This is a genomic window from Xanthomarina sp. F2636L (genome assembly GCF_026410195.1).
Taxonomy (GTDB): domain Bacteria; phylum Bacteroidota; class Bacteroidia; order Flavobacteriales; family Flavobacteriaceae; genus Xanthomarina.
Genome location: NZ_JAPMLM010000057.1, coordinates 1 through 57,671 on the forward strand (window position 1 = coordinate 1; position 57,671 = coordinate 57,671).

Below are 57,671 nucleotides of genomic sequence, written 5' to 3' on the forward strand. Positions count from 1 at the left end.
ACCTTGATCATTGAGCAAACAGCAGCAACACCAGAATTTACGGTGACAGCAGCAGGAGATTACACGATTCATACTTTGGTAGCTGAAGTGACAGATAACACCGACCCTAACTATTTAGACTTAAGTGTTATTGTACCAGGAACCACTACAGGAGGCGATGTTTTAAATATCGTAACAAGCAATGGTTTATGTGCAGCTTTAGATGTAGCAGGCGCACCAATCATGGTTGTAGAGAATTTAAGTATTGATGATAATGAATTGATTGATAGTTTAAAACTGTATCCAAATCCTGTGATAGATAATGTAACTTTAAGCAATTCTAAAAGTATAAATATCCAATCAATTAAATTGTTTGATATATCAGGAAGAGTTGTAAAGAGCATTAATGTTAATAGTAATTCTTCACGTATAAATATTGATATTTCGGAACTTGCTAGTGGCTCATACTTTATGATACTTGATTTGGACATTACTCAATTTAAAAAGCAGTTAATTAAAAGATAGATAGAGTAATTAATTGTTAAAACTAAGAGAAGCATCAACTTTATAGTTGGTGCTTTTTTTTTAATGTATTAAGATTTCTTTTATATTAAAAACCCTTAGGGACTAATGGGGGTATTTACTAATATAATTACAAATATTCTTACACTTACCATCCTATTCTTTAAATAACTTTCTCTAAAAATCGCCCATATTTGGTTGCTTTTCCATAACCATCAACAAACACATCCTTTTCAAAAATGGTCTTTCCAGCAACCATAACTCGTGAAACTACGCCGTCATTTCTATTTACTAATCTTTCATGATTTCCAAATTCTTGAATCGTGCCCAGTTGGATCTCTTCGGTAACAGTGTGAAAGTTTTTTGGGTTTATTAGCACTAAATCGGCTACTTTCCCTTTGGCTAAATGTCCACAATCTAATCCAAACCAATCTGCTTGTTCTTTTGTAAGTCGCCAAACACATTTTTCCATGGACATGATGGGTTGGCCTTTATCGATAGACTCTTGAACGTTTTTTATCATTTTTAAAGGAAAATTATAAAAAGCCATATTGTTGAGGTGCGCTCCAGCATCCGAAAAACTAATCAGATTATATGGAAAGTTATAAAGTCTCTTGTATTTTTCTTTTCTATCATTAGCAATGGTCGTGGTCCATCTCATTTGTTTGTCGTATTGAATAATGGTATCTAAAAATAAATCGACTGGATGTTGGTTTTTCTCTTCGGCTAATTCATAGAAATTTTTCCCTATCATACTTGCATCTGGGCAAGCTATAATAGTAGATTTACTTAAATCTTTATGCCACACTTTTGGAGCAAATTTGTTCTTGATTTCTTTTTTAAAATTTGCTCTAAACTGTTCATCGTTTATAAGTTCATTTCTTGTATCTATTTCTTTAGCTAAGTGTCTTAGTGCTTCACCACTAGGGAATTCTTCGAACATAACAGAGTCTACGCCATCATAATATACCGTAAAAGGACAAGGTGGAGATTGCATTCTAAAATTGGCTTTTCCTAATACATTAATGGCTCTGCTGGCAAAAGCTAAGATGGGGTAAATATATCTATCTCCAATTAAATCCATCATGGCAATCATTGTGGTCTTTAGAGGTTTTCTAAAGAGCCCTGAACTAGCCAACATGTAGTTTAAAGCATTGAAACGCGTCACTAAATTTGGAGCACCTTGTAAAATAGCATCCCTTTTTCTTAAGATTTCGATAAGACTTTTTCGTTCTTTCCAAGAAGAGTAGAAGGACGGGGTTTTATGCGACCAATACCTGTCGCCATCCATTTTATCCCACGGATTATCCATTGTCGACAAGCCTAAAAACCCTTCATCTAATGCTTCGTTAAGCATCAGATTCATAGATTGTTTTTCTTGTTTGGTAGCTTTTTCGGAATGAGAAAGTGAGCGATCAATCCCCATTACTTTCATACGCATATCTGAATGCCCTACAAACGAAGCCACATTGATACCCAGGGGTAATTGGTTGATGTAATTTTTCCACTCCTTAGGCGAATTCCAGGTTTTTACTTTTTGAAGTAAAGGTAGCATCACTTCTCTTGGTATAGCTTCGACTCTTGTAAAAGAGTCTGAAGTGTCTTCCGGTGTGTTGTAAATAGCCGATACAGAACAACTGCCTAGTATAATAGAAGTAACTCCATGCCTAGCAGACTCTTTAAGGCCTGGCGATGCCAAAATTTCAGCATCATAATGTGTGTGTGAATCAATAAAACCTGGCAAAATCCATTTGCCTTTTGCGTCAATAATTTGGGTGGTAGCATTTTGTGTTAAATCTATTGACCCAATTTCTATGATTTCACCATTTTCATTTATTAATAGATCTTGTTGACTTGCTTTTTCATTTCTATTTCCAGAATAAAAGAGGCCGTTTTTTATGAGTGTGTTCATTTTTTTTCATTGATTATAACGACTTGATATGTAATCGTTGCAATGTTTTATATCTGATGATAAGCGAAGTTAGCATTTTTCAATCATAAAAACTAAACGTATAGATAAGTATGTTTAAGGAGTATAATTACAAAAACCCTTGTGTTTATTTGATGATGTATGCTACAAAGAAAATTGTTGTATTCTAGTCTGTTTTAGGTGTTATTCCGAATTCCTTTGGGAGCTCTCCCAAAAAGTCCCATATATAAAAATTGCAATAAAGGCGTTCTCGAATAGTCCCTGAATAAACCCCAGGTAAAACTACTTATAATAAGGTGTTTATCACAAAATGCGCTAAAAGTTGTAACAGGATGTTTTGATAAAATAATAGTTTATATTTTCTATAGTTATTACCCCTTAATCTATATAATATACTTTAATTGAATATAAAAATTAACTAATAAAATTCCAGATATTCTTATACTTTCCAAGCTGTTGATAGGTGTATAAGATGGTCTTATTCTCTGGGGAAACTAACCTGGGGTCATTCTGAAGTACTTTTTTAGCGTAAAATCTCGCCGACTGTAAGATGTCTTTGTCTTTTAATAAATCGGCAATTTTAAGGTTTAAAACACCACTTTGTTGAGTTCCCATAATGTCTCCTGGACCACGAAGGTTTAAATCTACTTCGGCAATTTCAAAACCATCGTTGGTTCTGCACATGGTTTCAATGCGTTTCTTGCTGTCGTTGCTTAGTTTGTGGCTGGTCATTAAAATGCAATAGCTTTGTTCGGCACCACGTCCTACACGACCACGTAATTGGTGCAATTGTGATAATCCAAAGCGTTCGGCACTTTCAATAATCATCACGGATGCATTTGGAACATTTACCCCAACCTCAATAACCGTTGTGGCAACCATGATGTTTGTTTCTCCTTTAATAAAACGCTGCATTTCAAATTCTTTGTCTGCTGGTTTCATTTGTCCGTGAACAATTGAAATTTGATACTTAGGATGAGGGAAGTCTCTAACCACACTTTCATAACCATCCATTAAATCTTTATAATCCATTTTCTCACTTTCTTGAATTAAGGGATAAACAATATAAATTTGTCGGCCCTTTTCAATTTCATCTCTTATAAATCTGAAAACTTTCAGTCGGTTTTTATCATATCGATGAACCGTTTTTATGGCTTGTCTTCCAGGTGGTAATTCGTCGATGACTGAGATGTCCAAATCTCCATAAACAGACATGGCTAAGGTACGTGGAATTGGAGTTGCAGTCATTACTAAAATATGTGGTGGAGTAGCTGAAGTTTTAGGTTCATTCTGGTCAGATTGAGAAGGGCCTTTATGCCACAATTTACTTCTTTGTTCGACACCAAAACGGTGTTGCTCATCTATTATTGCGAGTCCTAAATTCTTGAATTTAACCTTATCTTCAAGCAAAGCATGTGTGCCAATTAAGATGTCTAATTCGCCGTTTTCAAGAGATTTGTGAATTTCTTTTCTTTCTGAAGTATTACTTGAACCTGTAAGAAGTTTTATACTGATATTTAATTTGTTAGCTAGTTCTTGTAATCCATTATAGTGTTGGACTGACAAAATTTCAGTCGGAGCCATCAAGCAAGCTTGAAAACCGTTATCAAGTGCCATGAGCATTGACATGAAGGCTACTATGGTTTTTCCGGAACCCACATCTCCTTGTAGAAGACGATTCATTTGTGCATTACTGCCTAAATCTTGCCTAATTTCTTTTAAAACACGTTTTTGTGCATGGGTTAGTTCGAAGGGTAAATGGTCTTTATAGAACGTGTTGAAATATGTTCCAACTTGTGTAAAAGGCAAGCCTTTAATTTTCGATTTATGGATTAAATTTTTCAGAATTAATTGCAGTTGAATGTAGAATAATTCTTCAAATTTTAATCGGAATTGCGCTCGTGATAATTGCTCTTGATTTTTCGGAAAATGGATGTTAAAAACAGCTTCAGATTTAGATATTAATTTGAGTTCTACAAGTATATTTTCGGAAAGGGATTCTACAAATCGTCCCTTGGTTTCTAGAAACAATTGTTGCATGATTTTATTAATTACCCGATTGGTAATTCCCATGTTCGACAACTTCTCGGTAGATGGATAAATGGGTTGCATGGCAGAGCGTAAATTCTTTTCATGTTCTTCCATAAGCTCCATATCTGGATGTGGCATACTAAAAACACCATTAAACCAGTTGACTTTGCCAAAAATAACGTAAGGTTTTTTAAGCTTTAGGCTTTCTCTAATCCATTTTTGCCCTCGAAACCAAACCAATTCCATGATTCCAGTGTCATCTTTGAAGGTTGCAACCAAACGTTTTCCACGTTTTTGAGTCACTTCTTTTATACTAATAATTTCGCCAATCACCTGCACTTCAGCATTGTTGCGTTGTAGTTGGTTGATTTTATAATATTGGGTTCTGTCTAAGTATCTGTTTGGGAATAAATTAATTAAATCTTGATAGGTGTGAATGCCCAATTCCTTCCTGAGTAAATCAGCTCGATTAGGGCCGACACCTTTTAAATAATCTATGGGAGTTTGTAAATTAATAGACATAACACGAATATAAACCTTAATCTCGAAACTATAAACTTCAAAATTTATGTATTTTAGTCAAGCAGTTGAAACCGTAAATCTATGAAATATCTTCTTGTATCCATTTTTTTGTTTTTTGTGGCAACTTCTTATTCACAACAACTTGAAAATGTTGATTTTACTCATGCTGATGTTCGTTTGAGCTTTGATTTGGATTCGTTTAAAGTCCATGGCCTGATAAATTATCAATTTAAAATATTGAAAGATGTAGATTCTGTTTATCTGGATGCAATAGCCATGAATTTTGATGATGTATTGTTAAATGGTAAAAAAGTAACTTTTAGAAATGATGGTAAAAACCTTATTATTTATTCTCAATTTAACGCAATCCAAAACTATCTGTTAAGTTTTAAATATGAAGCAGAACCTAAAAAGGCGCTTTACTTTGTTGGGTGGGAGAATGAAGCCCCAAACCAAATTTGGACTCAAGGTCAGGGAAAATACACGAGTAATTGGTTGCCTAGTTTAGATGATACCAATGATAAAATTGAGTTCGATTTATCTATTAATTTTAATAGTGATTATGAAGTTGTTGCAAATGGAGTCCTTGTAGATAAAGAGGTTAATGCTGAAAACACGATCTGGAAATTCGATATGAAAGAACCTATGTCTAGTTACTTACTCGCTTTAGTTGTTGGAAAATATAATGTTCACAAGGAAACCTCAAAAAGTGGCATTCCTTTAGAAATGTATTATTATCCTGAAGATTCTTTGAAGATGGAACCAACCTATCGTTACAGCAAACAGATGTTCGATTTTCTGGAAGATGAGATTGGTATGTTATATCCATGGCAAAATTACAAGCAGATTCCAGTTCATGATTTTCTATATGCAGGAATGGAAAATACGAGTGCAACTATTTTTTCTGATGGGTTTGTAGTTGATTCCATTGGGTTTGTAGATAAAAATTACGTGAATGTGAATGCACACGAACTAGCCCATCAATGGTTTGGAGATTATGTTACTGCAAAAAGTAGCGAACACCATTGGTTGCAGGAAGGTTTTGCTACTTATTATGCACTTTTAGCAGAAAAAGATGTTTTTGGAAAAAACTATTATTACTGGAGGTTGTATGAATATGCTCAGGAATTGATGGATCAAAATAGGTCTGGAACAAGCACCTCTTTACTAAATCCAAAATCTAGCAGTACCACTTTCTATAAACGAGGCGCTTGGGCGTTGCATGCTTTAAGAGAGGAAGTAGGAGATGAAGCCTTTACGCACGCTGTTAAAAACTATTTGAAAGCTCATCCATTTGCAATTGTAGAAACAACAGATTTTATTTCTGAAGTAGAAAAAACTAGTGGAAAAGATTTAACGCAATTTGTTGACATATGGTTAGTGCAAATAGGGTTTCCGTTTGAAAAAGCAACTGAAATTTTGATGCAATCGGCTTTTATTCAAGAGTATGACATGGTAGACTGTGAATTAATGACTTCTAAATGCGATTATTATTTAACCGCTCCAATTTCAGATCAAGCTAAGCAAAAGGTTATTTCTCAGATGCCTAATAAAATTACCTCAAAAGTGTTTGAGGGTTCTTTAAAAACAAGGCAAGCCATTGCTCAGCATGTCGATAAAATTCCTTTAAACCTCAAAAAAGATTATGAATCCTTGTTAAAAGATCAGTCTTATTTGACTATTGAGTCAGCCTTATTTCATTTATGGATAAACTTTCCTGAAGATAGAGAGGTTTATTTAAATGAAACTAAAGATATCATTGGGCTAAGTGATAAAAATGTGAGACAACTTTGGTTGGCTCTTGCTATATCTACACCTTCGTATCAACCAGAAGTTAAAATGGATTTTTTAAATGAATTAGTCGGTTATTCCAATCCAAAATATGGTTTTGAGGTTAGGTTGATGGCGTTTAATTATTTGAGCTCTTTAAGTATCTTTAATGATAGTGTGTTATCTAACCTTGTAGAGGCATCAAATCATTACAACTGGCGTTTTAAAAAATATGCCAAAAACATGTTGGAGGTCTTATCTGATAATCCGGACTATCAAGAAGTTATTTTAAAATTGCAAAATTCTAATTAAATGAGAGCATTAGTAATTTCTGGAGGAGGAAGCAAGGGGGCATTTGCAGGAGGTGTGGCGCAATATCTTATTGAAAATAAGAAACTTCATTACGATTTGTTTTTAGGAACTTCAACAGGAAGTTTGTTAGTATCTCATTTGGCTTTAAATCAAGTAGATAAAATAAAAGAGATTTATACCAATGTTAATCAGCAAGCTATCTTTAGTGTTTGTCCCTTTATGATTAAGAGAAAAAAGGGAATGGAGACTATTAAAATCAATCATTTCAATGTTTTAAGAAACTTGTTGAGAGGAAGTAAAACTTTTGGAGAAAGTTATAATCTGAGAAAATTGATTAAAAAAACCATAAGTCAGGAAGAGTTTACAGAGTTAAAAGTGTCTCAAAAGGACATTGTGATAACAGTCTCAAACTTATCACTCAATCAAGTAGAGTATAAATCCATAAAAGACTTTGATTACGATGAGTTTTGCGAATGGATTTGGATTTCATGTAATTACACGCCATTCATGTCACTAGTTCAAAAAAATGGTTGCGAATATGCCGATGGAGGTCTGGGGTCCATGGTTCCAATAGAGGAAGCTATTAAACGCGGGGCGACACATGTGGATGCGATTATTTTACAAACCGAAATCACACAACTTAATAGAATGCCTTCTTTAAACGCCTTTTCTTTATTGACAAATATGTTCGCCTTTATGTTGGATAGAATTGAGAGTCAGAATATTAGAATTGGAAAATTTGTGGCAACAAATCAAGATGCAATTATCAATTTTTATTATACACCAACCGTGCTTACTACCAATTCGTTAGTGTTTAATAAAGAAAAAATGAATTTATGGTGGCAAAGTGGCTTTAATTTTGCTAAATTCAAAAACCAATCTATTAGTCCATTAGAATCCGAGAAATAGTTGTAATGTACTGTAGAATTATTCCTTTTAAAGAAAATTAAGACAACATTTTTAGGTTTTACCACATATCGCTTACCTCTTGTTTAATAAAAGATAGTGCAGCATCGCTAGGGGCTCTTTTTTCCATCATTTCAGTTAAAATAACTTCTCTGAGTTTGTTGGAAGTATCTGTTTTTTCTAATAGGCTCGCTTTTCTTATAAGTTGAATTGTAGCGTTTTTTGCAGCTGTTATAATGTTCCAGCAATCATCGCTTAAATAAATTTGTTGCGATAGATTATGATCAAATTCTTGTTCAATTGCCGCTATAATTAAAGCCTCATAATCTTCTTTATTCGAAGAGTTTGGACTTATTCTTATAAGTAATTTAGAAGGCGTAATTCGTTCTAAAAATAAGGCCATACGCTCGTAAGCTTGTAAACGTAATGGCATGGTATTTACTTGCATGTCTTTATGTAGTAAAAAGCGTCTTCTGCCATCTTCATTCTTAGTGTGTTCTTTAAAAAAATAATAAGCTATTAAACCAGTAATTAAAGTGGGAATAGCAAACATGAATAAGTCAATAATTCTATCAGAGTCCATAAGTAGTTTGAATTATTTAGAGTTGTGTTTTTATTAGTACAAACATAAGTTTTTTTTATAATAGGACAAATTATCAGGTCATAGAATGAAAGTATGTTTTCGTTAGACCAAAACTCCTATTCCTTATATGTAAACATGTAGTCAAAATATTACGTACTATTTTGCATACGCTATTAGTCAGAAAACTTAAAATCGTCAGTAGGGAGGGACTTATTAATTTGCTGGCGATTTTTTTAACCTACTTATTATGAAAATAAAATTACTTTTTCTTGCATTAATTTGCAATCTATGTCTTGTTAAGGCTCAAAATATTAATATTCCTAATTTTGATTTTGCAACCAATTTAAATGGATGGACGTTAACTGGGAATAACGTGAGTATGTCTAATTCCAATGGAAATTTTCCAATGTGGTTTATATTTTTACAAGTAGAAACTACACAAGGTATTTCAACCAAAAAAATAGTTAAACAATAGGTTTTATGTTTCCAGAACTTTTCAGCTTTTCACTACCCGAATTTCTATCACGTACTCTTGGAATACAGGAAATAACCATTTATTCTTATGCGGCCTTAATTGCTTTAGGGACATTGGTAGCAGCAATTTATACAAAAAGGCGAGCAAAAAATGAGTTGGGAATTAGCAATTTATCAAACACATTTTTCTATTGCATATTTATTGCTGGTTTTGTGGGTGGAAAACTATTTTATTACCTACAAGACCCATTACTATATCTTCAAAATCCAAACTTAATGTCTGATAACTTTTCGGGAGGTTTTGTGTTTTATGGTTCATTTGTAGCCATCATCCCTTATATCATCTGGTATTTAAAAAGGCATCAAATACCTGTTTTACCCATGCTAGATATTTTTGCAATAACAACAACTATTGTACACGCTATTGGACGAGTAGGCTGTTTTGCGGCAGGATGTTGTTATGGTTCTCCAACAGAAAGTGGATTCGGATTGGTTTTTCCAACAACACAAAACATAGCAGTTCACCCAACGCAATTATATGAGAGCAGTATGATATTTGCCATTATGTTAATACTGTTGGTAGTTAAAAAATATCAGCAATTTAAAGGACAGGTATTTCTAATCTATTTAATGCTATATGCTTTTGGAAGAGGGATTTTAGAACTTTTTCGTGGAGATGAACGCGGTTTTATTATAAATGATATTTTATCACATTCTCAATTTATAGCAGTTTGCCTTATATCTGCATCCGCTTATTTTTATTATAAATTCTATAAACAAATTAATATAAACACAATTAATACTTAAAATTATGAAAACAAGATTTTTAAAAACAATTTTACCAGTACTGCTGTTAGTAACAGCAGTATTTATTATAGGTTCTGGTTGTTATGGAGAACCAGATGATTACTCCTATAATTTTTGGCCTGATCTAGATCAAGATGGTTTTGGTGATGCTAATGTAAACGGAACTATGTATACAAATGCTGATGCACCAGCAAATTATGTAAGAGATAATTCTGATTGCGACGATGCAAATGCAGCTGTTAATCCTGATGCAGTAGAAGTTCCCGATAACGAAATCGATGAAAACTGTAATGGACTTTTTGGATTGACTTTTTATAAAGATGATGATGAAGATGGTTTTGGAGACCCAAATAATAGCGGTGTTTTCGAAGTGAATTTTGGAGATCCTGCTCCAGGTGGTACGTCTTATAACAATGCAGATTGTGATGATACAGACCCTATGATAAACCCTAAAGCAGATGAAATTGTAGGTAATGATAAAGACGACAATTGTGATGGTAATTTAGATTTCTTTGAAATTTATGCAGATAATGATGGCGATGGTTATGGAGCGGGTAGCCCATTAGCACCACCAGCAAATGGTGTTCATAATAATTTAGACTGTGATGATGCTAATCCAGAAGTTCATCCGTATGCTATGGAGAGAGATAATGGTATTGATGATGATTGCGATGGTTATGTAGATGAATTAATTTAATATTATTAATTTATTAAATCCATTACATTTGTAATTCACTTAAAGAAATTCTATTGGAACAAAAAAAATACCATATCACAATTTTACCCTTGTGGATATGGTATTCTTTTTTTTATAATGAACGTAAAAATTTGAATAGAATAGCAAAAACCAATTATCTTCTGTATGCTTTTCTTTTCTTAAGTGCCTTTTTATATGGACAGCAATTTACCAATTACACCACAGAGGACGGCTTACCAAGTAACCATATCTACAAAATAACGCAAGACGAAAAAGGCTTTTTATGGATTGCTACAGACAAAGGTTTGGTTAAATATAATGGTAATTCCATGAAAATATTTACCACCAAAGATGGTTTGGCAACTAACGATGTATGGGAAGTCTTTCCAACTCCAGATGGAAAGCTATGGTACCTCTCCAAATCATCTAAATTAGGATATATTGAAAACGATCGTGTCTACGCTTTTGAAAGCGAGCAAAAAGGCGAAATTTTTAATCCTATTTTTTCAAGTCAAGTTGGTAATACAATCTTTTTAACAAGTTCTAATACATTTCATATTTTAAAAGATGAAAAATGGAAGCTTTTAATGACATATCGTTTAGGAAGTTCTATTGCGACTAATAGTTATATAGAGCATCCAATTGTTTCTAGTTTTAAAACGACAGAATTTCTGGACTCTGTTTTTGTTCAAGATAAAAACAATAAAACTATTAAAAGCTATGACTTTAAAAATGTTTTAAACAGGATTCATAAAAGAGGTCAAATTACAGATAGCTTATTTTATTGGGTAAATGATAAACAATACTCCATTCTTAATTTGAATACGTTAAAACTATATAAACGAAATTTTAAGGATGAATTAAAATTTGAGCAATCGAAACACGTAAGAATAAATGTAGTAAATAACGAAATACAAATATCCGGTAATGGATTTGTAGGTGTTTTAGATGCTGATTTTCACATTAAAAATACGTACTATATACCTGAACATTTAAAAGCACACTTTGGGCTTATAGATAAAACAGGATCTATTTGGATAAGTACTTTTACAGATGGTATTTATTATCTACCTATAGAAAAGCAAAATATAAAATATTGTTTAACAGGTGATAAAGTAAATAATATCAAGAAGGTAAATGATAAAATTATTGCTAATGTTTTTAATAAGGGCTTTTATAAATATGAACCATTTATAAGTGACTTCTCACCATTTATAGAAGAAGGCGAATATTTATTTAATGCGACTTTTATAGATGAGTTGGATACCGAGTTTTACATGTCTAGTCGTCATGTTAAAACGGTGAAAAAAAATATAGTTAAAGATGTTCATGTGCAGGACATGGTTTATCTTATGAACGATAAGGCTCGTCAACTTGTTTTTTATAACGATTATTTGTTTGGACAATTCTCTTTAGGAATCAATAAAATTAATCCAAATAAATTTAGTGTTGAGGTAGAATATCTCCAAAGTGGGATTAATGAATTGTTAATATTCAACGATAAATTTTTAGTAGCTACATCCAGCGGATTAAAGGAATTTAAAAACAATGTATTTTCCTCTATTTTATTTAATAATCAGGAGTTTAATCAATCCATATTAAGTATCAATAAAATTTCAAAAACAAAGATTTTGTTAAATACAGATGGATTTGGTTCTTATATTACAGATTTAAAAACTATTAAGCAACTCCCAAGTTCAGAGTTTCTTATTGTAAATAACGCTTATATTGAAAACAATACTATTTGGTTAGCTACCGAGTCTGGTGTTTTAAAGTATACAAAAATAAATGATGAATTTGTTTTTCAAATGCTCATAGATAAAGTGAGTGGGCTACCATCTAATAGTGTAAACAATGTTATTGTTAATCAAGAGAACCTTATGGTAGCTACTAATAACGGAATTGCTATTTTGCCAATAAACGTAAAACAGAGAACCCAGTTATTAGATGTTTATATTGAGAATGCTTTGTTTAATAGTCAGCCTATTACAGACAGTAATTCTGTATTTAAATATGAAGACAATAGTAACCTAAACTTTAAAATTTCTAATATTAATTTTGCAGAAACACAGAAGAATTTATCCTATAACTACAAATTAGAACCCATTTATAAGGATTGGACTCAAACCACAGTCAGTAATCTAAATTTTACTAATCTTCAACCAGATAGCTACACGCTTTTTATAGAAGCTCAAGGTTTTTCTAATAAAGTAAGCTTTACTATTCAACCTTTGTGGTGGCAGAAGTTTTGGTTTAAAGCCTTTATGGTATTACTGGCTATTATAATCATTGTATTTATATCTAGACATTTTGTAAGACGTTCCCAATTTAAAAAGAATCAGAAAATATTTGAGGATAAACGCTTATCGGAACTTCAGCTAAAAGCATTACGCTCGCAAATGAATCCACATTTTGTGTTTAATTCCTTATCGGCAATTCAATATTATATTGGAGAGAATGACTTTGAAAAATCAGAATTATATTTGGTGAAATTTTCAAAACTAATCAGACAATTCTTTGAGCTTTCTAAAGAAAACGAAATCTCGTTAGCAATAGAATTGAGTTTGCTTAAAAACTATCTAGAAATTGAAAAATTGCGATTTAAAGAAAAATTAGATTTCACCATCCATGTAGACCCTAACTTAGATACAAAAAACACGAAAATCCCAACCATGTTATTACAGCCAATTGTTGAAAACGCAGTAAATCATGGAATTTTTAATAAGTTAGAAAATGGTTTAGTTATCTTGAATTTTATATACATAGAGCAACGCACCTTTAAAGTAGAAATTATAGATGATGGTGTAGGTTTTGCAAATACCAATAACAGACAAAGTGATGATGTAAAATCGTCTAATGTGCTGCATGATAGATTGCATTTTTTAAATTATTCTGAAAAATGGGAAATAGACTATAAAGCTGAAGAATTAAGCCCAAATAAAGCAGATAGAGGTAATAAATCTGTGTTTATAATTACTAAAAAACAAAAATGAAAAACATAACAGCCATATTAGTCGATGATGAAATTTCAAACCTTAAAGGGTTACAGAAAAAGGTTGAAAATTTGTTTCCTGAAATTCAAATTCTAGGCGCTTATCAAAAACCTGAAGATGCTATTGTTGTATTAGAAGAACAAGAGGTTAGTATTCTGTTTTTAGATATTCAAATGCCAAGAATAAATGGCTTTGAATTACTTTCAAAACTTACAGATGTTAACTTTCAAGTCATTTTTGTTACAGCATACAGCGAATATGCGCTAGAAGCTTTTAAAAAATCTGCTATAGATTATGTGTTAAAACCTATAGATAATAATGATTTGGTTACGGCAATTAATAAAGCTTTAGAAGTTATTAAATTAAAAAATGAAAGTGAAAATAATTTAAAACTGGTTAATCTTTTAGAAGAGAATATTTCTAACAACAACAAACTTATCATTCCAACACAAAAAGGGATTTCGTTTATTCCTCAGGAGGAAGTGCTTCATTTAGAAGGGTACGAAGGATATACTAAAATCCATATTACTAATAAAGTCACTATTATAAGTTCATATAATTTAGGAAAGTTTGAAAAACTATTAAGTTCTAAATTTTTTAAATGCCATAAGTCACATATTATTAACGTAGAAAAAGTGCGTCATTTCGAAAACGAAGGTTATGTTGTTTTAGATAATGCGTATCGGGTACCCATTTCTAAAACAAACAAAAAAGCATTCCTTGGTTTATTTAAATAGCTTTCTTAACACCACCTAAATAGATGCAATCTTTCAATTCTTGCATTCCATTAAAAGGAACAACCACTTTATGATACATGTAAGTGCTATCTAATTCTTTAGACAAGCTTTGATCGTCCACATTTACACTTATGTCGCTCATTTTGTATTGACAAGGATGTTCATATCCCGAAGCATGTGTAATTTCAATAAACTCTTTTCTAAAGGTTTTAAAATACTGAGCTAGTCTTACCGATTTCAAGGTTGGATCTATTCCACTTTGTAGCCATTTATTTTGTGTTGCAACGCCACTTGGACAGCGATTGGTATGGCAAATTTGCGCTTGGATACAGCCAATACTCATCATGGCCTCTCTAGCTACATTGATGCAATCTACTCCCATAGCGAAAGCCATAGCAGCTTTGGCAGGAAAGCCTAATTTTCCACTTCCTATAAATACAATACGCTCACACAGATCTTTATCTTTAAAAATTTTATACAAATCGCTAAACCCAAAAACCCATGGAAGAGATACATGGTCTGCAAAACTTGGAGGCGCTGCACCAGTACCACCTTCACCACCATCTACGGTAATAAAATCTGGACCTTTTCCAGTTTTAACCATGATATTTGCTAATTCTTTCCATTGATCTAGTTTTCCAATGGCAGCTTTTATTCCTACAGGAAGTCCGGTTGCTTCAGCAATTTGTTCAATAAACAACATTAATTCAGGAACGTTTGAAAAGGCTGAATGATTAGGAGGAGAGAGCACATCTTGTCCTAGTGGTACATGGCGAATATCAGAAATTTCTTGTGTTATTTTCGCAGCTGGAAGAACACCACCTTTTCCTGGTTTGGCACCTTGAGAAAGTTTAATCTCTATAGCCTTCACAAATGGATTTTTATTAACTAACTCTACTAATTTTTCTAATGAAAAAGTTCCGTCATCGTTTCGAACTCCAAAGTATCCCGTACCAAAATGAAAAATAACATCGCCACCATGTGAATGGTAGGGAGATAAGCCACCTTCTCCAGTATTGTGGTAAGCATCAGCCATTTTAATGCCTTTGTTTAAGGATTCTACAGCTCTAGCAGATAAAGAACCAAAACTCATAGCCGATACATTAATTACAGACCCAGGTCTATATGGTTTTGTACGTTTGTTATAAAGTCCCATCACTTTAGCACAAGGCAAAAAGCAATGGTCTGTATTGTTAGGGTGATCGAGACCTGTTTTATAAGGCATCATGGCGTTATTTATAAAAATATGTTGATGCGCATATATATCTCTATCGGTTCCAAAACCTTCATAATTGTTTTCTTTTTTAGCCGAAGCATAAATCCAACCTCTCTCTATTCTATTAAAAGGAAGCTCTTCTCTATTGTTTGCAACTAGATATTGCCTTAGTTCAGGGCCTATTTTTTCAAGCATATACCTAAAATGCCCAATAATAGGAAAGTTATGACTTATGGTATGTCGTTTTTGAACAAATACATCGCGAATAGCAATTAAAATAAGTATAATAAGAATCCATTGCCACCAACTGATGCTGCCTAAAAAGTTTAAAACTGAATTCATAATAATGAAGATTTGAAGTAAATATATTTAAAATATATATGAAAAATTGGATATCTTTATGAAATGAGCAAACAAAAAATGAAATGGCTGAAAATTCTTGGAGTTCTAATTTTAATTCTGGTTTTGGGATTTTTTATAGCACAATATATCATAAAGTCTAAAGTTGAAAATGCATTAGCCACCAAATTACCTGAAACGTTAAAGATTACTTACACAGACTTAGACTTAAGTTTATGGAAAGGGCAAATAATATTAGATAATATAAAACTTACCAACTTTGGGAAAACCATTCAAGAACCCAATGCCGAAGTTCAATTAAAACAATTTGCTGTTAGTGGTTTTAGTTTTTGGAATTTTCTAATAAACAATGTTGTTCAGATAGATGATGTTTTCTTTAAAAACCCAAATATTACCTATTATCATAATGCAATAATTCCTAAAGAAGAATATCAGGTGTCTCAAGAAAAATCATTCGATAAAGAAGTTGAGATTAAAGAAATTCGTATTGACAAAGGGTATATTAAAGTGCTGGATACCGAAACAGACTCCTTGAAGCTTGAAATGCAACAGGTCAATTTTAAGCTAAATGAAATTGTTTATAACAAGAAAACCAAAAACCAAAAAATCCCCTTTAATTATGGTAGCTATCAAATTCTTTTTGATTCGTTTTTCGGACAAATGAGCGACTATGAAAATGTCACTATAGAGCATGCTAAATTAACAAATGAAGCAGCTGGATTTGAAGGTTTAAAGTTATATACAAAATATTCAAAGGAAACTCTGTCAACCATCATTCCTTTCGAGCGTGATCACTATAATTTGCATTTAGACTCTTTAATAGTTGAAAAACCAAATTTTGGGGTTGTTAGAGATACAACCTGGCAGTTTGCTAGTGAAAAAATAGCAATATATCAACCCGATTTTAAGGTGTATCGAGATAAGTTAGTGGCTGATGATGAGCGCATCAAGCCATTATACAGTAAAATGCTACGCGATTTAAAATTCAATTTAAACATAGAAAACGTTTTAATCCATGATGCTAAGATTTCTTATTCAGAAAAAGTAAAACTAGATAAAACAGCTGGTACTATATTATTTACAGATTTTCAGGCAGATATAAAGCATGTGAGTAATACGTATCAAGCTCCAACCAAAACAGTTTTAACTATTGATTCAAATTTTATGGAACATGCGCCTTTACATGTGGTTTGGTCTTTTGATGTAAACAATCAAACAGATTTATTCGAACTACAGGCGGATATTGGAATACTTAAGGCAGAATATTTAAATAAATTTACAAAACCGAACCTAAATGTCAAACTTGAAGGCGAGTTAGATAAAACATATTTTACTATTTCTGGGACAGATGAAAAATCTATGATAGATTTTAAAATGAAGTATAAAGATTTTAATGTAGTGATATTAAAAAGTAATGGAGATGAAAAAAACCAATTTCTCTCAGATGTCGTAAATATCTTTGTATCTAAAAACAGCGAAACTAAAACGCATATTTTTAAAGAAGCTACCAAAGACCATATTGAACGGAGTAAAACACAATCGGTTTTCAATTTTATTTGGATTAGTACTAGAGCTGGTTTATTAAAAACAATGACCATAGATTAACTCTTGTTTAAATTGTTTATAATTATTCATAAATCTATCCTTATTAAAGGCTGACAATGGTTATTTTTAACCCTTAAAATGAAAGAGATTTGGAGACCTATTTAAGTCAGTTAAACGAGGCACAATTAGCGCCAACCATCCAAAAAGATGGTCCTATGATAGTTATTGCAGGAGCAGGTTCTGGGAAAACCAGAGTGCTTACCTACAGAATTGCTTATTTAATGAGTCAAGGTGTGGATTCGTTTAATATTCTTGCCTTAACATTCACAAATAAAGCTGCACGTGAAATGAAAGAGCGTATAGCTACCATTGTAGGTACTAGCGAAGCTAAAAACTTATGGATGGGAACCTTTCACTCGGTTTTTGCTAAAATTTTACGTTTTGAAGCAGATAGGTTGGGATATCCAAGCAATTTTACCATTTACGATACCCAAGATTCAGATAGATTAATAGCTTCTATAATTAAAGAAATGAATCTGGATAAAGATCTTTATAAGTACAAACAGATTCGTTCTAGAATTTCTTCATATAAAAACAGCTTAATAACTGTAAAAGCATATCATCAAAACCCAGAATTAATTGAAGCAGATGTAATGGCCAGACGCCCAAAAATGGGAGAGATTTATAAAAATTATGTCGATAGATGCTTTAAAGCTGGAGCTATGGATTTCGACGATTTATTATTAAAAACCAACGAACTCTTAACGCGCTTTCCTGAAGTATTAGCTAAGTATCAAGATAAGTTTCGTTATATTTTGGTAGATGAGTATCAAGATACAAACCACAGTCAGTATTTAATTGTTCGCGCACTTTCAGATAGATTTCAAAATATATGTGTGGTAGGAGATGATGCTCAAAGTATTTATGCCTTCCGTGGTGCCAATATCAATAATATTTTAAACTTCCAGAAAGATTACGAAGATGTAAAACTTTTTAGATTGGAACAAAACTATCGTTCCACTAAAAACATAGTAAATGCAGCTAACTCCATCATAGATAAAAACCAGACAAAGCTTGATAAAGTCGTCTGGACTTCCAATGAAGATGGAGGTAAAGTGAAAGTGAACCGTTCTTTAACAGATGGAGATGAAGGTCGTTTTGTGGCTAGTTCTATTTTTGAGAATAAAATGGAAAATCAATTGCCAAATAGCGATTTTGCCGTTTTATACAGAACCAATGCTCAATCTCGTGCCATTGAAGATGCTTTGCGTAAACGCGATATTCCTTATAGAATTTATGGAGGCTTGTCGTTTTATCAAAGAAAAGAGATTAAGGATGTTTTATCATATTTACGATTAATTATTAACCCAGCAGATGAAGAAGCCTTAAAACGTGTGATTAATTATCCTGCTAGAGGAATTGGACAAACTACATTAGATAGACTGATTGTTGCTGCTAATGGTTTTAACCGATCCATTTTTGAAGTGCTTCAGAATATTGATAAAATAGATATTAATATTAATTCTGGTACAAAGAATAAACTGAAAGATTTTGTTACTTTAATTGAAAGTTTTCAGGTGTTAAACCAAACAGCTAATGCCTTCGAATTAGCGGAGCACGTTACAAAAGCAAGTGGTTTAATTAGAGAGTTAAATAAAGATGGTACTCCAGAAGGAGTTGCCAAAATGGAAAATATTGAAGAGCTCTTAAATGGGATGAAAGATTTTGTTGAAGGACAAAAAGAACTAGCAGATGCTACAGCTTCCTTGGCAGAATTTCTAGAAGATGTGGCTCTTGCAACCGATTTAGATGCCAACAAAGGCGATGCAGACCATGTGGCATTAATGACCATCCACTTGGCAAAAGGATTGGAGTTTCCTTATGTATATATTGTTGGTTTGGAAGAAGATTTATTTCCAAGCGCCATGAGTATGAATACCAGAAGCGAATTGGAGGAGGAACGACGTTTATTTTATGTAGCTTTAACTAGAGCTGAAAAACAAGCTTATTTAACCTATGCATTATCTCGTTATCGATGGGGAAAATTGATAGATTCTGAACCGAGTAGGTTTATTGAAGAAATAGATGAAGAGTATTTAGATATTATTACACCTATTGAGGAGCGACGTTTTAATCCCATGCTAGATGCCGATATTTTTGGAGATGATATTCCAGAAACAAAAAGAAGGGCTAATGCGAATCAAATCCGATTTAAAAAACCTGTTCAACCAACGTTTAAGAAAAAACAATCAAGCCCTAAAAAAGCCTCAGAAAAAATAACCATTAGCACACCAAAAAACTTAAAACCAGTAAGTAAAACAAGTGGAGGTGCTAATTTGTTTGATGGCAAACTAACTGTTGGAAATATGGTAGAACATATGCGTTTTGGAAAAGGAGAGGTGGTAAAAATTGAAGGCGCAGGTGGAGACACCAAAGCCGAAATAAAATTTGATAAAGGAGGAATTAAAAAACTCCTGTTGCGTTTTGCTAAGCTTGAAATAATTGGCTAATACTTAATCGAAATGCGTTTCAATAAATGCTTTTAGTTTAATACTTGTATCTAATAAATCTAGTCCTACCCAACCATGTCCGGCATTTGGGTATAAGGTAAATTGATGTGTAACTCCTAAAGTTTCCAACTTATCTCTCATGTCTGTTCCTTGCGTTGTTGGAACCAACGGATCTAACCCACCATAAAACAAAATGGTTGGGGGCGCAGTTGCAGTTACTCTATGAAACGGACTTACTTCCTCTAAATAAGCTGTAGTGGCATCCACTCCATATAAATTTAATAAGACTTGTAAATCGGGATTTGTATTATTTAAATAAGCTGGATCTGTGAAATTGGTTGGACCAACAATGCTGCAAACCATATCAATATTATTGTCTGTATCAAAAGCATAACTCCATAATAAAGATAGGTGAGCTCCAGCACTAACGCCTATAAACGCAAAATCGTCATCAATAACATAATAATCCTGTTTAGATTTTAAAAGATTAATTACTGAAGTAATATCGTTAAGTTGCATAGGGTAAGGTTGGTTGTTTTCGTCTGCAAGCCTATAATTAATGTTTACGATGCCCATGTCTGGAAATTCACTTCGAATATAATTTCTTAGTTCATTCATGTCGTTTTTATCACCAGCAGACCAACCTCCACCATGAACCAAAATCATCACTTCGGTTTCTAAATTTCTATTAGCTGGTAAATAGATGTCGAATTTTTGATCATTATCAGGACCATAAGACACGTTGAGTTCTTGGTAATATTCTGAAGAATTTAAGCCAGTATCAAGATTATTGTTATCGTCTGTAGAGCAAGAAACAAAAGAAAATGCAAGGAAAAGTATAAATAAGTAGTGTGTAATGACCTTCATAAAAGATTTAATTAATTACTTTGTATAAGATAACGAATATTTAAGACATATAGTATGGCTGATTTTATTAAAATTTACGAAGAGAATCCAAACCCAAAAGAGATAGCTAAGGTAGTAAAGGTTTTAAGGGCAGGAGGATTAATAATTTATCCAACAGATACCGTTTATGGTTTGGGATGCGATATTAATAATGTAAAAGCATTAGAACGCGTTGCAAGAATTAAAAATGTGAAATTGGAAAAATCTAATTTCTCTTTTATATGTGAAGATTTAAGTAATCTAAGCGATTATGTAAAACAAATTGACACCTCAGTTTTTAAAATCTTAAAAAGAGCTCTTCCGGGACCATATACGTTTATTCTTCCTGGAGCTAAGTCATTACCACATCCTTTTAAAAAGAAAAAAACAGTTGGTATTCGTGTGCCAGATAATAAAATTGCTATTGAAATTGTCAAGCATCTAGGAAATCCAATTATTTCAACATCTATTCATGATGAAGATGAGGTTTTGGAGTATACAACAGATCCCGAACTTATATACGAAAAATGGAAAGACAAAGTAGAATTAGTAATTGATGCCGGATATGGAGACAACCATGCGTCAACAGTTGTCGATTTATCTGAAAATGAGCCTATTATAGTTAGAGAAGGAAAAGGGAGTTTGGAGATTTTTTAAATCTTCATTGTCATATTATTACCTTCTAAAAAGTGCTAAGCAGATTTTAAATTTTCATTAAATTGATTAATCTGTCTATTAGTAATAATTATAGAATCTGCTTGAAAATATTTTTCAGACTTTATAATATTTGCCATCCAATCTAAATGGTTTTTAGAACGTCTTTCAAACTGATAATGTAAAGCTTGTCTCATAATAAATTAGTTTTTAAGCAGGCTCTTAAAACATATATTACAATACGTGATGGTGAGTTTGGGTGGTTATATACGTTGCATTAAATATTGCAATTAATAGGTTAATAGCTTAACACTAATAATATAAATTGTTAACCCATTTAATAAAATAAAAAAGATTAGTTATTTAAAAGCATAAAAAAAGCTCAATCATTCGATTGAGCTTTTTTAATAAATGACTTTTAAAACTGATTAGTTTCCACCAGCTTCAAGATTCTTCATTTCTTTTTCGATCATATCGTAGAATTCATCAATTTTAGGTAAAATAACAATTCTAGTACGTCTGTTAGCTGCTCTTCCTTCAGCAGTTTCATTTGTGTCAAGTGGTACATATTGAGAGCGACCGGCAGCAATTAACTTGCTTGAATCAACTCCTAAGTCAACCAATACACGAACTACAGATGTAGCGCGTTTTACACTTAAATCCCAGTTATCTACTAATGGTGGTTTGTTATAAGGAACAGGATCTGTATGTGCTTCAACCATGCATTCAAAAGTAGGTTTACTCTTTACAACTTTAGCTACTTTACCAAGAACCTCTTTAGCACGATCATTTACGTCATAGCTACCACTTTTAAATAATAATTTATCAGCAATAGAGATGAACACAACTCCCTTTTCAACATTAATTTCAATATCTGGATCGTTAATACCTACTTCACGTTTTAAGCTTGTAACTAAAGCAAGTGTTACACTGTCTTTTTGAGTTAAAGCATCCTGTAAACGATTAATTTTTAATTCTTTTTCTCTAATACTTTCTAGAGTTTTTTCAACATTACTTGCACCTTTTGAAGACAAGATGGTTAAGTTGTCGTTACTTTTACGTAAATCTGCTACCTGTTCTTCTAAAACTTTTGCTCTAGCTGTTGCAGATGCTCTTTCTTCTAAACAAGAATTAAGTTTTACAGTGGCAGTGTTTAATAAGTCTTGAGTTTCTTTTTGTTTTGCTTCTAAGGACGTATAATCTTTTTTAGAGACACAAGATCCCAAAAGAAATAAAGAAAACACACCCAATATCAATGTTCTTTTCATAATAAATTTAGTTTTTAGATGTTATTAATTAACAAGCCAAAATTAACAAAAGAAAGCGAGTTTAAATATGAATTAACAGAAATTTTAACAGTTTTATAAACAATTGAAAGTCTTACAGTTATTTATATAATAAGACCAAACTATAGAAGTTTTTTGGAAATATTTTTTACGTTGCTTCAAAGCTTTTCTTTGCTTTAAAAGTTTTGGTAAATATGTATAAAAGTGAAAATGTGCCTTTAAAATGGCTAAGAAATGAGATGGTTTAAATTCGAAAAGAAATTTTATTCCAGCCAGGCCATCCAAAACAAGTCTTGTTAAGACTAAAATAAACAGATTTCCATGAGCATTTTTAACCAGGGTGAATAAACTGTTCCTAAAGTTTAAATAGGTTTTCTTCGGATTGGTGTTTTTTAAGGTGGCTCCACCAACATGATAGACCGTAGATGTGCCTACGTAAGTTGTTTTAAAGCCTTGATTAAAAGCTCTCCAGCACAAATCTATTTCTTCCATATGTGCAAAAAAGGACTCGTCAAAACCATCTAATTTATTAAAAGTCTCTTTTCTAATAAAAAAACAAGCTCCAGATGCCCAAAATATATTGGTTATGTCATTGTATTGTTCTAAATCTTCTTCAATGGTATTAAAAATACGACCTCTATTATACGGATATCCATATTTGTCTATAAAACCTCCAGCAGCTCCAGCATATTCAAAATAAGATTTGTTTTTGTAATCAAGTATTTTAGGCTGAATAATGGTGATTTCAGGTTGGGTTCTAAAGACTTCAAGTATTGGATTTAGCCAGTTTTTGGTAACTTCCACATCGCTATTTAATAAACAATAAATATCTTCATCTACATGTTTTAAAGCATCGTTATAACCTTTGGCATAACCACCATTGTCTATATTCTGAATAATTCTAATACTTGGAAAATTTTGTTTTACAAATAAAACAGACTCGTCTGTTGACGCATTGTCTGCTACATAGATAGTAGCTTCAGAAGAATTTGCAATAACTGATGGTAAGAATTGCTCTAATAATGCTTTTCCGTTCCAGTTTAATATAACAATAGCTGTTTTCAAAAGATTAGATTTGTTTTTTAATATAAAAGGCAAAGGTAATTATCCAGATTAATATAGAACCTTCTATAATTCTTTGGAATAAACCAATATAATGTCCTGTTGGATTGCTAGAAATGAATAAACTAAACATAAAAGTTATTATTCCACAAAAAAAGGAAAATAACATGATGTTTTTTCCTTGCTTCCAACTTCTGGCTGCAAAACCAATTAAGATTAGAGATAACGGAACAAATGTATAGGTTAAAGCTCCAGAAAATGTATGGATGAGTTGCGAAAAACTTGGGTCTATTAATTCTTTATTACAGCCTACATCACAAGGAAAAACACTGACAAGAATATTACCAAAGCCATAAAGAAAGGCAAAGCCTATAAGGCCTAAATTTAATAGGTTGCTTTTGGGAAGGACTTTTAATGCTGAAAGAGAAAAAAGGATGATAAAAATACCGCTAGGTATAAATCCGAAAATTCTTAAATAAATTCCATAAGGTGCATTGATAGCATAAGATTCACTAATGTATTGCTGAATATGACTGTAGTTTTCAAACTGAAACCCTCCTAAAACACTTGGAATAACAAAAAACAAAACGCCTAATATTCCTAGCCAAAAAGTGATTGTCTTATTCATTTGTAATATAATCTGGAATAGTTTCTAGAAACTGATAACATTCTTTTTTAAAATCCATCTGACAATAATAATGATTTAATCCATTAGTAACCATTAAAAACGTGGCATTTAACGCTAAATTATAACGCGAAATCTGGTCGAAAGTATCTTGACTTATCTTTATTTTTGGCGCTTTACATTCCACAATAAGATGAATGGAGCCATCTGGATTAAATACAACAATATCATAACGTTTTTTTAAATCGTTTACTTTTAGCTCTTTTTCAACATTGATTAAAGATTGAGGATATTTTTTTACTTGAATTAAATATTGTACGCAATGTTGCCTAACCCATTCTTCAGGTTGTAAAATCACAAACTTTTTACGAATACAATCGAAAATAGAAATTTTATTTTTGCTATTTTTGAAACGAAACGAAAATTTTGGAAATTGGAGCTCTTGCATGAAGGCAAATAGATTTTTTTCAAAGTTAAGGTACATTCATCAAAAACCAAATATCCATAGCTTATTTTGGAATTTGAATTTTTTAATATGCTTGCCTGATGCTTAGGCAAGGAATTTTTAGCAATTTGGACGAAGTCAAACAAATAGTAGCAGATATAAAAAACAAGAAATTCCGACCTATTTATTTTTTAATGGGTGAGGAGCCTTATTATATAGATAATATTTCGAAGTATATTGAGAATAATGTCCTTTCTGAAGAAGAGAAAGGCTTTAATCAAATGATATTGTATGGTCGCGATGTAAGTATTGAAGATATTGTTGGACATGCTAAACGCTATCCAATGATGTCAGAATATCAGGTGGTTATTGTAAAAGAAGCACAAGATTTATCTCGAAATATAGAAAAACTTGTTAGTTATGCCGAACAACCACAGCCTACAACCATTCTGGTTTTTAATTATAAATATAAAACAATTGATAAGCGTAAAAAGCTATACAAAACACTTAAAAAATCTGGTGTTATTTTTGAAAGTAAGAAGTTGTACGACAATCAAGTTAGCGATTGGATAAGACGTGTTCTTTCTGGACAGAATTATACTATTTCTCCAAAAGCAGCACAAATGCTTGCCGAATTTTTAGGAACCAATTTAAGTAAAATTTCAAACGAATTAGATAAACTTAAGATTATTCTTCCTGAGGGCACGCAGATTACTCCAGAACTTATTGAACAAAACATTGGTATTAGTAAAGATTATAATAATTTTGAGTTGCAAAATGCCGTGGGCTCTAGAAATGTCTTAAAAGCAAATCAGATAATTAAATATTTTGGCGAAAATCCTAAAGACAATCCCATGGTAGTAACTGTGGCTTTACTGTATAATTTCTTCTCTAAATTACTGTATCTACATGGTTTAACAGATAAGTCGCCTAGAAGTGTAGCTTCAGCCCTAAAAATTAACCCTTATTTTGTTAACGATTATATTACGGCTTCAAAAAATTATCCAATGAAAAAAGTTAGTGGTGTAATTGCTATTTTAAGAGAGTTTGATGTAAAGGGAAAAGGCGTAGGATCGAACGCTGTTAAGCAAGGAGATTTGCTTAAAGAGATGGTAGTAAGAATTATGAATTAATTTGTAAAATCAATTTCCATATAGGTGGAATATAAGAATGAAAAAATTACTTTATTTAGTTGTCTCCGTGTTATTTTTATCCTGTAATGAAGAATCCAAACTACCAGACCCCTTAGAAGCTGGTTGGAAAGGTGAAAGCGTTTGCGAGGTTCTTCATGAAGATCCTAAAATACGTGTTTTAAAATGTACTTTTCCTCCAGGAGTAGGACATGAGAAACACGAACATCAACCACATTTTGGTTATACCCTAGAAGGTGGTACTTTTCAAATTACAGATGCCGATGGTACCGAAACCAAAGAAGTTAAAGCAGGTGTATCTTGGAGTAAAGACCAGGTAAGTACGCATGAAGTGGTTAATGTGGGAAATACCACATCTGTATACCTGATTGTAGAGTACAAATAATTAAAGTCTCCAGGACACCACATATACTGAAGATTAAGATTAATTATCAATACATACTTTAGAATTAAGTAACTCGCAAAATCTTTTCCATTTTACGTCCTTTCGCTAATTCGTCCACCAACTTATCTAAATATCTAACTTGTCGTGTCAAGGGAGTTTCGATTTCTTCAATTCGGTAACCACAAATTACTCCTTTAATAAGAGTCGCATTTGGATGTAAATTTGCTTTTTGAAAGAATGTTTCAAATGTCACTTTATCTATTATAAATTCTTGTAGTTTGTTTTCATTAAAACCAGTAAGCCATTCAATTACCTGATGTAGTTCGTCTTTTGTTCGGCCTTTCTTTTCTACTTTGCTGATATAGTGTGGGTAAACCGAAGCAAATGTCATTTTTGCGATACGTTCATTGTGCTCGGGAGTTGTTTTCATAAGGTGTATTTTTTTAGCTTTTTATACAGAGATAAAACCATCAATTCTATCTTTACTTTATTAAATTGATGGCGTTATCGCTTGTAACTAATTAGATTTATTTCAAATATAAATCGAAATAATCTGTTACTTTTTGCATTAAATGCACTCTATCTTTTCCTCGAACATTATGCTCATAACCTGGGTAAACAAAGTAATCTACCTGCACACCATTGCTTACTGCATTTCTTAAAAAATCGATGGAATGTTGCCAAACCACTATATTATCATCAGTTCCATGAATTAACAATAATTTTCCTTTTAGATTTTGAGTTTTATCTAATAAGCTGGTTTTAGCATAACCTTCTGGATTGGTTTGTGGGGTGTCCATATAGCGTTCACAATACATAATTTCATACATACTCCAATCCATAACCGGGCCACCAGCAACACCTGCTTTAAAAACATCTGGCTGTAATAGCATGAACGACGTGGTCATAAAACCACCATAACTCCAACCGTGCATTCCCATTTTGTCTCCATCTACAAATGGAAGTGATTTTAAATAATCTACACCAACCATTTGGTCTTCCATTTCCACTTTTCCTAATTGTCTAAAAGTTACTTGTTCAAATTCCAATCCGCGATTGCTGCTTCCACGTCCGTCCATAACCCAAACTACATAACCATTTTGAGCCATATAATCGTACCATAGATTTCCACTGGCAGGGAAACGATTTATATTCATCTGTGCATGTGGACCGTTGTATAAATACACGATAACCGGATATTTTTTGTTGGCATCAAAATTTGTTGGATAAATCATCCTTCCATATAAATCTGTCCCATCATCTGCCTTTAAAGTTACATTTTCAACTTTAGGCATATCATACTCTGCTAATGGGTTTTTTGCCGTCAATAAGTTTTTCTTGAATTTTTTATCCGTAGAATATACATCAATTTTTCTAGGGGTTGTGCTGTTCATCCAAGTATCCAGAACATAGGTTCCATTTGAATTTACCGAAGGGAAATGGTACCCGGCATCGCTATCTAAACGTTCCATATTACCGTTTTTCCAATTTACAGCATACAGATGTTTTTCCATAGCACCGTCTTTTGTAGCTGTAATTAATAATTGATTTGATGTTTCATTTTTACCTGAAATATCATTAACCAACCATTGACCACTAGTAATTTGGTTTAGTAATTTTCCATTCAAATTATAACGATATAAATGCATAAATCCATCACGTTGACTCCACCAAACAAATTCTTTTCCATTAGGTAAAAAGTACAAATCATGTTGTGGTTCTACGTATTTTTCACTTTTTTCTTCAAATAAGGTTTTTATAAATTTTCCTGTTTGAGCATTGTATTGATTTAATTTCATGTGATTTTGATCCCGATTTAAAACAGCAATATAAATGGATTTTTCATCTGGGGCCCAAGTTACACAGGTTAAGAACTGCTCTTTAGGTTCTCCGGTTTCAAGAAAAATAGTTTTTTTAGTCTTCGGATTATAAACTCCTAAGGTTACATGATGAGAATCGCGTCCGGCAAATGGATATTTAATGTTTTTATTGACAGCTGGAGTTTTTGACCAATCGATAATTGGGTAATCGTTTACCATGGTTTCGTCCATTCTGTAAAAAGCGAGTAAATTTCCTTTAGGTGAAAAGAACATCCCTTTACTGATTCCAAATTCAAATTGATGAACAGCTTTCCCGTTTGTAATACCGTATTTTCCGTCTTCGGTTATTTGATGGGTTTGTTTATTCCCATCCAATAAATACAAATTGTTATCTACTACATAAGCAAACGAACTGGTTGCAGATTCAAATTCTTGAACTTCTGTATTTTCTGGAATAGTTAATAGTTTTTCGGATGACTTCGTTTCTCGATTCCAAATCATAAAATCTTGAGCATTTCTATAAGACGCTGTGTTTTTATCGATCCAGCTAAAGGAAGGAACAGATTTCATATCTGTAAACTCATTAGAGCGCGCCAGAGTATCTGTTTTTAAAGATGGAAGTGTTCTTTGCACCAAAGCATTTCCATAGGAAGTTTTAACGGCTTCGGTGAAACTATTTTCATCTGGAATCCATTTTAATTGCGATAAACTTTCTACTCTTAGATTGGTTCCTAAGCCTATTACGGCATCTTCCATAGTTAATTGTTTGTCTTGAGCTAGAACTGAAAGACTGGCGAAAAGGGCTATTGCTAAACTATAATTTTTCATATACTTATTTTGAATGGCTAAATTTAAGGAAAACTCAGGAGATAAATGGCTTCGTGCTGCTTAGTTTTAAAGGATTTGTTTCTAGTATTTATAAGGAACACTAATTAAACAAATCTTTTTGTTTTTTTAACTTGGGTATAGACGAACGGGTTCTTGGAAGTTGTCTGGTACTAATTAGTTTAATTCTTCTTTATTGTACTTAATCTTTTTGTGCATTAATATTTTAATTAGATATATTATTGGCAATGCAATAAATAATATTGGCAAAAAAGGATACAAATATTTGTTATAATCAGTGTCGTTGCCAAGACCATTCAATATTGAGGCTATAGTTATTAGTAAACACATTATACTGATAAAAAGTCCTAATATCCGTAACATTTGAGTTGACATTTTATAGTTGTATTCAATATTTTTGTTACTAATTTCAGAAGGGTAGTTAAAAAGCCAAGGATATTGATTCAATTTATAAAGTACTATACCGATAATTCCAAAAACTATTGGACTTATCCATAAAAGGTCTTTTGTTCCCAATCCGTCATTGTCTTTTGAAGGCCAATTAAAGTAAATAGGAAGTTTTTCAGGCAGTTGGTTGTAATAAACTCCAATCAATATAGCAGAAATCAAAATCAGAGCAAAAGTCAGAGCTTCAATTCCTTTATCAATGTTATTTTTCCTAATTTTAATTTTTGGACGACTCATTTCTCATATTATACTCTACGTGATTGTGTATGCTTTTGTTGCGTGTATTAAGCAACTAATTTAGCAAATACAACCCGAATAGAAAATCCGTGAAGATTTTCGTAAGTAGGCTTGAACTATCCAACAAGTATTTTATAATTCATATTTCCATTTTTGAGTTTCATTGTCAAATGCAATACTAAAACCTCTCATATTAGTCACAGGTATATTTGTTTCTTTGTGCCTTTTTATTTCCCATTTCGAAATTTTACTAACCAATTCTATAGCATCTTTTTGAAATTCGGTTAGAGGTTTACTAATTGACACTTCAAAATTGGTTGGAAGGTTGAAATTAGAATCAATTTCGGTTTTATATCCTCTTTAAGTTGTCACATAAATTAAGTTACCATTTTTATCAATAAGTAGTCTTAAGAATGAATGAGGCTTTTCATAGTTCTTTATTTTTCCAAGTTTTAAAATCGAGTCTGTATTTGTAATTGGTTGAGGATAATTAAAGTCTTTTTCTACAAAGTATATATATTTTTCAAGTTTAAAAGAATCTCCATTGTCTAATACTCTTTGTTCTTTTTCTGAAATTGTTCTTTTGTCAATTGATCTTGAATTTGTACAGTGAAATCCAAAAGTTAATTTATCATTACGAAAGTGTGCATAAATAAGCCAATTCTCGTTTTTTTTTACATTCCAATCACATGATGTAAAGACTCCAGTATATTTTCCTTCCGATTTTAAGGTGAATTCCAATGTTTTCAGATTGTCACCATTTTTGTAATGTTTTGAGATGTCAAATGTAATTGTATAAGTGAGGGAATCAGAAGCGTATATTTTAGAAACAGCTTTTCCCTCAAAAACATATTCAGCTGTATAGAATTCCATTATAGGTTTCGGCACGTCACAACTAGAAGCAAATGTTTTTGTGAAAATCAGAGTCAATATTAATGTCGCTATGATTTTTTTCATATTTGTGCCAACGTCTCTGTATATGGCTCGTAGCGTGCAAATTAGAAAATTATTTTCGGATTGAGCACAAGCCAGATTTTTAAATTTTACTTATTATCTTTTTTTTATCAATAAGCCAAATTTAAAAATTTGGCGACTTTCCAAATATACCTTAACTTTGTTTGAGCAACTAACTAGTTATGAGCTGCATACATTGTTGTGCGTGGGCCTTCCCGTTACAGGTTACCGTACATTAATTTTTAATTACAATTTTTCCACAGTTGATTTCATAGTTATTAAGTTTATAAATAAGTTCATCTTTCTGTAATTCAAATCCTGCTCTTATTGTTCCGTTTACACCTTCGTCAGAGATTACAACCGAATAGAAAAGATAAGAGCTATTTGGTTCAATTACTGTTTTCAATTTAGATGGCTTATTTATGTTTTCGTCAAGGAAACTTATTATATCCAATCCGTAATTCGGTAATTTTTCTTTCTCAAGAGTCATTTCGTTATTTGGTATAAACAAATTGAAGTTTATTTTAGGCTCTGAAGGTATTACAAACGAATTAGCTGAAAAATCTACTTCTAATTCCAAATTAGAAGATGCTTTGTTTGTAATACAAGTCCAAAATGTTACGTAAACAAATTCTTTTCCGTTGCTCGTTGTAAATCTTTGTCCGCCTTTTGGATAACTATTCTGAATTGTAATGCCTTTATTAACTCCATTATCATATTCAAATTCGGTATGGAAATTTTGTCCAATTAAAGTATTAGAGAGCAGAAAAAGAGTGAAAATGATGTGAAATTTCATTGGGCTATATGTTTTTTTTAGCTTACGCAAAACGGTCTCAGCTATGAGTAGTTGCGTGGGTTAGCACTTAACTTTATAAGTATATACCAAACTAAAAATCAACGAGTCCCGATAACTATCGGGATTCGTAATTAGGCTTGCACTAGCAATTAATTTTATACGGTGCTGGCACTTGTTTTTAATTTATTTTTAACAATTAATGTTCCTGTAAATATTAGCATGCCAATACTAGACAATAAATGTACTTTTTTGAAATCCATATTCAATTCAGGGAAAAAAAGCAAAGCTATTCCTGCATTAACCGATAAGTGAAATAAGAGCGCAACTAAAACACTGCCTTTTGAATTAATTACTAACCAAGTGATTATTATTGACAAACAGATTAGCATTAGAAAATAAGCTAATACAGGTAAAAAAGAAATTGATTCTCCGCTAACTAAAGTGCCAAATGGTGCCCACCAAAGTGGGATATGCCAAATGAACCATATAACACCAATTATGATTGCACTTTTTAAGTTTGTATATTCTTTTTGTAATTCGGGTAATAAAAAACCTCTCCAACCAAGTTCCTCTCCCAAAGGCCCAGCATAAAATCCAGCCCACAATATAGACGGAATCGAAAGAAAAGCCATTAGGTCAAAACTACCAATATCTCCAATGAATATGTTATAAAGTCCAATTCCAAAAATGACAAAAGTTATCGGTAAAATAATAATGTATAAATAATTTTTAAAGGGAACGTTCCAAATAAATAATTTCTTTAGTAAATTCAATACACCTTTAATTCCGTCAAAGATAAAAGTTGTTAAAATAGCACTAATTGTCGGTCCATAAAGACCAGTAAAAAAGAATATTAAAAATTTTCCAATCGATTCTTGATTAATTCCATCTGTAAGAATGTTTAAGCCAATAAACCAAAAAGTCCAAGACCAAATGATGGTCATTAATAAAAAAATATAAGTTTTTTTGTTATTCATATTTCAGGACGGGTCAAATTAAGTGCCAACGGATTTGTGTATGAAAAGTGTGTGTTTGTGTCAGCGGATTTTCGGAACGAAAATCAGATGAAAGCAAGTACGCACTTTTCTTTTATTTAGCATTAAACTACGCATTTTTATATAAGGTGTTGGCAAACGTTATTTTATTCTTTCAATATCGTTTAATTGCCAGCTTTTGTCGAAAAACTCTTTTTTGGGAGCATAAAGTCTAAAATATGGAAACCAACCTTCGTCTATATTTGTCTGCATCCAATTGTTGTGAAATTCACTTGGCACTTTACTGTCGTCTGGACCAAAGTAAAGGTCTACAGAACCATCATCATTAAATACCAAACGTTCATCTCTAGAGTCTCTGTTAGCATCAATAAACTCTGTTATTTCAGAGCGTATTAATCCACGCGTGTGTTCACTATAAGGTGTAAGAGACCAAAACTGCTCGAAAGGTGCATTAGCAGGAATAGTCAACTTATAAGTTTCTCCACCTTTCAAGAAGTCACCATCGCTATCACGCTTTGTACTTAAATATACTTGTCCTTGACCTGGCGTTTCTGTTTTCATACCCTTAGTGGTGGTTACAGCCTCATAAAACCAAGCTGCTCTTTCGTCTGTATAGTAACGCACACTATCTTCTTGTTCAATAGGGAAGTCAATTAAACGGTACCAGTTGGTGCCTTCATAGTAAGGCTTAGCAAAATAAGGCTCCATAGCATTGGCACGTGCGGTAAGTTCTCCAAGTCTTCCACCTTCTTCTAGAATGTTTTTGATCTTTTCTGATGGCTCAAAAGGTTCGCCATCCATTATGCCGAAGTAATGAAGCCATTCCATATACGCTTTGTCACGGTCTCTAACGGGTTCATTTTGTATTGCTCGGTGTAGCATTTCAAAATATTTTAATCCAATAGGAGCTTGTCCGTACCAATCTTTATCGGCTTTAAAAACAAACTTAGTATCGTGGTTGTCATTCTTCAGAGGATATACTTTAACCATATCTGTAAACTCTTTTATAGCCTCATCTCCTGGTTCTAATACCCTGAATCCAACACTTAATTTATTGGTTCGTGATTGAAAAATAAAGTCTCCTTTATCTTTAAAGTCTTCAGGGTTATCATTAGGACCTACAATAACATATTTTCCTCCGTTTCCTTTATCTGGCCCAGTAAGCCCCATATCGCATACCGGATATTCCCACCAGTCCATAATTGCGGAAGCATAATTTCCTGCCGGCATTTCAATAACTATTGGGCCAGTTTTTACTAAATCGGGCCATCCAAAAATGTAGGGTGTGGTTGCATTTGAAGTTACAATTCCTGTATTTTCTTTTAGTGTGGTATAAACAACAAATTCGGGACCGTTGGTGCCAAAGGCGTTTTCTTGTCCTTCTTTCCAAGCTTGGAACTGAATAGTAGGCAAACTCCAAAGTACTAATTCCGACGCCCGCTGAATATCGCGGACTTCATAAATTCGCTTCATCGATTCATCCGTTGGGTAGGTGTTGTCTAATTCAATTGTTCCTATGGAAGAATTCAATTTTTGACTGCCTATTAAATCAGAATCGATAATTGAATCGGTCTCAACCGATTCTGTCTTTGTTTCTTTTTGATTGCAACTAGTTATAAAAAAAAGACTTAGTGCAATGATTGACAGTTTACTAATAGTGCTCATTATTGATATCTTTTAGATTGATTGTTAGTTTAAATTATATTACTCGTTGAATGTTTCATTAATGTATGCCAACGGTTTTCTTTACTTTATCACTGTTATTAAAGTAGTGATTATATTTACTAAGAAACAAGAGGAGAACAAAAACGTTTTTATTTACTTTTTGTATAATCACATTCATCTTCGATTACTACTTTTTTGTCAATTCTTGTAAAGTTTATTAATTTTTCTTTTGAATCTAAATTTCCATAAAAGTCAATTAAATATCTTTCCTTAAAAATTCCATTTGGAACGTTTTTTTTGCTTTTCCATTCCTCATAAGCAGTTGGAAAATAAAAAACAGGTAAGTGAAATTCAGTTTTCTCTTCAATAATATAGAATTCTGTTGCAAGTTTTTTTCTTTTTTTCTTTCTAGGTTTTATAGAGGTCAATTTATATTTATTGTATTCATTTCCGTTAATTATTGTATCATTCAGATTCAGAAAATCATATTCTTTAATTCGAAACTTAAATGGATTATGATAATTTCTGACATAGTCACAACCTATATTAATAAATTCAGCTTTATTTAAATCAGATTTTAAGAAATTGACATTAAATGATAGTCCATTTTCATCTTTAAAGTCCATTGTGTAATTCAAACTATCCAACTCTGTAACAACTGCTAAATAATTATTTCTTCTTGAATTTGTCAGGTAGAATCTTTTTATGGTTTTTTCAACAGAATCATTATATGTTGTAAATTCATACTCGATTAAATAGTCAAAGACATATTGTTTTTGTGAAAAACAATATGTCGATATAAGTAAAAATGTTATTATTAAGAATGGTTTCATCAAATGTTTTGTAACGTGTTTGTGTATGATTTCGTTGCGTGTTTAAGCACTAAAGTTAGCAAATAAATCACAGATAGAAAGTCCGCAAGGACTTTCGTAAGTAGGCGAGAACTAGCAATGAATTATACACGTCTTAAGTTTGATTTTATTTTTCAAAATTTTTTATCAAATGATTTTCCGTTAAACTTATAAACTCCTCTATCTGCCATTCCAAAAAGTAAAATTTTGTTTTTATCCAAGTATATATCCCAAATCATTTGGGATTTTAGTTTTTCATCAATTGTAAAGTTTGTCAAAGATTCACCATTATATTTCCAAACTCCTGAATCTCTATCTGCAAACCAAATATTCCCTTCATTATCTTCCTCAATTGCAAAAACGGATTGAAGTCCTGTATTTTTGGTGGTTTGACCGTTTTGGGTGTTAGATTTAAACTCTTTCATTGGAATTAATTTTCCTTGTTCCTTCGAAAAGTGTATTGTCGAATCTCCACTTTTTAGGATTACACCAATTCCATTATTTCCTATCCAAATTCGACCTTTTGAATCTACTAATACACTTCTTATGTGTAAAACTTCATTGTCTTTAAGTTTTAGGCTTTTATGGTCATAAATATTTGTCGTTTTGCCATCGTAATTGAATAATGCTGAATAGGTTGCTATCCAAACTTTACCGTCTTTATCTTTTGAGATACCTGTAACACCATAAGATTTATTCGGATTATCATTTTTAGGTTTTGGGAAAATTAGATAGTTCATATTAATTCCATCAAAACGGTTTATTCCATCTTCTTCTCCTGCATAAAACCATAAATTTCCATCTGTAGCATTCCAATCTAATTTCGGGGAATAAGATTCACTTAAATAATTCGTGAAGTTTTCTCTATTGTAACTACACACACCTTTGTCAGTTCCAATCCAAATTATTCCGTTTTTATCTTCTTGAATTGAACGAATTTGATTGCTTGCTAAACCGTCGTTTGTTGTGAAGTATTCAAAAGTTTTTCCATTATAATGGCTAATACCTTCGTTATGACTTCCAAACCAATAATTACCTTTACTGTCTTGAAAAATAGCACGTATACCAGAAGCAAATTTCAAGGTGTCGGTTTTTGAAGTGTTTAATAATTCAGTTTTATTTACTTCTTTTTCGATTGATTTCTTTTCAAGGCAGGATAAATTCAGAGTTAATATAAGTATTAGATAAATCAATTCTATTTTTATGTTCATTTCGGTTTTTTCTTATATGACGCTATAAAAACTAATATAGTCGTTTATCATTTATACTTCGAGGATATTGGATGTTTTGTTAGCCTCTAATCATCTAGTCATCTAATCCTCTAATCCTTTAACTCTTCCAATTGCAAATTATAATCGTATTGCAAATCTTCGTGAAGGTTAGTGACTATTTTTTTAATTCTTAAAATCTGTCTGTCATATATATTGGTCAAAGTGACATTACGTTTTATAGAAGGTGAAAAATCTTTTAGTTTATTGCAAAAGTAGAGGAGGAGTTCAACTTCAGTTTCTTTCTTTAAAGAATATCTGCTAAACTTTTTTATAAGCCTTAAAATCTTCCGAACGCTTTTTTTAATATAGAAATAACTGTCTGTATTTATGCTTTCGAATTGTAAATCTAATTCCTGTTTTACAGTTTCTATATAACCTGTTTCGTCATGTGATTCAAATAATAAATAGGTAAGAAGCTCTTTGTTTTCCTTTTTGAATTTAGACAAACGCAAACAGAGCTCCATAAGTTCTTCTTTAGAACGATGCTGTAATTCTTTCTTGATGGTGACTACGGAGACTGCTTTCATACTAATTCCCAGAAAATCGAGGTTCTTTTAATTAAACATAGAAATTTTTAGTTATTCTTATCAATGGCATATTTTCCAGGACCAGTTAGAAAGATAACTAGAAAGCCAACTAAATACAATAGCGCTTTTTCCTTTGTACCAAAATCGTCTGGGGCATGAACTATAAATGCAGCAACAAACATGGTTATAGCAGCAGGAATAGCCGCTAACTTGGTTTTTAAACCAATAATTATTAAAATTGGAGCAATTACTTCTCCAATTAAAGCAAGGATTAAGGATAGTGTTGGCCCTACACCAATGGGATCTCCAAATTCTATGGGACTTGAAAAAAGGCGTTCAATTTTTGGAATGCCATGTGTTAGCATAAAGCCGCCAAAACCGAGTCTGGCAATTAATAAGGCTAAGTCGTAGTAGTTTTTTTTCATTTTTAGTTTTTTTAGTTGTGATAAATATATAAAAAAAAGACCTCATAAGGTTTTAAACTCATGAGGTCTTTTATGATACTTTTAATCCTTAATTATCTCAATTTTGGAAAATTAGAAGGATTCGCTTCATGCATCACCTTATACACAGCTTCAAACACATCTTCTACAGAAGGCTTAGAGAAATAATCTCCATCTGTTCCATAAGCTGGTCTATGTTGTTGTCCTGTTAAGGTTTCTGGTTTGCTGTCTAAATGTTTATAGGCGTTTTGTGTGTTTAAAACTTCATTTAAAATAAAAGCAGAAGCACCTCCTGGAACATCTTCGTCAATAACCATCAAACGATTGGTTTTTGCCACACTCTTAACAATATCCTGATTTAAATCGAAAGGTAATAAGGACTGAATATCTATAATTTCAGCATCAATCCCAACTTCCTGGAGTTCTTTTGCAGCCTGCTCAATAATTCTTAAAGTAGAACCATAAGACACTAAAGTAATATCTTTTCCTTCACGAATGGTTTCAACCACACCAAGAGGCGTTTTAAACTCTCCAATATTACTAGGCATTTTTTCTTTTAATCTATACCCATTTAAACATTCTACAATTAACGCAGGTTCGTCGCTTTCTAAAAGCGTGTTATAAAAACCAGCAGCTTTGGTCATGTTTCTTGGAACTAGAACATGGATGCCACGAACTAAATTAATTACACCTCCCATTTGAGAGCCAGAATGCCAGATACCTTCTAGTCTGTGACCACGAGTTCTGATAATTAATGGTGCTTTTTGACGTCCGTTTGTTCTGTATTGCAGCGTTGCTAAATCGTCGCTCATAATTTGAAGCGCGTATAGAATATAATCTAAATATTGAATTTCAGCAATAGGACGCAAACCTCTTAAAGCCATTCCAATACCTTGTCCAAGAATGGTTGCTTCACGAATACCAACGTCCGATACGCGAAGTTCGCCATACTTTTCTTGCATACCTTCAAGTCCTTGATTAACGTCTCCAATATGTCCGGCGTCTTCTCCAAATACTAAGGTTTCAGGATATTTTCCAAAAATAGCATCGAAGTTATCTCTAATCACTAATCTGGCATCGACCTCTTCGCTATTATCATCATAAGTTGGTTTTACTTCTTTGATATTTAAAACCGATTTTGGCGATTCGCTATATAAATAAGAGCTGTATTTAGGTTGGATCTCTTCAAAATAAGAATTAATCCAATTGACTAATTGTGTTTTTTCTGCTGAAGTTTCGCTTACCACATAACGCAAAACTTTTCTGGCCGTAGAAAGAATATCTTTTCTAATAGGTTCTTTAATTTCGGCTAAATCGTTTTTAAGTTTTGTGATAAAAACATTGTTTGTACTAGAACTGGCAACGGTTTCTATAAGCGATAATAGTTCCTGTTGCTCTTGTTTTAAAGGTTGTACGAAAGCTGTCCATGCTGCTTTTTTACCTTCACGAACTTCCTTTTTTATACTGCTTTCAATGTCTTTTAACTCATCATCCGTAGCAATGCCATTTGCAATCATCCATTCACGGAGCTTCACATTACAATCGTATGCTGCTTCCCATGCTAAACGGTCTTCATTTTTATAACGTTCGTGAGAACCAGAGGTTGAATGACCTTGTGGTTGGGTTAATTCATTCACATGAATTAAAACAGGCACATGTTCTTCTCTGGCAATTTTTGAAGCTTTTTGGTAGGTTTCCACTAAAGCTGGATAATCCCAGCCGTTTACACGTAAAATTTCGAAACCTTTATTGTCTTCATCTCTTTGAAATCCTTTTAAGATTTCAGAAATATTTTCTTTTGTTGTTTGATGTCTAGCGTGCACCGAAATTCCGTATTCATCATCCCAAACACTCATAACCATAGGTACTTGTAAAACCCCTGCAGCGTTGATGGTTTCAAAAAATAAGCCTTCGCTGGTACTGGCATTTCCTATAGTTCCCCAAGCGACTTCATTTCCATTTTCAGAGAAGTTAGTGGTATCAATTCCATTTACTTGTCTGTATATTTTAGATGCTTGAGCCAAACCTAATAAACGGGGCATTTGCCCAGCAGTAGGAGAGATGTCGGCACTAGAATTTTTCTGTTTAGTTAAATCTTTCCAGTCACCGTTTTCGTCCAAACTATGTGTTGCAAAATGCCCGCCCATTTGTCTTCCAGCAGACATAGGATCGTGTGCAATATCTGGATGACCGTATAAACCAGCAAAAAACTGTTGGATATTTAGTTCTCCAATAGCCATCATAAAGGTTTGGTCTCTGTAGTATCCTGAACGGAAATCACCATTTTTAAAGGCTTTAGCTAAAGCTAATTGCGGTACTTCTTTTCCATCGCCAAAAATTCCAAACTTTGCTTTTCCAGTAAGTACTTCACGACGTCCTAATAAGCTACACTCGCGAGAGGTGACAGCTAATTTATAGTCGTTTAAAACTTCAGTTTTAAAGTCTTCGAAAGACAGGTCTTTTTGTACGTCTGGATTTGTCTGCATGGTTCTTATTTTAAAGACACAAATTTAGGCAATATTTGTGTGTTTTGCAATTTGGAAAACCGTTAAAGATTTATCAAATTATCAGTGATTAGAGTAAAATATAACAAAAAACTGAAAGATTGTTAGTTATTTTCGAAATGGTTAAAAATATGTTATTGGAAATACACGTTTAGAAATTGGACGATTTTAAATTTTCCTTACTTATAGATTATTACCTATTTAATTGTTTTATAAAATATGAAGGATAAATGCCTTTTTCTTTAAAAAAAGATTTAGAAAAAGACTCGGCTGTATTAAAGCCAACCTCTTCAGCAATAGCTTTAATAGTGTAATTTCTGAAACTCTTATCCCTTATTAATTTGTCTATGGAATAAGCAATTCTTAAATTATTTAAATAATTTGAAAATGATTCTTCTTTATAATAATTAACAATTTTTGATAAATAAGTAGAGTTTGTATTTAGCTTTTTGGAAATACTATTTAGTGTAATACCATTCTTTAAAAAGTCTTTGTTTTTTTCAAAAGAATCTAATTTTGCTAATAAGCCATCAATAACATCTTGTGGTATGTTCAGTTCATTATCTATTTTTAAATTATCATTGACTTTGACCGCTTTTTTTAATTCTATTTTATTAGATATAATATCCATATATCGTTTCTTATAAATCTTTTGTTTTATATAAAACAATATGATGATACAAATAGCAATAAAAATGATAACACCTAAAACGGTATATGTAATGGTCCTTTTTGTAATGTTTTCATTAAGAGTTTTTTGTAGTTTTTCCCTTTCTCTTTTTAGTTTTGGAATTTCATGTTTTTTAACAATTTCGGTTTCAGAGTATTTATAGTTTAAATCTAAAATACTATCTACTGTGATTAGTTTTTTTACACTTTCTAACTGTTCTTTCTCGGTTTCGTTTTCTGAATAGTAATTAAATAATGTTTTATAAACATCTCTTAATTCTATAAACGGGTTATTGGTAATTTGGTATAATGAATCCACTTGATTATATGTTATAATAGCTTTTTTATTATCACTTTCTTGATAAATTTTAGCGATATAATATAAACACATAGCAAGTCTATCATTATCCTCTATTTTTGGTTGTAGCTTTATAAGACTATCTAAAGCTTGGTTATATTTTTTCTGAAAATATAAGGCACTACCACTTGTTAGCAGAAATCGCTGATACATCACTTTTTTGTCATATTTGCGACTTAAATCAATTCCTGCTTTAGTATAGATAAGTGCGGAATCAGTTTCTTTATCTCTCAAGTAGGTTTTAGACAAATCATCCAAAGCAATTAAATAGTCATTCTTATAATTGTTTAAATAATTGGGTTGTTTTTGAATATACTGTAATTGTTCTTTAAATATATTTAGTGCTTCTTTATAATCACCAAAATTGTATTTTATCCCACCAATAAACTGCTTAATTTCAATTTGTTGTTTTAGATTGTTATTCTTTACGGCATAGGTTTCTGCTTCTAAATATTCATTTATAGCCTTTTTATCTTCTCCATGATTATAATGGAAATAGCCTTTTATCATAAAACCTAAGGCAGGATAATAAATATGGTTTAAATGACTTGTTAGATTAATAATACTATCTGAATATTTTACAGCATCTTCATAATTACTAATATTAGACAGGTAGAAATAGCTATCTGCAATTTTTATGGTATCCTTTTCTTTTTTTGCTTTTTTAAGATGTGTTTCAGCATATATGATGGCTAAAGAATCTATATCAATATTGTCATAAAACCCTTTTTTAAGTTCACTATAAGATAAAAATTCAAGTGATTCCTTTTGTGAGTTTTGACCAAAGACACCTATATCTAGATATAATGTAATAAATAAAAAAATAAGAAATTTAAATTTCATTAGTTTGGATTAAATGGGATGCGAAATTTACAAATTAAGACTCGGTTTTTATAAAAGACGACATACTTAGTTTGTTAACACTTATAAATAGGAATATATTTATCAAAGAAATTAAAATAATACCTTTTATGAAAACAACTATTACAATTGCTCTATTATTTATTTCTATAACTTCTTTTGCTCAGCAAAACGATAATATTTGGAAAAGTGAAATTAATTTTGATATCGGAATTACACTTTCAACACTTTTAAAAATTGAGAAAAAGAATAATCATTTCACAATTACTTCACCAAAAAATGCTGATATAAGAATGTTTGGCGGCTATAAAGCAAGATTAGGAAGATTGTTTGGAAAAAGTCCAATAAAAGGAATTATTGTAACAATTAAGGGGAAACAAAAAGGTGACAGTTTATATGGAGACACAAAAATCCCAGTTATTGGCAAACTACAATTTAAAGGAATCAACACAGATAAAGTATTAAATGGTCAACTTATACAAAATGAAATTATTATAGGCTCATTAAAAGGAGTTAATTCATCAGAAAATCATAACAATTATTCTCATCTTTTACCTAAAATTTTAGAAATTACACAAAATAATATTTATTCTAAAAAAAACCTACAAACTAAAGAATGGAAAAAACATCAAAAAAAACTTAAAAACCTTTTCAAGAAGGCACAAGATGATATTGAATTATTTTTAGGTTTCAATATGTTAAGTTCTAGGCTTTCTTTTAGTCACTATAACTTATATGTTGGAAGTTTGGATGAAGGAAATGAAACTAATAACACAGAAGAAATAGAAGAAACTGGTTCAACCATAGTTTTTGAAGAAAAAAATAATAATACTGCATATTTAAAAATTAAAAACTTCAGTTCTTCTCAAAAAGACTTATCAGAAATTTTACCAAAAATTGTTAATAGAAATTATCAAAATTTAATTATTGATATAAGAGACAATGGTGGAGGTGGAATTGAAGCTGCATTTGAATTTGCCAAATATATAGTTAAAGAAGATATTGATGTTGGTTATTTCGTTACTAATAAATTAGATTATTCAGGGTTTATGCCAGATTTATTCAAAACATTACCCGAACTACAACCAATTTCAACCAACGAATTTGGGAAGTATTTGAAATCGGAGAAAGGTGCAAAACTTATTTTTGAAAAGCCAAACAATAACACTTTTTCAGGGAAGTTATATGTTTTAACAAATAAAAATACAGGTAGTACTTGCGAACCCATAGCCTATGTTTTAAAGAAAAAGAAATTAGCAACTATTATCGGTGAAAATACAGCTGGTGCTATGCTCGCTGCTAGTCCTTTTAAGGTTTCTGATAAGTATATACTATCTTTACCTATTGCTGATTTTTATACTTACGATGGAATTCGTCTCGAAGGAATTGGAGTTAAACCTAATATTGAGACCGAATCAGAAGATGCACTAAAAAAAGCAATGGAAATAATTAGCAAATAACTACAGAGAGCACTATATATAATCTATGGTATGGTGCGAGCCTGCTTGCTTAAAATCTCGCGGATTTTCTATTGGGTTTGTATTTGCTAAACCAAGAACAAATCAAATACAAACTGTTCAAAGTAACATAGAAGACTGCAACCTTGGTTTTTAAAAAGGAACTTATGAAATTGTAGTAACTAAATGGAATGAGTCTTATAAGTTTTAGGAAACTGTAAATTGACTATTTTTTATTAAAATTGATTAAACTAAAAATTAAATACATTATGAAAAAAATCTTATCGTTTATCGTCTTAGCATGCATTTGCAATGTTTTTTTTGCACAAGAATCAAATTCAATTAACACGTTCTATGTGAATGTGTTTATAAACCATAATAAAGATATTAGAATAGAATCCAATCTTGTAGAAACGGATGATATTGGAAATGAAGTAAAAAATATAGTTTATAACCATTCATTCAAAGTAGACGAAAAAGTGGTTTACAGGATTTATACAGACAAAGATGTTGACTTAGGTTACATTATGGATACAGAGCAAAAAATGATTGAAGCCTACAGTTACAACGTAAAACGAGAAAGGTATCTTTTAGAAACTGAAAAAACGAATATTGATGGTTCAAACTGGTTTGAAAAGTTAGACCGATTTGAGATTAAGCCTGTAGGAAGAGGTTAAAAACTAAAACTGAAGTTTGTTACCCTGTTGTTTTCCCTTAACTTGTATATTTTATGAAAAACTATTTCACTATAATTCTACTTCTATTTCAATCTATTTTGTTCTCCCAAAACAAAGTCCAAGAAAGTAGTGCTTTGTTTGATAATAATAACTATTTCCACGAATTACAACAAGAAAAATTCTTTTTGCATACCAACAAAACCACTTATTTTACAAGCGAAACCATTTGGTGGAAAGCTTATGTAGTAAGCGATTTTAGTAACAAGACCATTACCAATACAACCAATTTGTATGTTAATTTTTACGATGCAAATATGAAATTAATATCCCAACAATTATTTTATTGTGAAAACGGAATAGCCAATGGTGAAATAACACTGCCAGATTCTTTAGATACAGGAGAATATTTTATAAATCTGGACACAGCTTGGAATAAAAACTTCGATAACAAATACATAGTTCCTATTTACATCATTAATTCTGCAACAACATCAACTTCTGAGGAAGACATTAAAGTAAATGAAACAGATGCACTAATTATCACTTTTTATCCAGAAAGTGGAAGCCTTCTAAATAATACAACAAATATAGTTTACCTCACTCTTCATAATAATGAGTCCTTTTTAGCCGAACAAACAGTAACTATAACAGATAATACAACCCATAAAACAATAGCAAATTTCACTACCAATAAGCATGGTCATGCTAAATTTAATGTGTTTTGTCAAGCAAATAATACTTATAAGGCTACAGTTATATACAAAGATAAAGTCTATACAGAACCATTGCCAATTGCTTTAGATTCTGGCGTACTTATTCATAAAAAAGAACAATCAAATAAGTTATCTAGTCAAGATTTTACCATCGAATTTAGTGAAGATTTACTCAATCAATATCACAAGAAGACATTTTTTGCAACCATACACAGAAACCAAAAATTGCTTTATATTTTACCCTTTGAGCTTAATAAAAAGCATAAAAAATATGTATTGCCTATTGACATAAAAAATCTATTTAATGGGTTTAATACCATAACTCTATTCAATGCCAAAAACCAACCACTTGCAGAACGTCATTTTTATGTAGAAACTAAGCAAATGATAGACATTGAAACTATTCAAAATAAAATAACAAAAGATTCTGTAATCCTCAATTTTCAATTGAAAAACAGTTATAAAAACACCAATTTAAGTATTTCGGTATTGCCAAAAGACACAAAACTAATTACAAATGCTAGTAATATTTTAGATGCCTTTTTATTAGATCCATATTTAAAATCCAATAATCATCCTATAACAGATTTGTTAGATGCAGATTTAGACATCCTGTTGCAAACACAATCAAAACAAACAGGAACACATACTTTTAATAATTCACCACCAATTTATTCAAACGCAAAAGGCTTAAGCATCAAGGGAAGTATCAATACAGAAGTCAAAAATGCCTATAAGGTTTTGTTAACATCAACAGAAAATGAAATATTAGAAGTAACAGAGGTAAAGCAAGACAAGTCGTTTTTGTTTTCTAATTTAATTTTAAAAGATAGTTCAGATTATAAATTGGCTTTATTAGATGAAAAAGGAGCTATTGTAAAAGCAGGTATTTATGTCTATAAGCAAAACGAAAATTATAAGGCAGATAGTTTGCTGATCTACAACAATGAACAGTTCCTAACTGCTAAAGAAAAAGTAGAAGCAATTGAAAATACTCATACAGATGATATCATTAAAAAAAATACAGAAATACTTAATGAGGTAGTGCTTCAAGGCAAAAAGCGAGAAGAATTTACAGGCGAATATTCTTATCCAAACAGACCAAACCTACTAGGTAATGGCTTTACAAAGGATTTACATTTCGATGAAGTCGACGAAATGAATAACACAGTTATACAGTTTTTAAATAACCAAGCTGGAGTTGTAGCTTCTGAAGGTATTGGGGCTAGTGTTGTAATTACAAGGGCAACGTTAGATTCTTTTTACGACGACACTCAAGCCTTAATAATTTTAAATGGAATTCCTACTGATGCAGAATCGATAGCCTTTCTTCCGTTAAGCGAGGTAGAATCACTTGGGGTAAACGCTACTGGAGCTGGATATGGGATGAGAGGGAATAATGGAGTAGTTACTATAGAATTAAAAAAGGGTAATAACACATATAAGAGAATTCCAAATCCAAACTATTATAGGAGTACCACAGATTTTGGTTTTACAAAATCTAAACCTATTTATGAAGCATCGCTACTTCAATTCAATTCGTCAACTTCAAGACAGTTTTATGAAACCCTAGATTGGATTCCTAATTTTAATGTACTACCAAATAAAGCGAATTCATTAAAAATATATAAAGGGGAACACAAACAAATTAAATTGTTTATAAACGGGATGAATAGCGATGGTGAGTTATTTTATAAAGTTTTAGATGTACCTATTAAAACGGACTTGTAGATAGTTTTAGTAAAAATGAGATTGAATTAAGGATTAATACCAACGTCTAGTAAACAATCCAAAAAGCGTTTTAAAATCTAGAGTTACTATAAAACGGATTTTTTCGGCATATTGTGCTTGTGCAACTTCCCAACCTAAATTGGAATAGACAGGAAAATACAGTTCAAAATAATCAGGAATTAAACTCACACGAATACCTGTATCGTAAACAAGTTCTATATCTTGACCATGATTTTTAACCAGGCCAATATCGCCATAAGCTAAAATATATTTCCAAAGAGTGGTACTTCCATTAATGGTGCTAATCCACTCGTTGGCATAAGGTGTATCTAGTTTCGATTTAAAACCACCTTCAGCAATAATTATTTGCTGACTGAAAAGTCCTGTGTCTTCCGATCTGCCATAATAATTATAATCAAATAAATAATCGGTTGGTCTGTCTAAAGCATAGCTAAAATAATCGGAGGTTTTATAGGTCTTATTATAAAGAAAAATACCTGTAAAGAGTCTTAAATTTATTTGTCTGTTACCTTCGGTTAATTTTCTGTATTCAAAGTTAAAGGCTAATTTCCCAAAATCCTTTCCAAACTGCACATCAGTAAACCAAGACGTATAATCTTTTAGGCCTTTATTGATATTGTTATAACGCGCATTTAAAACACTATAGTTAGGCTCTGTTGCATCTTCAGTAATTACTGGATTGTCATCTCTATGAATATCCACATATCTTAAGGTGATAAATTGTTTTTTATTAGAGCGTAAATTAGATTTATCTCTAAACTTCATAGACACCCCTGGTGTTAACTTCCTTACAAATAAATCTTCTGCATAACTGGAGTAGCTGGCTGAAACCCCATAATTGATACTAAATAAATCGGTGTTATTTTCAATATATTGATTGTAATTTAATGTAATAGAACCCGTTAGTGAGTTAGATTTAGTACCGTACTGAGGGGAAATTTTATAGTAAAAAGGTTTTTTAAGAACGGTTTTGTTGTATGCTTTAACACCAAGAACAATGCCATCGTAAATATTGTCAAATTCCACTATGGGCATAAAAAACACTTGGTTATAAGAAGGGTCTTCTATATCTTTTATAAGTCTAAACTGAAGCGGTCTGTTAAACAAAGAATTTGTTAAGGATTTGGTATTATCTCTTAAGTTGTATTCTGGAACTACAAAATCTTTATTTAAAACCACTCTAGTACCATTTTCTTTTGCAAGCTTTACGGTTTTAGTATCCGTTATATTTTCTAACCAAACTTTTGAAACGATGGAATCTTTATTAAGAACAAACAGGGCAATAGGCACATTGGCATTTGTTTTATTCTTAACGGTTACTTTTATCGAATCTCTTGATTCTTCTATATCTGCAATGGTAAAATCGATATACTTTTTGGTTTCTAAATAATCGGTAAAAAACCAATTGATATCTTTATTTGTATTGTCTTTTAAAAGCGTTTCAAAATCGGAGGTGGTAGTTTCTTTGAAGGTGTAATCAGAAATGTATTCTTTAATTGTACTTTCTAAAACATCTGAATTAATATATTGGTCTAAGTAACGTAAACCAACTCCAGCCTTATATTTATTCGCTATGTTTTTATTGAATTTTAATAACGAATCTTTTTCCATATGTAAGGGTTGATCTATGTTTTCCCTTGCCATGTGCATGTATAAAAAGGCGTATTGGTCGTTAAAATCTAGTTGTGTAGCATGAAAAGATTTGATGCCCCAAATTTTCGATAATGTCCCAGCAAGTTTCATGTTGGGATAGTTTTCTTCTACATATTTCATTAAATAGTAGGTTTGCAACCCATCTATAATCCATTGGTCTTTTCTTGGATTTATAATTAAAATATTTTCTAAGTAATTGTTTAAAGCTGTTTTTAAGATTTTTAATTCGTATTGAAATTTATCTGGAAACGGACGAATAAAACTTGGCAATAGGTTTAAACCATAAATAGGATTTTTTTTATAATCAATATGTGTCAACAATAATTTCTCATGAGGGTATGCACCAAGGTTTTTGGTTAAGAATTCCGAAATTTTATCGGTTACTACCAAGTTATCAATCATGCTTAAATCTTCCTCATCCAAATTAGAAACCATAGTAAAATAGTCCGTTTTTACCTGATTGAATTGTTTGGTCTTATTTAGAAATAATTTGCTGTTTACTCTATTTTTTCCTTCCAGTTTTACGGTAAGAATGCTATCTTTTTGTTGAATATCTACTTGATCTAATTCTGAAGTGACATGAAACGTGTTTGGGATTTGTAATTCTAAAGTGATGTCTGAAACAGGCACAAACATATCGTCCAGATTTTTATTGCTAAAATATTCCCACTCGCCATTATATACAGCTGGCGTTATGTACCAATAACGTAAATTAAAATCACCATCGTCAGAGACGCCATATCTAGTAAACTTATCGCTTGGCACTTGTATAATATAATTTAAGTGAATGGTATAGCTTTCTTTAGGTTTTAAAGGCCTTTCGAGTTCTACTCTTATCACATCAATATGATCTTTGAGCCTATCGAATTCTAATTCTTCGTTGTTTTGTTCAATAGTTGTTACTACAGAATAGCCTCTATCGTCATTATTAGCAAAATGAAATGCCGTGTTATATTCTTCGGCGAAACGTTTGGCCAAAGGGGTGGTTTTTGTTGCGTAGCTATGGCTCCAATCGTTTAAATAAATCTCATCTAAAGTGTCGTCAGAGTCATTAAAATAGGTGATGTCTTGAGAAATTTTAATCTGTTTTGAATCCACCTTAAATTCGGCTTTAAGGTCTATTTTATTTTGGCCTAAAACCACAAGAGGTATGAATAAAAACAATACAAGACTTAGAGACCCTACTTTCAAATTATTTTATAAACTTTAAAGGTTGCACATTGGAGTTTGACATGGTTATATAATACATGCCATTGTTAAAACTAGACACGTCGATACTTAAACGATTCGAACTGTCTAGAGGAATTATTTTCACTACCTGACCTAAGGTGTTAAAAATATAAAGCTTGTTGGTTGAAAGTGTTGGTTTGTTAATTTTAATTTCTAAAGTGTTTTCAACTATGTTTGTGCCAATAATTTGAAAACTATTTGTTTGGTATGTTGAAATGTTCAATAAGGTTTCGTTGGTTTCTAATTCTAAAGTAACAGGAAGGTGATCGCTAAAATAGTAAAGCGCTTCTCTGATTTCAGATGAAAATTCGGTACCTGCACACTCAGCTCCGTTTATTTCATTGTTGTAACAATCTACATTACCATTATTGCCATACGTTTGATAAGTGTTTTCTACATAATACATATTTGGATTAGACAGCATGGTGGACGAAGTTAAAATAAAATCAAATCTATCATCCAATCCTCCAGTACTACCACCTAAGCCAGTTTGTGTTCTGGTAGACTGCGTAAACATTTCTATATAGTTAGTATTATTATGCCAGTTTCCAATTTTGTTAGCAGGATCTACAAAAACGATGTTATTAGCGTTATCTATTAATTCTTGAAAAGCTGGTTCAGTATGGGTATATACATTAAAATCTCCAGCTAACAAGACATTGCTGTTGGCAGGAAATGTGTTTAAATATGTTGTTAAATCTTGAACCATTTCTAATCTGTATGCTTGATTATCGGCGCCACTGGATGCTTTTAAATGACAAACAATAACGTTTAAATATACAGGATTACTGTCTTGATTGATAGAATTTAACTTTAATTTATAATGATTGAAATCGCGATAAATAGTTGTTACAATATGCTGACTTTCTAAAAGGAACTTTTCACTATTAAAATACATGAAGTTTTGAAGATCGTTTTGGTTACCCGTATTATCATCAGATGTGTTTGTGGTAAATACAGCAGGTCTGTAATTTTCATGAACACTTGTTTGTAGCACTTGTAAAATAGCATTGGCACCTGAAACATTATTCAGTTCGCAAACCATAAATATATCTGGTTGATAATCATTTAGAATCACATCCAAATACTGAATACGGTTTGAAACATTGGTATCGTAAGGAAAATTCAACAAATTGTAAAACATGACCTTGAAGTTCTCTTGAGAGAACAAGCTGTGAGATATCAGCATGCAAAGCATGGATACAATTTGTATTTTTCTTTTCATATTATTTCTTGGGAGAAAATGATTTAAAAATTAGGGCTTAATCTGTATTCTTTATAGAAAGCATCTAAAATATCAATAACTTCATCAGCATGATCTACTAAGTGAATTAAATCTAAATCTTTCGCGCTAACCGTATTAAATTTGTCAAGCAACGTTTCTTTAACCCATTCAAATAATCCACCCCAAAACTCTTTACCTACTAGGATAATAGGGAATTTTTCAATTTTATTGGTTTGTATTAAAGTAATGGCTTCAAACAATTCGTCTAAAGTACCAAAACCTCCAGGCATAACTACAAAACCTTGGGAATATTTAACAAACATGACTTTTCTAACAAAGAAATAATCGAAATCTAAGCTTTTATCACCATCGATATACGGATTATCGTGCTGCTCGAAAGGTAAATCAATATTTAATCCTACTGATGTTCCTCCAGCAATATGAGCCCCTTTATTTCCAGCTTCCATAATTCCTGGACCACCACCGGTAATAACACCATACCCATGATTCACTATTTGGGCAGCTACTTCTTCAGCTAATTTATAATACTTATCATCTGGTTTGGTTCTTGCCGATCCAAAAATAGATACACAAGGTCCAATTTTACTTAATTTTTCGTAACCATTTACAAACTCACCCATGATTTTAAAAATAGCCCATGAATCGTTTGTTTTTATCTCATTCCAACGTTTATGATGTTGTTCGTCTCTCATTATATATATATATTAACTAATTTTTTTTATATGAATTTATCTATGTGATTTCTTTTGCTAAAAATAAACCAAGGGCAAATTTAAGAGAAATAAGGACATTTTAACTGCTTTCTTCAAATGATTTCTTAAAACTGTTTTTTCTGAAAATGAAAAAGCGAAAAAAAAGACAAATCAATTGAAAGATCTGTCTCTTTTTTAATAATGAAAATTATTATTCAAGTATCTATTTTAAAGGACCACGTCCAGAAATAATGTTATACAAGATAACAATAATAGCAATTACCAGCAAAATATGAATTAAATTACCTGTAGGTATGCCCTGAACAACTCCTAAAAATCCCAATAGCCAAACTACAATGCAGATAACGGCTACCAACCAAAGTAAACTTCTCATAATATAGTATTTATGGTTAAGTTACTAATTTAGTAATTTTATAGGAGAAAAATTTTATTTTAATTCTTTTTTAAGAAACTGTGCTGTATAGCTTTTTTTATGCTTAATTACTTCTTCTGGAGTACCTTCCACAATAACTTCGCCTCCATTTTTACCTCCTTCGTAGCCTATATCTATGATGTGATCAACAGCTTTAATAACATCCAGATTATGTTCAATAATTAAAACGGTATTGCCTTTATCAGCTAATTTATTAAGAACAATCATCAACACTCGAATATCTTCAAAATGCAATCCTGTAGTAGGTTCATCCAGAATATAGAAGGTGTTTCCGGTATCGCGTTTGCTTAATTCTGTTGCCAATTTGATACGTTGGGCTTCACCTCCGGAAAGAGTGGTGCTTTGTTGCCCAAGTGTAATATATCCCAAACCAACATCTTTGATGGTTTTAAGCTTTTTATGAATCTTAGGAATGTGCTCAAAAAACGGAACAGCCTCGTTGATAGTCATATTTAAAACATCGCTGATGGATTTTCCTTTATAACGAATTTCTAAGGTTTCTCTGTTAAAACGTTTTCCCTGGCAGGTTTCGCATTCTACATAAACGTCTGGAAGAAAATTCATTTCAATAACACGTAAACCACCACCCTGACAGGTTTCACAACGTCCGCCTTTTACATTAAAACTAAAACGGCCTGGTTTATACCCACGAATCATAGCTTCAGGAATTTTAGCAAAAAGACTTCTTATTTCGCTAAATGTTCCCGTATACGTGGCTGGATTACTTCTTGGAGTTCTTCCAATTGGCGATTGGTTAATGTCAATAACTTTATCAATATGCTCTAAACCCTTAATACTCTTATACGGCATGGGTTTTTTTACGCCATTAAAGTAATGCGCATTCATAATCGGGTAGAGGGTTTCGTTTATTAAAGTAGATTTTCCGCTACCCGAAACACCAGTAACACCTATCATTTTTCCTAAGGGAATTTTGACAGAAACATTCTTTAAATTATTTCCTGTACATCCTTTTAATTCTATAAAATTGCCATTGCCTTTTCTTCTTTTTTTAGGGACCTCAATTTCTTTAGTACCATTTAAATAGTCGGCTGTTAAGGTATGATGTGTTTTTAATTCGGCAGGGGTGCCAATACTTATAATTTCACCCCCAAACTTTCCTGCTTTTGGCCCGATATCTATCACATAATCGGCATGTTCGATCATGTCTTTATCGTGTTCTACCACAATTACAGAATTCCCAATATCTCTTAAAGAAATCAAGGATTTTATTAGTTTTTCATTATCTCTTTGGTGAAGTCCAATACTAGGTTCATCTAAGATATATAGTACACCAACCAATTGAGATCCTATTTGGGTGGCTAGACGAATCCGTTGTGCTTCTCCTCCAGAAAGCGATTTAGAGCTTCGGTTTAAGGATAAATATTCTAAACCAACATCCAGTAAAAACTGCAATCTGGTTTTAATTTCTTTGATAACTTCTTCAGCAATTTTTATTTGTTTTTCTGAAAGATGATTTTCTAAATCGTCAAACCAAGCAGCCAAATCGACAATGTCTTTATTGGCTAAATCGGCTATGTTATTTTCATTTATTTTGAAATATAAAGATTCTTGTCTTAAACGGGAGCCGTGACATTCAGTACAACTAACCTTATCCATATAATCTTTTGCCCAGCGTTTTAACGAGGTGGTTTCAGCATTGTTGTACTGACTTTCAATAAAGTTAGCTAGACCTTCAAATTCAATTTTATAATCACGTGTCAGACCTAAAGTTTTACTTTCAACTGAAAACTTTTCATTTCCACCATACATAATCATTTGCTTGGCTTCTTCAGGAATACTTTTATATGGGTCGCTTAAAGAAAAATTAAAACGTTGTGCAATAGCCTCAAGTTGCTTAAATATCCATGAGTTTTTCTTTGGACCTTGAGGTGCTAATGCACCGGCTTCAATAGATAATTTTGGGTCTGGAATAATTTTACTTTCGTTTACCTGATACAAAGTGCCAATACCGTTACATTTTGGACAAGCCCCTTTTGGGGAATTAAACGAAAAATTGTTAGGTTCTGGATTTGGATAGGAAATTCCCGAACTTGGACACATTAAATTTCTACTAAAATATCGTGTTTCTTGAGTGTCTTGATCTAAAACCATTAAGACATCTTCACCATGATACATGGCTGTGTTAATGGTTTCGGTTAAGCGTTTGTCGTTATCAACAGAATTGTCAATTTTTAGCCGGTCTATAACTATTTCTATATCGTGAGTTTTGTAACGATCTAGTTTCATACCTTTTACAAGGTCTTTAATTTCTCCATCTGCTCTAACTTTTACAAACCCTTGTTTGGCTATTTGTTCAAATAATTCTCTATAGTGTCCTTTTCGCGAACGGACTACTGGGGCCAAAACATTAATGCGTTTGCCATTAAAACTTTCTATAATAAGCTCTTTAATCTGCTCGTCGTTATAACTTACCATTTTTTCACCAGAATTATAACTGTAGGCATCGCTGGCTCGAGCAAAAAGTAATCTTAAAAAATCATAAATCTCTGTAATGGTTCCAACTGTAGATCGAGGCGATTTACTAGTTGTTTTTTGTTCAATAGCAATTACAGGCGAAAGACCGTCAATTTTATCCACATCCGGACGTTCCAATCCTCCAAGGAACTGTCTGGCATAAGCTGAAAAAGTTTCTATATATCTACGTTGTCCTTCGGCATATATTGTATCGAAAGCTAAAGAGGATTTTCCACTACCAGACAATCCGGTAATCACCACTAATTTTTCTCTAGGAATGGTAACATCTATGTTTTTTAGGTTGTGAACGCGAGCGCCTTGAACCTCAATATTTTCTTCGAATTGACTCATATAATCAGGAGATTCTGTCGTTTATATAGACAAAGTTGCAAAGGTACAGATTCTGCAATTAAAAATGAAGAGAAGAGAGTTTGGACTTTCAAAATCAAGGATTAAAACTTCAAGAACCGAAATATAAAATTGAATAAAAATTATAAAGACATTCGTATGGTGGTTTTTGGTATTTCTGTAAAAACTATTTTGAAAAGTACAGTTCAATACGTAGAGAGTTTAAACATGAGTCTTTCAGCTTTACCTAGAGGCATGTATATTTTAAATATAGTTGCAGATAATCATTTTTACTCTACAAAAGTGATTAAAACGTAATCAGTCTTATAAAGGATTTTATAATTTAAATACTTAGTTTTATTACAAACAGATTTATTATTATTGTAATAGAATTATTAAATAACAGAGATTCCCTTTTTATAGGAATGGTAAAAAAAAGTTTATGCAAATACTAGGAATAAGTTCAAGAATCAATCATCCAGAGTTTGGCAAAGGCGTTGTCACCAATGTAACTTCTAAACACTATTGGGTGACTTTTATTGAAAGTGGTTTAGAAACCATTGATATTGATTCAGAGTTTGAAATTATTGAAGCAGCCGAAGACGATGTAGACACCGTGAGTTTCGCCGAAGTTGAAAGTAGTTTGGTACAGATTTTAAAACGTTGGAGCGATGTATCAGAAGTGGTACATATTGCAGATAAATGGAAAGGTGGAAAACTAATTTTTCAACCAGGAGACACAAATTTAAAGTCTAGCGAAATACCAATTGATACGTTTTTCCATAAAATTACCATGGTTCGGGATAGACTGCGTGTCATGGAGCAAAAAATTAACTCTAGTAACCTTAACGAACAAGAAAAAATAGATTTGCAGCAATATATAACTAGAAGTTACGGCAGTTTAACAACGTTTAATGTATTGTTTAAGTTGAAGGAACAACAATTTGTTGGGCAGAAGAAATAAGTTTTCAGTATCAGTTTTCAGACTATTTCTGTTTTACTCACAGAACACCAAACTCGAGTCTTGAACCTCAAACATTAAGATTATTCTCGTCCAATAATATGATCAATTTCCAAACCAAAGAGAAGCATTTTATGAAAGGTTGGGAGTTGTGCACCACTTTCGGTGGTTGTCCAATTGGACCAAGAGGCTTCCAAACCTCCTATAGGTAGAATATCCACCCACATTCTAAAACTTTTGGGCTTGCCATTGTCTTTAAAATACCATAAATACGAGTCGCCTGGAGTAGAACCTCCGGTTGTGTAGGTTACCAATAAGGCTTCTTCACCATTTTTGGTAGTTACTACACTTCTTTCTGCACCTTTATCAAAAACTTTATATGGAGCCACCAGCCAAAAGGAATCGTTATTAAAATAGCTAAGGGCTGTTTTAATTAGTTCGTCAGCCTTTTCGTCATGAACTCTAAAGCTATGTACAAAGGCTTTGCTTTCAGCTGGAGCATTTTGGTTGAGTTCTACCTTGTAATCTTCCCAATACACCAAACAGGTGTTTTTATCTTTTTGCCATTCATAATGACGTCTTTTTTTAAAAGTCCATTCTATATAGTTTGTATTCTTATAGGCTTCATAATTTAAAGCGTCAAGCATTTTAATGGCAAGTGCATCTGCCTGTTCTCCTTGCGTTCCTATGGGAAGTTCTTCGTTGTATTTAAAATAGACAAAACCATAAAGTAGTAAAGTTGGTAGTGTAAAAAAGACAATAACTCCCACAACTATTTTTAAAATACGTTTTACTTTCTTGGTCATCTTTTTTGGTTGGGTTACTTTGTAAATATATTAACTCTTTAAATGTAAAACAATTAAAAACCAACAGCCGTATCATCTCCACGTTTATCGGCACCACCTTCCAGAGTGCCATCGTCTAAAACTAAAATACCATCTACAATGCCAATAATTGGCGAATGCTTTTCGTTAATCTTATAGCCTTTTTCTGTTAGTTTTTTTATCAAATCATTGTCAAAAACATGGGGTTCCATTCTAATTTCATCTGGGAGCCATTGATGATGAAAACGAGGTGCATTTACAGCTTCTTGCATGCTCATATTAAATTCTTCAACATTTAAAATGGTTTGCAACACCGAAGTGATGATGGTTGAGCCTCCGGGAGTTCCAACCGACATGAAGAGCTTGCCGTTTTTCTCTACAAGTGTTGGTGTCATAGCACTTAGCATACGTTTCTCTGGAGCAATGCTGTTGGCTTCGGCACCAATTAAACCATAGACATTTGGTACGCCTGGTTTGCTGCTAAAATCGTCCATTTCGTTATTTAAAAAGAAACCAAGTTCATCTATATATAACTTAGAACCATAACCACTGTTTATGGTTGTTGTAACCGCGATGGCGTTTCCATATTGATCTACAATAGAGTAGTGGGTAGTTTCTGTGCTTTCCTTAGCATAGGAAGAACTTTCATGTTCCATATTATAACCTTTAAAAGTACCATGAGAAATACTACTCGAGGGTGTTGCTTTTTCAAATGAAAAATTGCTCATTCTTCTTTCTAAGTAACTTTTACTTAAAAGGGAATCTGTTGGAATATCTACAAAATCCGGATCTCCAAGAAAATAACTTCTATCGGCATAAGTTCTTCGTTCGGCTTCGGTAATTACCTGAATAGTTTTTAAAGAATTATGACCATATTCTTTTAATGGAAAAGGTTCTATTTGTTTCATAATTTGAGCTAAACAAATACCCCCACTTGAAGGAGGCGACATGGAAATTATGTTTAAATCCTTGTATTTAAATTTAATGGGATCTCGCCATACAGCTTCATATTTTTGCATGTCGTTCATACTAATTATTCCACCTTTTTCCGATAGGAAGTCAACGAGTTTCTGAGCTGTTTCACCTTTATAGAATTCGTTTTTACCATAATTAGCTATACGTGTCAGCGTTTTTGCTAAGGCTATATTTTTAAGTGTGTCTCCAGCTTTTTTGTTTTTAGAAAAGATAAGCTCTTTACCATTTACAACCCTAAAAATACTGTCGTAACTATGAAATCTATGTTCCTGTTTTTTAGTTATTACAAAACCGTTATTTGCAAGATTTATCACAGGTTGTAAAACCTCCTGAACAGATAGTTTTCCAAATTTTTCCTGTGCAGCAAAAATTCCAGCTACCGTTCCAGGAACTCCAACTGAAAACTCTCCAATCAAACTTTTGTTTTCAATGATATTTCCCAAGGAATCTAAATACATGTTTTTGGTAGCAGCCAAGGGTGCTTTTTCTCTATAGTCTAAGGCTCCAGTTTCGCCTGTATTCATTCTGTAGACCATAAACCCTCCTCCTCCAAGATTACCAGCATAAGGGTAACAAACTGCTA

The 57,671-nt window shown here is 32.1% G+C and carries 49 protein-coding genes (1 of these 49 running past the window's edge); 18 read left to right on the forward strand and 31 right to left on the reverse strand.

All coding sequences use genetic code 11. The features are described from left to right. A partial coding sequence (locus OS191_RS03280) for a T9SS type A sorting domain-containing protein (protein ID WP_267154291.1) occupies window positions 1–504 on the forward strand: 504 nt, incomplete at its 5' end. 160 nt (window positions 505–664) lie between these two features. On the opposite strand, the gene OS191_RS03285 is transcribed toward OS191_RS03280, so the two are convergent. Beyond that, window positions 665–2,413 (reverse strand): N-acyl-D-amino-acid deacylase family protein, encoded by a 1,749-nt coding sequence (locus OS191_RS03285; RefSeq protein ID WP_267154292.1) that lies wholly within the window; start codon window positions 2,411–2,413, stop codon window positions 665–667. A 432-nt stretch (window positions 2,414–2,845) separates the two neighbouring features. Next, window positions 2,846–4,984, reverse strand: a complete 2,139-nt coding sequence (gene recG, locus OS191_RS03290) for an ATP-dependent DNA helicase RecG (protein ID WP_267154293.1) — start codon at window positions 4,982–4,984, stop codon at window positions 2,846–2,848. A gap of 81 nt (window positions 4,985–5,065) precedes the next feature. Between recG and OS191_RS03295 the strand changes: the two genes are divergently transcribed. Beyond that, window positions 5,066–7,066: a M1 family metallopeptidase gene (locus OS191_RS03295; protein WP_267154294.1), complete on the forward strand. Its 2,001-nt coding sequence runs from the start codon at window positions 5,066–5,068 to the stop codon at window positions 7,064–7,066. Continuing rightward, window positions 7,067–7,975, forward strand: a complete 909-nt coding sequence (locus OS191_RS03300; RefSeq protein WP_267154295.1) for a patatin-like phospholipase family protein — start codon at window positions 7,067–7,069, stop codon at window positions 7,973–7,975. Window positions 7,976–8,033: 58 nt separating this feature from the next. On the opposite strand, the gene OS191_RS03305 is transcribed toward OS191_RS03300, so the two are convergent. After that, complete coding sequence (locus OS191_RS03305) at window positions 8,034–8,555, reverse strand: DUF7935 family protein (RefSeq protein ID WP_267154296.1); 522 nt, start codon at window positions 8,553–8,555, stop codon at window positions 8,034–8,036. A gap of 247 nt (window positions 8,556–8,802) precedes the next feature. Between OS191_RS03305 and OS191_RS03310 the strand changes: the two genes are divergently transcribed. From OS191_RS03310 to OS191_RS03330, 5 genes are all read left to right on the forward strand, one after another. Beyond that, window positions 8,803–9,030 carry a hypothetical protein gene (locus OS191_RS03310; protein ID WP_267154297.1) on the forward strand — a complete coding sequence of 76 codons (228 nt, stop codon included), beginning with the start codon at window positions 8,803–8,805 and terminating at the stop codon, window positions 9,028–9,030. Window positions 9,031–9,035: 5 nt separating this feature from the next. Beyond that, window positions 9,036–9,836, forward strand: a complete 801-nt coding sequence (locus OS191_RS03315) for a prolipoprotein diacylglyceryl transferase (protein WP_267154298.1) — start codon at window positions 9,036–9,038, stop codon at window positions 9,834–9,836. A 4-nt stretch (window positions 9,837–9,840) separates the two neighbouring features. Then, window positions 9,841–10,533, forward strand: a complete 693-nt coding sequence (locus OS191_RS03320; protein WP_267154299.1) for a putative metal-binding motif-containing protein — start codon at window positions 9,841–9,843, stop codon at window positions 10,531–10,533. A 131-nt stretch (window positions 10,534–10,664) separates the two neighbouring features. Further along, window positions 10,665–13,526: a sensor histidine kinase gene (locus OS191_RS03325; protein WP_267154300.1), complete on the forward strand. Its 2,862-nt coding sequence runs from the start codon at window positions 10,665–10,667 to the stop codon at window positions 13,524–13,526. Then, window positions 13,523–14,263, forward strand: a complete 741-nt coding sequence (locus OS191_RS03330) for a LytR/AlgR family response regulator transcription factor (protein ID WP_267154301.1) — start codon at window positions 13,523–13,525, stop codon at window positions 14,261–14,263. The genes OS191_RS03325 and OS191_RS03330 overlap by 4 nt, the downstream gene beginning before the upstream one ends. Here the strand turns inward: OS191_RS03330 and OS191_RS03335 are convergent. Next, window positions 14,256–15,821 carry an FMN-binding glutamate synthase family protein gene (locus OS191_RS03335; RefSeq protein WP_267154302.1) on the reverse strand — a complete coding sequence of 522 codons (1,566 nt, stop codon included), beginning with the start codon at window positions 15,819–15,821 and terminating at the stop codon, window positions 14,256–14,258. The genes OS191_RS03330 and OS191_RS03335 overlap by 8 nt on opposite strands. A 78-nt stretch (window positions 15,822–15,899) precedes the next feature. Between OS191_RS03335 and OS191_RS03340 the strand changes: the two genes are divergently transcribed. Together OS191_RS03340 and OS191_RS03345 are read left to right on the forward strand one after the other, a co-directional pair. Further along, window positions 15,900–17,444, forward strand: a complete 1,545-nt coding sequence (locus tag OS191_RS03340; protein ID WP_267154303.1) for a hypothetical protein — start codon at window positions 15,900–15,902, stop codon at window positions 17,442–17,444. Window positions 17,445–17,533: 89 nt separating this feature from the next. Beyond that, a complete protein-coding gene (locus tag OS191_RS03345) occupies window positions 17,534–19,894 on the forward strand; it encodes an ATP-dependent helicase (protein ID WP_267154304.1) in 2,361 nt (786 codons plus the stop codon). 3 nt (window positions 19,895–19,897) lie between these two features. On the opposite strand, the gene OS191_RS03350 is transcribed toward OS191_RS03345, so the two are convergent. Next, complete coding sequence (locus OS191_RS03350; protein ID WP_267154305.1) at window positions 19,898–20,761, reverse strand: alpha/beta hydrolase; 864 nt, start codon at window positions 20,759–20,761, stop codon at window positions 19,898–19,900. A gap of 54 nt (window positions 20,762–20,815) precedes the next feature. Between OS191_RS03350 and OS191_RS03355 the strand changes: the two genes are divergently transcribed. After that, entirely contained in the window at window positions 20,816–21,436 is a 621-nt protein-coding gene (locus tag OS191_RS03355; RefSeq protein WP_267154306.1) for an L-threonylcarbamoyladenylate synthase, read from the forward strand. A gap of 35 nt (window positions 21,437–21,471) precedes the next feature. Here OS191_RS03355 and OS191_RS03360 read toward each other — a convergent pair whose 3' ends face one another. The 5 genes from OS191_RS03360 to OS191_RS03380 form a co-directional block, all read right to left on the reverse strand. Then, window positions 21,472–21,630, reverse strand: a complete 159-nt coding sequence (locus OS191_RS03360; RefSeq protein WP_267154307.1) for a hypothetical protein — start codon at window positions 21,628–21,630, stop codon at window positions 21,472–21,474. Window positions 21,631–21,861: 231 nt separating this feature from the next. Further along, a complete protein-coding gene (locus OS191_RS03365; RefSeq protein WP_267154308.1) occupies window positions 21,862–22,701 on the reverse strand; it encodes an OmpA family protein in 840 nt (279 codons plus the stop codon). A gap of 93 nt (window positions 22,702–22,794) precedes the next feature. Continuing rightward, the gene (locus tag OS191_RS03370) at window positions 22,795–23,784 is read right to left on the reverse strand and encodes a glycosyltransferase family 2 protein (RefSeq protein WP_267154309.1); all 990 of its coding nucleotides are present in this window, start codon (window positions 23,782–23,784) and stop codon (window positions 22,795–22,797) included. 4 nt (window positions 23,785–23,788) lie between these two features. Next, window positions 23,789–24,409 carry a DUF998 domain-containing protein gene (locus tag OS191_RS03375; protein WP_267154310.1) on the reverse strand — a complete coding sequence of 207 codons (621 nt, stop codon included), beginning with the start codon at window positions 24,407–24,409 and terminating at the stop codon, window positions 23,789–23,791. Next, entirely contained in the window at window positions 24,402–24,854 is a 453-nt protein-coding gene (locus OS191_RS03380) for a type I restriction enzyme HsdR N-terminal domain-containing protein (protein WP_267154311.1), read from the reverse strand. Before OS191_RS03380 ends, OS191_RS03375 begins: the two co-directional genes overlap by 8 nt. 125 nt (window positions 24,855–24,979) lie before the next feature. Between OS191_RS03380 and holA the strand changes: the two genes are divergently transcribed. Both holA and OS191_RS03390 read left to right on the forward strand, forming a co-directional pair. Next, complete coding sequence (holA, locus tag OS191_RS03385) at window positions 24,980–25,984, forward strand: DNA polymerase III subunit delta (RefSeq protein ID WP_267154312.1); 1,005 nt, start codon at window positions 24,980–24,982, stop codon at window positions 25,982–25,984. 37 nt (window positions 25,985–26,021) lie between these two features. Beyond that, on the forward strand, window positions 26,022–26,387 hold the full coding sequence (locus tag OS191_RS03390; RefSeq protein WP_267154313.1) for a cupin domain-containing protein: 366 nt from the start codon (window positions 26,022–26,024) through the stop codon (window positions 26,385–26,387). Window positions 26,388–26,451: 64 nt separating this feature from the next. Here the strand turns inward: OS191_RS03390 and OS191_RS03395 are convergent, their stop codons facing one another. From OS191_RS03395 to OS191_RS03460, 14 genes are all read right to left on the reverse strand, one after another. Continuing rightward, window positions 26,452–26,817, reverse strand: coding sequence for a DUF2200 domain-containing protein (locus OS191_RS03395; RefSeq protein WP_267154314.1), 366 nt, complete (start codon window positions 26,815–26,817; stop codon window positions 26,452–26,454). A gap of 97 nt (window positions 26,818–26,914) precedes the next feature. After that, window positions 26,915–29,035 carry a S9 family peptidase gene (locus tag OS191_RS03400; protein ID WP_267154315.1) on the reverse strand — a complete coding sequence of 707 codons (2,121 nt, stop codon included), beginning with the start codon at window positions 29,033–29,035 and terminating at the stop codon, window positions 26,915–26,917. Between the two features lie 174 nt (window positions 29,036–29,209). Beyond that, window positions 29,210–29,737 (reverse strand): hypothetical protein, encoded by a 528-nt coding sequence (locus tag OS191_RS03405; RefSeq protein ID WP_267154316.1) that lies wholly within the window; start codon window positions 29,735–29,737, stop codon window positions 29,210–29,212. A 132-nt stretch (window positions 29,738–29,869) separates the two neighbouring features. Then, window positions 29,870–30,043: a hypothetical protein gene (locus tag OS191_RS03410; protein WP_267154317.1), complete on the reverse strand. Its 174-nt coding sequence runs from the start codon at window positions 30,041–30,043 to the stop codon at window positions 29,870–29,872. A 54-nt stretch (window positions 30,044–30,097) separates the two neighbouring features. Continuing rightward, window positions 30,098–30,694 carry a hypothetical protein gene (locus OS191_RS03415; RefSeq protein ID WP_267154318.1) on the reverse strand — a complete coding sequence of 199 codons (597 nt, stop codon included), beginning with the start codon at window positions 30,692–30,694 and terminating at the stop codon, window positions 30,098–30,100. A gap of 232 nt (window positions 30,695–30,926) precedes the next feature. Next, a complete protein-coding gene (locus tag OS191_RS03420; protein WP_267154319.1) occupies window positions 30,927–31,487 on the reverse strand; it encodes a hypothetical protein in 561 nt (186 codons plus the stop codon). Window positions 31,488–31,642: 155 nt separating this feature from the next. Beyond that, window positions 31,643–32,464 carry a type II CAAX endopeptidase family protein gene (locus OS191_RS03425; protein ID WP_267154320.1) on the reverse strand — a complete coding sequence of 274 codons (822 nt, stop codon included), beginning with the start codon at window positions 32,462–32,464 and terminating at the stop codon, window positions 31,643–31,645. Window positions 32,465–32,623: 159 nt separating this feature from the next. Continuing rightward, window positions 32,624–34,147 (reverse strand): DUF1214 domain-containing protein, encoded by a 1,524-nt coding sequence (locus OS191_RS03430; protein WP_267154321.1) that lies wholly within the window; start codon window positions 34,145–34,147, stop codon window positions 32,624–32,626. Window positions 34,148–34,296: 149 nt separating this feature from the next. Beyond that, entirely contained in the window at window positions 34,297–34,980 is a 684-nt protein-coding gene (locus OS191_RS03435; protein ID WP_267154322.1) for a hypothetical protein, read from the reverse strand. A 152-nt stretch (window positions 34,981–35,132) separates the two neighbouring features. Then, window positions 35,133–36,209: a ligand-binding sensor domain-containing protein gene (locus OS191_RS03440; RefSeq protein ID WP_267154323.1), complete on the reverse strand. Its 1,077-nt coding sequence runs from the start codon at window positions 36,207–36,209 to the stop codon at window positions 35,133–35,135. A gap of 110 nt (window positions 36,210–36,319) precedes the next feature. After that, a complete protein-coding gene (locus OS191_RS03445) occupies window positions 36,320–36,796 on the reverse strand; it encodes a hypothetical protein (protein ID WP_267154324.1) in 477 nt (158 codons plus the stop codon). A gap of 47 nt (window positions 36,797–36,843) precedes the next feature. Further along, window positions 36,844–37,221, reverse strand: coding sequence for a DoxX family protein (locus OS191_RS03450; protein WP_267154325.1), 378 nt, complete (start codon window positions 37,219–37,221; stop codon window positions 36,844–36,846). A 92-nt stretch (window positions 37,222–37,313) separates the two neighbouring features. Further along, window positions 37,314–39,725 carry an alpha-ketoacid dehydrogenase subunit alpha/beta gene (locus tag OS191_RS03455; protein WP_267154326.1) on the reverse strand — a complete coding sequence of 804 codons (2,412 nt, stop codon included), beginning with the start codon at window positions 39,723–39,725 and terminating at the stop codon, window positions 37,314–37,316. A 211-nt stretch (window positions 39,726–39,936) separates the two neighbouring features. Next, the gene (locus tag OS191_RS03460) at window positions 39,937–41,613 is read right to left on the reverse strand and encodes a helix-turn-helix domain-containing protein (protein ID WP_267154327.1); all 1,677 of its coding nucleotides are present in this window, start codon (window positions 41,611–41,613) and stop codon (window positions 39,937–39,939) included. 128 nt (window positions 41,614–41,741) lie between these two features. Between OS191_RS03460 and OS191_RS03465 the strand changes: the two genes are divergently transcribed. From OS191_RS03465 to OS191_RS03475, 3 genes are all read left to right on the forward strand, one after another. Next, window positions 41,742–43,091 (forward strand): S41 family peptidase, encoded by a 1,350-nt coding sequence (locus OS191_RS03465; protein ID WP_267154328.1) that lies wholly within the window; start codon window positions 41,742–41,744, stop codon window positions 43,089–43,091. A 266-nt stretch (window positions 43,092–43,357) separates the two neighbouring features. Beyond that, window positions 43,358–43,765 carry a hypothetical protein gene (locus OS191_RS03470; protein ID WP_267154329.1) on the forward strand — a complete coding sequence of 136 codons (408 nt, stop codon included), beginning with the start codon at window positions 43,358–43,360 and terminating at the stop codon, window positions 43,763–43,765. A 53-nt stretch (window positions 43,766–43,818) separates the two neighbouring features. Next, window positions 43,819–46,209, forward strand: coding sequence for a hypothetical protein (locus tag OS191_RS03475; RefSeq protein WP_267154330.1), 2,391 nt, complete (start codon window positions 43,819–43,821; stop codon window positions 46,207–46,209). A 33-nt stretch (window positions 46,210–46,242) separates the two neighbouring features. On the opposite strand, the gene OS191_RS03480 is transcribed toward OS191_RS03475, so the two are convergent. The 5 genes from OS191_RS03480 to uvrA form a co-directional block, all read right to left on the reverse strand. Beyond that, window positions 46,243–49,074 carry a metalloprotease gene (locus tag OS191_RS03480; protein WP_267154331.1) on the reverse strand — a complete coding sequence of 944 codons (2,832 nt, stop codon included), beginning with the start codon at window positions 49,072–49,074 and terminating at the stop codon, window positions 46,243–46,245. A 1-nt stretch (window position 49,075) separates the two neighbouring features. After that, window positions 49,076–50,338 (reverse strand): T9SS type A sorting domain-containing protein, encoded by a 1,263-nt coding sequence (locus tag OS191_RS03485; RefSeq protein WP_267154332.1) that lies wholly within the window; start codon window positions 50,336–50,338, stop codon window positions 49,076–49,078. 23 nt (window positions 50,339–50,361) lie between these two features. After that, entirely contained in the window at window positions 50,362–51,051 is a 690-nt protein-coding gene (locus tag OS191_RS03490; protein WP_267154333.1) for an LOG family protein, read from the reverse strand. 223 nt (window positions 51,052–51,274) lie between these two features. Next, on the reverse strand, window positions 51,275–51,445 hold the full coding sequence (locus OS191_RS03495) for a lmo0937 family membrane protein (protein WP_267154334.1): 171 nt from the start codon (window positions 51,443–51,445) through the stop codon (window positions 51,275–51,277). Window positions 51,446–51,499: 54 nt separating this feature from the next. After that, complete coding sequence (gene uvrA, locus OS191_RS03500; RefSeq protein ID WP_267154335.1) at window positions 51,500–54,331, reverse strand: excinuclease ABC subunit UvrA; 2,832 nt, start codon at window positions 54,329–54,331, stop codon at window positions 51,500–51,502. 129 nt (window positions 54,332–54,460) lie between these two features. On the opposite strand from uvrA, the gene OS191_RS03505 reads away from it, so the two are divergent. Together OS191_RS03505 and OS191_RS03510 are read left to right on the forward strand one after the other, a co-directional pair. Further along, entirely contained in the window at window positions 54,461–54,646 is a 186-nt protein-coding gene (locus tag OS191_RS03505; RefSeq protein ID WP_267154336.1) for a T9SS type A sorting domain-containing protein, read from the forward strand. Between the two features lie 124 nt (window positions 54,647–54,770). Then, window positions 54,771–55,292 (forward strand): DUF8685 domain-containing protein, encoded by a 522-nt coding sequence (locus OS191_RS03510; RefSeq protein ID WP_267154337.1) that lies wholly within the window; start codon window positions 54,771–54,773, stop codon window positions 55,290–55,292. Between the two features lie 80 nt (window positions 55,293–55,372). On the opposite strand, the gene OS191_RS03515 is transcribed toward OS191_RS03510, so the two are convergent. Then, a complete protein-coding gene (locus OS191_RS03515) occupies window positions 55,373–56,095 on the reverse strand; it encodes a hypothetical protein (RefSeq protein WP_267154338.1) in 723 nt (240 codons plus the stop codon). A gap of 53 nt (window positions 56,096–56,148) precedes the next feature. Further along, on the reverse strand, window positions 56,149–57,671 hold the 3' portion of the coding sequence (gene ggt, locus OS191_RS03520) for a gamma-glutamyltransferase (protein WP_267154339.1). It continues 205 nt past the right edge of the window; only the last 1,523 of its 1,728 coding nucleotides appear in the window; its start codon lies off the right edge, out of view — the gene reads right to left on this strand; it ends in the stop codon at window positions 56,149–56,151.

Bases quoted from the DNA above. Each gene is read 5' to 3' on its own strand.
- OS191_RS03465 (WP_267154328.1), top strand. From the start codon at position 41,742: ATGAAAACAACTATTACAATTGCTCTATTATTTATTTCTATAACTTCT.
- OS191_RS03450 (WP_267154325.1), bottom strand. From the start codon at position 37,221: ATGAAAAAAAACTACTACGACTTAGCCTTATTAATTGCCAGACTCGGT.
- OS191_RS03400 (WP_267154315.1), bottom strand. From the start codon at position 29,035: ATGAAAAATTATAGTTTAGCAATAGCCCTTTTCGCCAGTCTTTCAGTT.
- OS191_RS03405 (WP_267154316.1), bottom strand. From the start codon at position 29,737: ATGAGTCGTCCAAAAATTAAAATTAGGAAAAATAACATTGATAAAGGA.
- OS191_RS03435 (WP_267154322.1), bottom strand. From the start codon at position 34,980: ATGAAACCATTCTTAATAATAACATTTTTACTTATATCGACATATTGT.
- OS191_RS03365 (WP_267154308.1), bottom strand. From the start codon at position 22,701: ATGAAAAGAACATTGATATTGGGTGTGTTTTCTTTATTTCTTTTGGGA.
- OS191_RS03495 (WP_267154334.1), bottom strand. From the start codon at position 51,445: ATGAGAAGTTTACTTTGGTTGGTAGCCGTTATCTGCATTGTAGTTTGG.
- OS191_RS03415 (WP_267154318.1), bottom strand. From the start codon at position 30,694: ATGAAAAAAATCATAGCGACATTAATATTGACTCTGATTTTCACAAAA.
- OS191_RS03375 (WP_267154310.1), bottom strand. From the start codon at position 24,409: ATGAATAAGACAATCACTTTTTGGCTAGGAATATTAGGCGTTTTGTTT.
- uvrA (WP_267154335.1), bottom strand. From the start codon at position 54,331: ATGAGTCAATTCGAAGAAAATATTGAGGTTCAAGGCGCTCGCGTTCAC.
- OS191_RS03440 (WP_267154323.1), bottom strand. From the start codon at position 36,209: ATGAACATAAAAATAGAATTGATTTATCTAATACTTATATTAACTCTG.
- OS191_RS03295 (WP_267154294.1), top strand. From the start codon at position 5,066: ATGAAATATCTTCTTGTATCCATTTTTTTGTTTTTTGTGGCAACTTCT.
- OS191_RS03455 (WP_267154326.1), bottom strand. From the start codon at position 39,725: ATGCAGACAAATCCAGACGTACAAAAAGACCTGTCTTTCGAAGACTTT.
- OS191_RS03510 (WP_267154337.1), top strand. From the start codon at position 54,771: ATGCAAATACTAGGAATAAGTTCAAGAATCAATCATCCAGAGTTTGGC.
- OS191_RS03425 (WP_267154320.1), bottom strand. From the start codon at position 32,464: ATGAATAACAAAAAAACTTATATTTTTTTATTAATGACCATCATTTGG.
- OS191_RS03515 (WP_267154338.1), bottom strand. From the start codon at position 56,095: ATGACCAAGAAAGTAAAACGTATTTTAAAAATAGTTGTGGGAGTTATT.
- OS191_RS03320 (WP_267154299.1), top strand. From the start codon at position 9,841: ATGAAAACAAGATTTTTAAAAACAATTTTACCAGTACTGCTGTTAGTA.
- OS191_RS03445 (WP_267154324.1), bottom strand. From the start codon at position 36,796: ATGAAAGCAGTCTCCGTAGTCACCATCAAGAAAGAATTACAGCATCGT.
- OS191_RS03430 (WP_267154321.1), bottom strand. From the start codon at position 34,147: ATGAGCACTATTAGTAAACTGTCAATCATTGCACTAAGTCTTTTTTTT.
- OS191_RS03355 (WP_267154306.1), top strand. From the start codon at position 20,816: ATGGCTGATTTTATTAAAATTTACGAAGAGAATCCAAACCCAAAAGAG.
- OS191_RS03395 (WP_267154314.1), bottom strand. From the start codon at position 26,817: ATGAAAACAACTCCCGAGCACAATGAACGTATCGCAAAAATGACATTT.
- OS191_RS03285 (WP_267154292.1), bottom strand. From the start codon at position 2,413: ATGAACACACTCATAAAAAACGGCCTCTTTTATTCTGGAAATAGAAAT.
- OS191_RS03350 (WP_267154305.1), bottom strand. From the start codon at position 20,761: ATGAAGGTCATTACACACTACTTATTTATACTTTTCCTTGCATTTTCT.
- OS191_RS03300 (WP_267154295.1), top strand. From the start codon at position 7,067: ATGAGAGCATTAGTAATTTCTGGAGGAGGAAGCAAGGGGGCATTTGCA.
- OS191_RS03310 (WP_267154297.1), top strand. From the start codon at position 8,803: ATGAAAATAAAATTACTTTTTCTTGCATTAATTTGCAATCTATGTCTT.
- OS191_RS03315 (WP_267154298.1), top strand. From the start codon at position 9,036: ATGTTTCCAGAACTTTTCAGCTTTTCACTACCCGAATTTCTATCACGT.
- OS191_RS03330 (WP_267154301.1), top strand. From the start codon at position 13,523: ATGAAAAACATAACAGCCATATTAGTCGATGATGAAATTTCAAACCTT.
- OS191_RS03335 (WP_267154302.1), bottom strand. From the start codon at position 15,821: ATGAATTCAGTTTTAAACTTTTTAGGCAGCATCAGTTGGTGGCAATGG.
- recG (WP_267154293.1), bottom strand. From the start codon at position 4,984: ATGTCTATTAATTTACAAACTCCCATAGATTATTTAAAAGGTGTCGGC.
- OS191_RS03470 (WP_267154329.1), top strand. From the start codon at position 43,358: ATGAAAAAAATCTTATCGTTTATCGTCTTAGCATGCATTTGCAATGTT.
- OS191_RS03490 (WP_267154333.1), bottom strand. From the start codon at position 51,051: ATGAGAGACGAACAACATCATAAACGTTGGAATGAGATAAAAACAAAC.
- OS191_RS03360 (WP_267154307.1), bottom strand. From the start codon at position 21,630: ATGAGACAAGCTTTACATTATCAGTTTGAAAGACGTTCTAAAAACCAT.
- OS191_RS03485 (WP_267154332.1), bottom strand. From the start codon at position 50,338: ATGAAAAGAAAAATACAAATTGTATCCATGCTTTGCATGCTGATATCT.
- OS191_RS03460 (WP_267154327.1), bottom strand. From the start codon at position 41,613: ATGAAATTTAAATTTCTTATTTTTTTATTTATTACATTATATCTAGAT.
- OS191_RS03390 (WP_267154313.1), top strand. From the start codon at position 26,022: ATGAAAAAATTACTTTATTTAGTTGTCTCCGTGTTATTTTTATCCTGT.
- OS191_RS03305 (WP_267154296.1), bottom strand. From the start codon at position 8,555: ATGGACTCTGATAGAATTATTGACTTATTCATGTTTGCTATTCCCACT.
- OS191_RS03340 (WP_267154303.1), top strand. From the start codon at position 15,900: ATGAAATGGCTGAAAATTCTTGGAGTTCTAATTTTAATTCTGGTTTTG.
- OS191_RS03420 (WP_267154319.1), bottom strand. From the start codon at position 31,487: ATGAAATTTCACATCATTTTCACTCTTTTTCTGCTCTCTAATACTTTA.
- OS191_RS03475 (WP_267154330.1), top strand. From the start codon at position 43,819: ATGAAAAACTATTTCACTATAATTCTACTTCTATTTCAATCTATTTTG.
- OS191_RS03380 (WP_267154311.1), bottom strand. From the start codon at position 24,854: ATGCAAGAGCTCCAATTTCCAAAATTTTCGTTTCGTTTCAAAAATAGC.